General features: G+C 52.1%; 48 protein-coding genes, 2 tRNA genes and 1 riboswitch. Of the genes, 36 read left to right on the top strand and 14 right to left on the bottom strand.

Translation table 11 applies throughout. From position 1 onward, the window contains the following. Nucleotides 1–127: 127 nt before the first annotated feature. The 12 genes from E1162_RS04145 (at nt 128) to E1162_RS04090 (ending at nt 17,020) form a co-directional block, all read left to right on the top strand. Complete coding sequence (locus tag E1162_RS04145; RefSeq protein WP_155127216.1) at nt 128–2,317, top strand: methyl-accepting chemotaxis protein; 2,190 nt, start codon at nt 128–130, stop codon at nt 2,315–2,317. Nucleotides 2,318–2,673: 356 nt separating this feature from the next. Beyond that, entirely contained in the window at nt 2,674–4,716 is a 2,043-nt protein-coding gene (locus tag E1162_RS19670; RefSeq protein WP_155127213.1) for a methyl-accepting chemotaxis protein, read from the top strand. A 153-nt stretch (nt 4,717–4,869) separates the two neighbouring features. Beyond that, on the top strand, nt 4,870–6,306 hold the full coding sequence (locus E1162_RS04135) for a DegQ family serine endoprotease (protein WP_155127210.1): 1,437 nt from the start codon (nt 4,870–4,872) through the stop codon (nt 6,304–6,306). Between the two features lie 61 nt (nt 6,307–6,367). Further along, nucleotides 6,368–7,678: a replication-associated recombination protein A gene (locus tag E1162_RS04130; protein ID WP_155127207.1), complete on the top strand. Its 1,311-nt coding sequence runs from the start codon at nt 6,368–6,370 to the stop codon at nt 7,676–7,678. A gap of 88 nt (nt 7,679–7,766) precedes the next feature. After that, entirely contained in the window at nt 7,767–10,163 is a 2,397-nt protein-coding gene (locus E1162_RS04125) for a patatin-like protein (protein ID WP_155127204.1), read from the top strand. Nucleotides 10,164–10,260: 97 nt separating this feature from the next. After that, entirely contained in the window at nt 10,261–10,644 is a 384-nt protein-coding gene (crcB, locus tag E1162_RS04120; RefSeq protein WP_155127201.1) for a fluoride efflux transporter CrcB, read from the top strand. Nucleotides 10,645–10,811: 167 nt separating this feature from the next. Then, entirely contained in the window at nt 10,812–11,813 is a 1,002-nt protein-coding gene (locus E1162_RS04115) for an RluA family pseudouridine synthase (protein WP_155127198.1), read from the top strand. A 51-nt stretch (nt 11,814–11,864) separates the two neighbouring features. Then, on the top strand, nt 11,865–12,545 hold the full coding sequence (locus E1162_RS04110) for an HAD-IA family hydrolase (protein WP_155127195.1): 681 nt from the start codon (nt 11,865–11,867) through the stop codon (nt 12,543–12,545). Next, a complete protein-coding gene (locus tag E1162_RS04105) occupies nt 12,545–13,363 on the top strand; it encodes an ATP12 family chaperone protein (RefSeq protein ID WP_155127192.1) in 819 nt (272 codons plus the stop codon). The genes E1162_RS04110 and E1162_RS04105 overlap by 1 nt, the downstream gene beginning before the upstream one ends. A 325-nt stretch (nt 13,364–13,688) precedes the next feature. Then, nucleotides 13,689–14,528 carry an MBL fold metallo-hydrolase gene (locus E1162_RS04100; RefSeq protein WP_257098649.1) on the top strand — a complete coding sequence of 280 codons (840 nt, stop codon included), beginning with the start codon at nt 13,689–13,691 and terminating at the stop codon, nt 14,526–14,528. A gap of 289 nt (nt 14,529–14,817) precedes the next feature. Beyond that, nucleotides 14,818–15,303, top strand: a complete 486-nt coding sequence (bfr, locus tag E1162_RS04095) for a bacterioferritin (RefSeq protein WP_155127186.1) — start codon at nt 14,818–14,820, stop codon at nt 15,301–15,303. A 184-nt stretch (nt 15,304–15,487) separates the two neighbouring features. After that, the gene (locus E1162_RS04090; protein WP_155127184.1) at nt 15,488–17,020 is read left to right on the top strand and encodes an acyl-CoA carboxylase subunit beta; all 1,533 of its coding nucleotides are present in this window, start codon (nt 15,488–15,490) and stop codon (nt 17,018–17,020) included. 70 nt (nt 17,021–17,090) lie between these two features. Here the strand turns inward: E1162_RS04090 and E1162_RS04085 are convergent, their stop codons facing one another. The 3 genes from E1162_RS04085 to folB form a co-directional block, all read right to left on the bottom strand. Continuing rightward, on the bottom strand, nt 17,091–17,378 hold the full coding sequence (locus E1162_RS04085) for a hypothetical protein (RefSeq protein ID WP_155127181.1): 288 nt from the start codon (nt 17,376–17,378) through the stop codon (nt 17,091–17,093). 253 nt (nt 17,379–17,631) lie between these two features. After that, the gene (locus tag E1162_RS04080; protein WP_257098648.1) at nt 17,632–17,934 is read right to left on the bottom strand and encodes a hypothetical protein; all 303 of its coding nucleotides are present in this window, start codon (nt 17,932–17,934) and stop codon (nt 17,632–17,634) included. 112 nt (nt 17,935–18,046) lie between these two features. Then, nucleotides 18,047–18,418: a dihydroneopterin aldolase gene (gene folB, locus E1162_RS04075; protein WP_155127178.1), complete on the bottom strand. Its 372-nt coding sequence runs from the start codon at nt 18,416–18,418 to the stop codon at nt 18,047–18,049. Nucleotides 18,419–18,634: 216 nt separating this feature from the next. Between folB and E1162_RS04070 the strand changes: the two genes are divergently transcribed. The 6 genes from E1162_RS04070 (at nt 18,635) to E1162_RS04045 (ending at nt 23,914) form a co-directional block, all read left to right on the top strand. Beyond that, nucleotides 18,635–20,647 carry an acetyl-CoA carboxylase biotin carboxylase subunit gene (locus E1162_RS04070; RefSeq protein WP_155127175.1) on the top strand — a complete coding sequence of 671 codons (2,013 nt, stop codon included), beginning with the start codon at nt 18,635–18,637 and terminating at the stop codon, nt 20,645–20,647. Between the two features lie 48 nt (nt 20,648–20,695). Further along, a complete protein-coding gene (locus E1162_RS04065) occupies nt 20,696–21,343 on the top strand; it encodes an HAD hydrolase-like protein (protein WP_155127172.1) in 648 nt (215 codons plus the stop codon). 32 nt (nt 21,344–21,375) lie between these two features. Next, a complete protein-coding gene (locus E1162_RS04060; protein ID WP_155127169.1) occupies nt 21,376–21,831 on the top strand; it encodes a VOC family protein in 456 nt (151 codons plus the stop codon). A 9-nt stretch (nt 21,832–21,840) separates the two neighbouring features. Then, nucleotides 21,841–22,272, top strand: coding sequence for a gamma-glutamylcyclotransferase family protein (locus E1162_RS04055; protein ID WP_155127166.1), 432 nt, complete (start codon nt 21,841–21,843; stop codon nt 22,270–22,272). Between the two features lie 81 nt (nt 22,273–22,353). Further along, nucleotides 22,354–22,506: riboswitch (FMN riboswitch) on the top strand. Nucleotides 22,507–22,668: 162 nt separating this feature from the next. Then, nucleotides 22,669–23,565: a DMT family transporter gene (locus E1162_RS04050; protein WP_155127163.1), complete on the top strand. Its 897-nt coding sequence runs from the start codon at nt 22,669–22,671 to the stop codon at nt 23,563–23,565. An 82-nt stretch (nt 23,566–23,647) separates the two neighbouring features. Beyond that, nucleotides 23,648–23,914 carry an acylphosphatase gene (locus E1162_RS04045; RefSeq protein ID WP_155127160.1) on the top strand — a complete coding sequence of 89 codons (267 nt, stop codon included), beginning with the start codon at nt 23,648–23,650 and terminating at the stop codon, nt 23,912–23,914. A gap of 27 nt (nt 23,915–23,941) precedes the next feature. Here the strand turns inward: E1162_RS04045 and lipB are convergent, their stop codons facing one another. Next, complete coding sequence (gene lipB / locus E1162_RS04040; RefSeq protein WP_155127157.1) at nt 23,942–24,676, bottom strand: lipoyl(octanoyl) transferase LipB; 735 nt, start codon at nt 24,674–24,676, stop codon at nt 23,942–23,944. A 134-nt stretch (nt 24,677–24,810) separates the two neighbouring features. Here lipB and E1162_RS04035 point away from each other — a divergent pair, with 134 nt between their 5' ends. The 6 genes from E1162_RS04035 (at nt 24,811) to E1162_RS04010 (ending at nt 28,290) form a co-directional block, all read left to right on the top strand. Beyond that, nucleotides 24,811–25,071, top strand: a complete 261-nt coding sequence (locus E1162_RS04035; RefSeq protein ID WP_155127154.1) for a FliM/FliN family flagellar motor switch protein — start codon at nt 24,811–24,813, stop codon at nt 25,069–25,071. A gap of 187 nt (nt 25,072–25,258) precedes the next feature. Then, nucleotides 25,259–25,345 (top strand) — tRNA-Leu (locus E1162_RS04030). 231 nt (nt 25,346–25,576) lie between these two features. Beyond that, a tRNA-Leu gene (locus tag E1162_RS04025) sits at nt 25,577–25,663 on the top strand. Nucleotides 25,664–25,942: 279 nt separating this feature from the next. Further along, nucleotides 25,943–27,358 carry a magnesium transporter gene (gene mgtE / locus E1162_RS04020; protein ID WP_155127151.1) on the top strand — a complete coding sequence of 472 codons (1,416 nt, stop codon included), beginning with the start codon at nt 25,943–25,945 and terminating at the stop codon, nt 27,356–27,358. 125 nt (nt 27,359–27,483) lie between these two features. Continuing rightward, nucleotides 27,484–27,882, top strand: a complete 399-nt coding sequence (locus E1162_RS04015; protein ID WP_257098647.1) for a PaaI family thioesterase — start codon at nt 27,484–27,486, stop codon at nt 27,880–27,882. 9 nt (nt 27,883–27,891) lie between these two features. Continuing rightward, on the top strand, nt 27,892–28,290 hold the full coding sequence (locus E1162_RS04010; protein ID WP_155127145.1) for an ACT domain-containing protein: 399 nt from the start codon (nt 27,892–27,894) through the stop codon (nt 28,288–28,290). A 37-nt stretch (nt 28,291–28,327) separates the two neighbouring features. On the opposite strand, the gene E1162_RS04005 is transcribed toward E1162_RS04010, so the two are convergent. Beyond that, a complete protein-coding gene (locus E1162_RS04005; protein ID WP_155127142.1) occupies nt 28,328–30,400 on the bottom strand; it encodes a putative bifunctional diguanylate cyclase/phosphodiesterase in 2,073 nt (690 codons plus the stop codon). A gap of 381 nt (nt 30,401–30,781) precedes the next feature. Between E1162_RS04005 and E1162_RS04000 the strand changes: the two genes are divergently transcribed. Further along, nucleotides 30,782–31,396: an ATP-dependent Clp protease proteolytic subunit gene (locus tag E1162_RS04000; RefSeq protein ID WP_155127139.1), complete on the top strand. Its 615-nt coding sequence runs from the start codon at nt 30,782–30,784 to the stop codon at nt 31,394–31,396. Between the two features lie 77 nt (nt 31,397–31,473). Here E1162_RS04000 and E1162_RS03995 read toward each other — a convergent pair whose 3' ends face one another. Next, entirely contained in the window at nt 31,474–32,178 is a 705-nt protein-coding gene (locus tag E1162_RS03995) for a DUF599 domain-containing protein (protein WP_371311807.1), read from the bottom strand. Nucleotides 32,179–32,717: 539 nt separating this feature from the next. Between E1162_RS03995 and E1162_RS03990 the strand changes: the two genes are divergently transcribed. The 3 genes from E1162_RS03990 to E1162_RS03980 all read left to right on the top strand — a co-directional run bounded on the left by E1162_RS03990 (nt 32,718) and on the right by E1162_RS03980 (nt 34,772). Then, entirely contained in the window at nt 32,718–33,152 is a 435-nt protein-coding gene (locus tag E1162_RS03990) for a DUF1489 family protein (RefSeq protein WP_155127136.1), read from the top strand. 110 nt (nt 33,153–33,262) lie between these two features. Next, nucleotides 33,263–34,000, top strand: coding sequence for a VWA domain-containing protein (locus tag E1162_RS03985; RefSeq protein WP_155127133.1), 738 nt, complete (start codon nt 33,263–33,265; stop codon nt 33,998–34,000). Between the two features lie 43 nt (nt 34,001–34,043). After that, nucleotides 34,044–34,772 carry a DnaJ domain-containing protein gene (locus E1162_RS03980; protein ID WP_155127129.1) on the top strand — a complete coding sequence of 243 codons (729 nt, stop codon included), beginning with the start codon at nt 34,044–34,046 and terminating at the stop codon, nt 34,770–34,772. A 17-nt stretch (nt 34,773–34,789) separates the two neighbouring features. Here the strand turns inward: E1162_RS03980 and E1162_RS03975 are convergent, their stop codons facing one another. Further along, the gene (locus E1162_RS03975; RefSeq protein ID WP_155127126.1) at nt 34,790–36,244 is read right to left on the bottom strand and encodes a serine hydrolase; all 1,455 of its coding nucleotides are present in this window, start codon (nt 36,242–36,244) and stop codon (nt 34,790–34,792) included. Nucleotides 36,245–36,651: 407 nt separating this feature from the next. Between E1162_RS03975 and E1162_RS03970 the strand changes: the two genes are divergently transcribed. From E1162_RS03970 to E1162_RS03950, 5 genes are all read left to right on the top strand, one after another. Next, the gene (locus tag E1162_RS03970) at nt 36,652–36,984 is read left to right on the top strand and encodes a phasin family protein (protein WP_155127123.1); all 333 of its coding nucleotides are present in this window, start codon (nt 36,652–36,654) and stop codon (nt 36,982–36,984) included. Between the two features lie 593 nt (nt 36,985–37,577). Next, a complete protein-coding gene (gene clpS, locus E1162_RS03965; RefSeq protein ID WP_257098651.1) occupies nt 37,578–37,907 on the top strand; it encodes an ATP-dependent Clp protease adapter ClpS in 330 nt (109 codons plus the stop codon). Between the two features lie 12 nt (nt 37,908–37,919). Further along, a complete protein-coding gene (gene clpA / locus E1162_RS03960) occupies nt 37,920–40,355 on the top strand; it encodes an ATP-dependent Clp protease ATP-binding subunit ClpA (RefSeq protein ID WP_371311806.1) in 2,436 nt (811 codons plus the stop codon). 247 nt (nt 40,356–40,602) lie between these two features. Further along, on the top strand, nt 40,603–41,364 hold the full coding sequence (locus E1162_RS03955) for an AzlC family ABC transporter permease (protein WP_155127120.1): 762 nt from the start codon (nt 40,603–40,605) through the stop codon (nt 41,362–41,364). A gap of 2 nt (nt 41,365–41,366) precedes the next feature. Continuing rightward, a complete protein-coding gene (locus E1162_RS03950) occupies nt 41,367–41,714 on the top strand; it encodes an AzlD domain-containing protein (RefSeq protein ID WP_155127117.1) in 348 nt (115 codons plus the stop codon). Between the two features lie 57 nt (nt 41,715–41,771). Here E1162_RS03950 and E1162_RS03945 read toward each other — a convergent pair whose 3' ends face one another. From E1162_RS03945 to E1162_RS03930, 4 genes are all read right to left on the bottom strand, one after another. Then, nucleotides 41,772–42,197 carry an HIT family protein gene (locus tag E1162_RS03945; RefSeq protein WP_371311805.1) on the bottom strand — a complete coding sequence of 142 codons (426 nt, stop codon included), beginning with the start codon at nt 42,195–42,197 and terminating at the stop codon, nt 41,772–41,774. A gap of 238 nt (nt 42,198–42,435) precedes the next feature. Continuing rightward, on the bottom strand, nt 42,436–43,689 hold the full coding sequence (locus tag E1162_RS03940; protein ID WP_155127113.1) for a GNAT family N-acetyltransferase: 1,254 nt from the start codon (nt 43,687–43,689) through the stop codon (nt 42,436–42,438). A gap of 84 nt (nt 43,690–43,773) precedes the next feature. Continuing rightward, nucleotides 43,774–44,535: a glycerophosphodiester phosphodiesterase family protein gene (locus E1162_RS03935; RefSeq protein ID WP_155127109.1), complete on the bottom strand. Its 762-nt coding sequence runs from the start codon at nt 44,533–44,535 to the stop codon at nt 43,774–43,776. A 65-nt stretch (nt 44,536–44,600) separates the two neighbouring features. Further along, nucleotides 44,601–45,065: a RidA family protein gene (locus E1162_RS03930; RefSeq protein ID WP_155127106.1), complete on the bottom strand. Its 465-nt coding sequence runs from the start codon at nt 45,063–45,065 to the stop codon at nt 44,601–44,603. A gap of 244 nt (nt 45,066–45,309) precedes the next feature. On the opposite strand from E1162_RS03930, the gene E1162_RS03925 reads away from it, so the two are divergent. Further along, nucleotides 45,310–46,191 carry a cell envelope integrity EipB family protein gene (locus E1162_RS03925; protein ID WP_155127103.1) on the top strand — a complete coding sequence of 294 codons (882 nt, stop codon included), beginning with the start codon at nt 45,310–45,312 and terminating at the stop codon, nt 46,189–46,191. Here the strand turns inward: E1162_RS03925 and E1162_RS03920 are convergent. Genes E1162_RS03920 through E1162_RS03910 form a run of 3 tightly spaced genes read right to left on the bottom strand, consistent with a single transcriptional unit; the run spans nt 46,188 to nt 48,491 of the window. Next, nucleotides 46,188–47,474 carry a DNA polymerase IV gene (locus E1162_RS03920; protein ID WP_371311804.1) on the bottom strand — a complete coding sequence of 429 codons (1,287 nt, stop codon included), beginning with the start codon at nt 47,472–47,474 and terminating at the stop codon, nt 46,188–46,190. The two genes, E1162_RS03925 and E1162_RS03920, sit on opposite strands and share 4 nt — an antisense overlap. Nucleotides 47,475–47,527: 53 nt before the next feature. Next, on the bottom strand, nt 47,528–48,199 hold the full coding sequence (locus E1162_RS03915) for a hypothetical protein (protein ID WP_257098646.1): 672 nt from the start codon (nt 48,197–48,199) through the stop codon (nt 47,528–47,530). Beyond that, nucleotides 48,192–48,491 (bottom strand): DUF3572 domain-containing protein, encoded by a 300-nt coding sequence (locus E1162_RS03910; RefSeq protein WP_155127097.1) that lies wholly within the window; start codon nt 48,489–48,491, stop codon nt 48,192–48,194. The genes E1162_RS03915 and E1162_RS03910 overlap by 8 nt, the downstream gene beginning before the upstream one ends. A 146-nt stretch (nt 48,492–48,637) precedes the next feature. Here E1162_RS03910 and E1162_RS03905 point away from each other — a divergent pair, with 146 nt between their 5' ends. Both E1162_RS03905 and E1162_RS03900 read left to right on the top strand, forming a co-directional pair. Continuing rightward, nucleotides 48,638–49,012: a response regulator gene (locus tag E1162_RS03905; RefSeq protein ID WP_155127094.1), complete on the top strand. Its 375-nt coding sequence runs from the start codon at nt 48,638–48,640 to the stop codon at nt 49,010–49,012. 25 nt (nt 49,013–49,037) lie between these two features. Beyond that, complete coding sequence (locus tag E1162_RS03900; RefSeq protein WP_155127092.1) at nt 49,038–50,405, top strand: PleD family two-component system response regulator; 1,368 nt, start codon at nt 49,038–49,040, stop codon at nt 50,403–50,405. Nucleotides 50,406–50,832: the final 427 nt, after the last annotated feature.

The following is a 50,832-nucleotide window of genomic DNA, read 5'->3' as shown; positions in this document are numbered from 1 at the left end:
ACCCTTCGATTTTTGGTTGGCTGACTGTGATAAAATGAAATTTATGCGTGTTCTGTTTGATTGAATTAATCACAGGTTAACTATGGTCACCCTTATATATCCTCAGCGATATTACAGGGGCGTTACTATGGATGTGACCGAAGACAACAAATCTGCACGCAAAACCGAAAAGGGCGGTTTTAGGCGGATTGCTGTTCAATTGCCTTTGCTCATGGCGGGCTTGGCGATTGTTTCTAGTGCTGTGATTGGCAGCATTGCTTACAAGGTAGCTCAAGACTCACTTGTTGAAGCCAAAAGCGTAGAGCTGGCGACCATCACTGACCTTCGTCAGGATCAGGTTCGCAGTCTCATGGACGGTACGCTGGTAGACATCAATCGTCTGTCCACTTCCAACGCAGTAAACATGACTGTTGTGGATCTGCAGGAAGCATTTTCCTCTATGGCGAATGAAGAAGCAGAAGTCCGCGCTTTCTATCAGAATCCTGATCTGTCTTTGGCTGAGCGCCGCGAGTTGGATGGTCGCTCCCATCGCACTATGTATTCTTGGCGCCACAACGAAGTACATGACGACTTCGTATCCGCTTTGAGAGCAGGTAACTTCGCTGACATTTTGGTGCTTAACACCGCTGGCGATATTATCTATTCCGCAAACAAGGGCGACGAGTTCCTGCTGAACGTTAAGGACAGCGCTGTTGCAAGTTCACCTCTTGGCAAAGTCGCAGAAGAAATTCTGAAGACCAAAGAGAACGACGTTGTAGTGAGCGAAATGCAGCACTACAAATTTGCTGGCAACGAACCTTCTATCTTTGTCGGTAAGCGCGTTATTGTTGAGAGCTTCGGCGGTCCTGAAGACAAGGGCATGCTTATCGTTCGCCTCAACACAGACCTTTATGAAGGCGTAATGTCTGTTCGTAAGGGTATGGGCGAAACCGGTCAGACCTTCCTCGTTCGCGGCGATGGTGTTGTTCTTTCCAACAAGCCACTTTCCGAGACGCCTACATCACTGGATGAAAAGTTTGATCCTGCCTTGATGGCATACGTTAAGGAAAACGTAGCCAAGTTTGGCACTGAGGATCCATTCTTCCTTGATAACGGCGACAAGTTCTATGCCTTCCAGGGTATTGAAGGTAAAGAAAATCACGTTGTAGTTTCCGAGATTGATCGTCACGAAGCGCTTGCCGGTGTTTATGAACTGCGCGACTTTATGCTGCTGAGTGGCGGCGTTGCCGGCATCGTTGTGATGGTCGTTGGCTTCTTTGTTGCGCGCCGCATCTCCCGTCCGCTGTCTCGCCTTGCTGCAAACCTGCGCGAGATCGAAGGTGGCAACCTTTCAATTGAAGTGAGCGATGCGCACCTCAAGAACGAGATCGGTGAGATCGGTTCTGCTGTGTCCAGCTTCCGTGATGGTTTGAGACGCGCTCGTGAACTTGATGAAGAGCAGGCGAAAGAGCGTGTTGCACGCGAAGCCCGTGCTCATCGTGTGGAAGAGCTTAATACCCACTTCGACGAAGGCGTTCGCGCTATTCTGGATACCGTTGGCCATGCTGGTGTTACCTTGCAGGCAAGCGCCAAGTCCATGGCGAACATCTCTGACCAGACAAACAACGAAGCACAGACCGTATCCTCTGCTTCTGAACAGTCTCTGATGAACCTTCAGGCTGTTGCTGGCGCTGCTGAAGAGCTTTCTGCAACCGTTGGCGAGATTGGCCGTGAAGTTCGTCGCTCTGCAGACATCTCTCAGCAGGCTAAGGATATGGCATCTGACGCTGAGAAGTCTGTGAACGGTCTTCTGGATGCTGCTCAGCGTATTGGTGAAGTTGTTTCTATCATTAATGACATTGCTGAACAGACCAACCTGCTTGCACTTAACGCTACTATTGAAGCTGCTCGTGCTGGTGAAGCTGGTAAAGGCTTTGCGGTTGTTGCAGCGGAAGTTAAGGGCCTTGCAAACCAGACCGGTCAGGCAACTGGCGAGATTGGTGTGCAGATTCAGGCCGTACAGAGCGAAACTGAAAAGGCTGTTGCTGCGATCAAGAACATTGCTGGCGTCATCGGCACTGTTAACGAAGTATCGACTGCCATCGCTGGAGCAGTTCAGGAGCAGGCTGTTACAACGACAGATATCTCCGGCAACATTCAGCAGGTCACCGTTGGTTCTTCCGAGGTTGCTGAAGCGATCACCCGCGTGAGCGGTATCGCACAAAGCGCTGGTCATGAGGCTTCTGAAGTGTTGGAAGCTGCAAACCGCCTGACCCAGCAGTCAGATGCTCTGCGTAAGATGGTTGTAGACTACCTTGAGAATATCCGAGCAGCGTAAGCCGCTAGCTCTATAGACATTCAAAAAGGCTCGCATGATTTGCGGGCCTTTTTTGCTTTCTACTCAGAAGGTAAGTGTACTTAATGCGCTTCACGTAAGGGCAATATTATAGGGCCGTCTACCTACTGGGGGCAGTTTGAAATACTGTATTAACCCCCTAGGCCCTCTAATTTCTTCAATTTTCATAAACTGCTTTGCAGATTGCTGTGTTTTGGGGGAATGTCGTGCTTGAAGAGCGTGAGGGAAGGTCTGAAAAGGGCCGAATAGCGGAAATCAGATTTGGGCGTAGTCTTCGTTTGTTTCTACCGCTTTGTTTTGTGGGACTAACGGTGCTTGGCGGGCTGGCAATAGGTTTAGTGAGCCAGAATAGCGCCCGTACGACTATTCTAGCGGACGTTACCAGACAGCTAGATGTTGTTGCTGATAGTAAGCGGGAACTGCTTGTTAAGGAGCAGATGGATGCAGCTGCCGAGCTTGTTGGCCTGACCGATAGCACGAGTGCGAGGGTTCTGTTTTCCGAGCTTATACTGGCTCTGGACCTGATGGGTGACAACCTCAAGCCGGTGGTAGACTATTTCCAGAAGGATGGAATTTCATCACAAGAAAGGGCTCAGCTGGTTGGTGATAACTCCAGCCTCTACACCACCAAGCATGAGATGATCCATAGCGACTTCTTCTCCGCTTGGCAGGACGATAACTACGCTGATCTGCTCATTATCGATGAATTTGGCCGTATCGTTTACACGGTAACCAAAGGGCCAGAGTTTCTCAAAAACATTAGCGACCCTGTCGTTGCCGATACTGCACTGTTTGATGTTTTTGAAAGCGTGAAGACAGTCCCAAATGGCGAGTATATTGCAACTCCGGTAGGTTCTTATGCTCCGGCAGATAACGAGAACACGATGTTTGTCGCCAGCCCGGTGTTTATTGAAAACGTTGGCGAAGAAGTATTCAGAGGGGCTATTGTTCTGCGCCTGAATCCTAGCTTTGTGGATGGTGTCTTGAAGGTTCGCTCACCTGCTGGCGATTCCTATCAGAGTTATCTGGTGGATCGGAGCGGAGCACTTGCCTCAACCCAGTTGCTTGATCCAGATTTGCCACTTGGCACCATCGTTGCGCCGTTTGTAGTGGGCAATACGGAGCTCGACACCGGCTATGCTCACACTTCCAATTCGGACATGATGACTGCGGCGACGTCTGTTGATTTGTTCGGCGAGAAGATGGTGATGGTGTCGGAACTTGCCATCGAAGAAGCGATGAAGCCAGTTTACGCGCTTCGCGAATCCATTCTATGGACGAGCCTTCCTGTCTTGCTGGTCGTGGTTATCATTGCCCTGTTTATATCGCGGGCGATTAGCTTGCCGCTAACAAGGTTGGGTCGCGCTATTGCCGAGATTGCTGGCGGTGACTTGGATGCCAAACTACCCAAAACACGTGAAGGGAGTGAGATTGGCGCTATCGCAGTTTCTATAGAGGGCTTTAGAGGTGCGCTTCGCCGCGAGAAGGAAATGCAGCGCCAGCAGGAATCTGATCAGCGGGAAAAGGATGAGCGCTCCAAGCTTTTAGAAGCTATCAATAGGCAGTTTGATAGCGAGGTGCGTGAAAGTCTGGCCCCCGTTGCGACGGCAGTTCAGGCACTTCGGCAGAATGCCGAACATATGGCAAGCATCTCCCGCCAGACCAATGAGGAAGCGCAGACCGTATCCGTTGCTTCTGAGCAGTCCCTAATGAACCTACGGGCAGTTGCCTCTGCGACTGAGGAGCTTTCTGCAACTGTTGGAGATATTGATCAGCGCGTTCGTCATTCTGCTGAAATCGCGGTGGAAGCAACCCGAATGGCAAGCAATGCTGAAACGTCGGTCAGCGGACTGATGGAAGCTGCCCGAAAAATTGGCGAGATCCTATCCCTCATTAGCGATATTGCAGACCAAACAAACCTGCTGGCGCTTAACGCAACTATTGAGGCTGCAAGAGCAGGGGAAGCCGGTCGTGGGTTTGCCGTTGTAGCTGCTGAGGTGAAGGGCCTTGCCAACCAGACAGGAAGCGCAACAAGTGAAATCTCGGCGCAGGTGTTGGCTGTACAGGCGGAAACGGAAAAGGCGGTTGCTGCAATCCGCGAGATTGCAGGCGTTATTTCCAAAATGAATGATGTCTCCAACGCTGTGGCCAGTGCTGTTCAAGAGCAGGCTGTCACAACCAACGAGATCTCGGAGAATATCCAGCAGGTGTCTACAGGCTCCTCCGAGGTTTCTAGTGCCATTGTTCGCGTGAGCGATATTGCAGGCACAGCAGGGCAGGAGGCAAACGGCGTGTTGATCGCAGCTGATCAGCTTGGCGAACAAGCCGATGCGATTTCTCGCCTCGTGGAAGACTTCCTCGGAAAAGTGAGAGCTGCATAATCCTATAGGAAACTGCAGAGACCGGTCTTTTAGTGTGTGCGTTATCCCGCACTCTAAAAGATCGGTCTTTTCATTTTTATATACCACCCTTATCTAAAATGATGCTGCGCTGGGGCACCGGCTTTCTTCCACGCTTAAAAGGGTTGATTACATATGGCTCGTCGATTTGCTGCACGATCACTTAGTCTCTTTGCCTGTGCATTTTTAGCAGGGGCAGTGTCACAGGTGGGCGTATCTGTTGCTCAAGAGACTGCAGTTCCATCTTCGGCAGCTGAAATTAAGCTCTCCTTTGCCCCAGTGGTGAAGAACGTCGCTCCGGCAGTCGTAAACGTCTACGCCAGCCGCACTGTTCAGCAGCGTCAGCGTTCGCCGTTTTTTGACGATCCATTTTTCCGCCGCTTCTTTGGTGATATGGGCGGTGGAAGTGCACCTAATACCCGTAAGCGCGTTCAAAGCTCTCTTGGTTCCGGCGTTATCATTTCCGCAGATGGCACCATCATTACCAACCACCACGTAATTGCAGATGCCGATGAAGTGCGTGTGGCACTTTCTGACCGCCGTGAATATGACGCGGAGATTGTTCTTCGCGACGAGCGGACGGATTTGGCTGTTCTGCGTATTCGAGACGACGAGGGCAATTTCCCGTTTGTTCAGTTTGCAAACTCTGACGACCTTGAAGTGGGTGATCTTGTTCTGGCTATCGGTAACCCGTTTGGTGTTGGCCAGACCGTAACGCAAGGCATTGTTTCTGCTGTAGCTAGAACCCAAGTGGGTGTGAGCGACTACCAGTTCTTTATTCAAACAGATGCGGCTATTAATCCGGGTAACTCCGGCGGTGCGCTTGTTGACCTTAAAGGGCGTTTAGTTGGCATCAATACCGCGATTTTCTCTCGCTCCGGCGGCTCTAACGGGATCGGCTTTGCTATTCCTGCCAATATGGTGGAAGTGGTTGCCGATGCTTCAACGAGCGGTGACTATGTGCGCCGCCCATGGGTTGGAACGAGCCTACAGGCTGTGACCTCAGATATCGCCGAGGGCCTTGGCCTTGAACGCCCACAGGGCGTGCTGGTGACTGATGTTCATCCAGATAGTCCTGCGGAAAACGCTGGTCTTGAGGTTGGTGATCTTATTCTTGCCGTGGGTGAGGCGCAGATTAATGATCCAGATTCGTTTGGTTATCGTCTTGCAACGCAAAAACTTGGTGCCGAAGCTTCCTTTACAGTATCGCGTGGAGGGGAGGTCTTCGAGATCAAGGTGAAACTTGCAGCAGCGCCGGAAACCACACCGCGTGATGAGCGCTCCATTGGTGGCCGCTCTCCATTTGCAGGTTTGACTGTTCTGAACCTTTCTCCGGCAGTTTCAGAAGAGCTGCGTATGGGATCAGTCTATGAGGGTGTGGTAGTTGCGCAGGTTGAACGCGGTTCCAATGCGGCCTATATCGGCCTTCGTTCTGGCGATGTGCTGCTCGGTGTGAATGGCGAGGTGATTGAAGATACTCGCGACCTTGAGCAGCTTTCAAAAGAGCGGCCTAATGTTTGGCGTATCGAGTTCTTGCGCGACGGGCGTGTGCGAACCATTGCTGTTCGCTAACGCCAAAGGCAAAAGCTGTTTTTGAAGAAAGAAGGCGACTGCGCCTTTTGAAGGTAATTTGATGAGTGACCTGTTCGGAGCATCAGGGCTGGACCAGTCTGGCAAGCGGCCACTTGCTGATCGCTTGCGCCCGACAAAGCTGGATGAAGTTGTAGGGCAATCCCACCTTTTGGGAGAGCAGGGGGTGCTTAGTCGCATGCTCCGTTCCGGTACGCTTGGTTCACTCATCCTTTGGGGGCCTCCGGGCACAGGAAAAACAACTGTCGCCCGCCTGCTGGCTGACGCTACTGATCTTGCCTTTGAGCAGACTTCGGCGATCTTCTCCGGAGTTGCGGACCTTAAAAAGATTTTCGATCAGGCGCGGGCGCGGCGACTGACCGGTCGATCCACACTGCTTTTTGTAGACGAGATTCACCGCTTTAATCGTGCTCAGCAAGACAGTTTTTTGCCGGTTATGGAAGACGGCACCATCACGCTCGTCGGCGCTACGACGGAGAACCCTAGCTTCGAGCTTAATGCAGCGCTTTTGTCTCGCTCTCACGTGCTGACTTTTGAAAGCCTCGATGTTGATGCGCTGGAAGACCTCTTCAAGCGCGCAGAAGAGGTGATGGAAAAGTCTCTTCCGCTTGATGATGATGCACGGGCTCTCCTTGCCTCTATGGCCGACGGTGATGGCCGCTCCGCCCTAACGCTTGCAGAAGATGTTTGGCGTAGTGCCAATGACGGGGAGGTCTTTACCCCTGAGCAATTGGTGCAGATTATTCAGCGCCGTGCGCCCATCTACGACAAGACCAAGGACGGGCACTACAACCTTATTTCTGCGCTGCATAAATCCATTCGCGGATCAGATCCTGATGCCGCACTTTATTGGATGTGCCGAATGCTGGATGGCGGTGAAGACCCGATGTTCATCGCTCGCCGGTTTATTCGTATGGCTGTCGAGGATATTGGCCTTGCAGACCCGCAAGCGCTGGTGCAGGCGAATATGGCCCGTGATGCCTATCAGATGCTCGGTTCTCCTGAGGGGGAATTGGCTTTGGCGCAGGCCTGCGTTTATCTGGCGACAGCGCCCAAGTCTAACGGGGTGTATGTGGCCTACAAGGCAGCAGTTGCAGACGCCAAGCGCAACGGTTCTTTGGTACCGCCCAAGCACATTCTTAATGCCCCTACAAAGCTTATGAAAGAGATGGGCTACAACGAGGGCTATCAATACGATCACGATGCGCCGGATGGTTTTTCCGGCCAGAACTACTTTCCAGAAGCGATGGGCCGCAAGACCTATTACGACCCGCCAGAAAGAGGGTTCGAGCGCGATATTCGCAAGCGCCTTTCTTACTGGCAACGGCTGCGGACAGAGCGTAGCCGCGACTGAGTATTCCTAAAGCATTAAGGCATTGCTGCAGTTCCTCTTGCTCTTGCGGGCAAATCAACGCAGAAATTGGAATGGAGGATAAGCGCAGATGAGACAGCTTGAGCTGCGACTTGCATTGGTGCTTTACGGCGGTGTTTCGCTTGCTGTTTACATGCATGGCGTAACGCGTGAGATGCTCAACCTCCAACGCGCTGCCAAGTTTGCTGAAAAAGGGTGGTCGCCCTCAGGTAAAAGCCAGATTGATGCCGACGGGCAGGAAGAGGCTATTGACCAGCGACCTCTGACGAAAAGCGCAGAAGCCTACCACCGGATTTTCTCTAGCTTTATGCCTGATATGGAGCTGCGCGTTGTTATTGACGCCATATCCGGCGCTTCCGCTGGCGGTATCAACGGTATCATGCTGGCACGGGCTTTGGCTCATGATCTGCCGCTGGATGGCCACCGTGATTTATGGCTTGAGAGGGCCGACATTAGCTGGCTAAGCCAAAAGCCAAAGGGCATGAGCCAGTATGTTAAGTCGCTCAGCGTGCCGGTTATCCGCAAGGTGTTTGGTTTAACCGTCGAGAATGTGCCTGAAGATCGTGAGGTTAGAGCCAAGCTCAACCTGTTCATGCGACAGCGCTGGTTTGCCCCGCCTTTCTCCGGCTCCCGCTTTACGGGTTGGATGCTTGATGCTTGCCGCCAGATGGAGAAGTTCAATCGGGGCGGAACGCTTATCCCTCAGGGCCAGTCACTCGATTTGTTTGCTACGCTGACCGATTTTCACGGAACGCGCCGGCGTATCAAACTGTACGACCCGCCATTCATCGAAGAGATTGACCACCGCAAGATACTGGGTTTTAGAGCAACGAACTCCGAGCCTCTCGATCTTGAAAGTCAGATGGACTTCAAGAGCATTCCGGATATCGTGTTTGCTGCTAGAGCTAGTTCGTCTTTCCCTGGTGCTTTTGCGCCCATGACCATTGCAGAGATGGACCGCGTGTTGGAGCATAAAGGGCTTGCTTGGCCGCACCGGCGTTCCTTCATTCGCGATGTTCTTGACGAAGATGAAGAGAGTGGACGCAGCCAGCTCTATATCGACGGCAGCGTGGTGATGAACAAGCCTTTCCGTCCTGTCATCGAGGCGATTGTTGATCGTCCGGCAGTGCGGCAGGTGGTGCGCCGCGTTGTTTATGTTGATCCGCGCCCTTCAGCAATCGGCGGGGATGTCCCTTTCGGTGAAATGCAGGAGCCGGGTTTCTTCCGCTCTATCGTTGCTTCTCTTGCTCACATTCCGCGCAATGAGCCGATTGGCGATGAACTTGAAGAAATCGAGATCATCAACCAGCGCTCGCGCAGGGCACAGGCCGTCATTGTCGCCGCTGGTCCGCAAGTGAAAGCGGAGTTGAGTAAAATCCTCGGTCCCAAATTTGCGCTTCCCAAGACAGCAGAGCAAATGACGCTGACCCGCCGAAAGGCAAACCAGCAGGCGCAAATCAACGCCGGATTTTCTTACGCCGGATACCCGCAGCTTAAGCGGGAGCGACTGGTGCACAAGGTCGCCAAGCTCCTCAAGCACCTTGCAGCCCAAGCTGGTGTTGAGCAAACGACCGAGGCCTTGCAAGGTGCAATCTCCCGCTATCTGGAAGAGGAGAGTGTTCATGACCCGCTTTACGGAAACGGGCTTAATGACCGGCTGCTGACTTTCTTCCGCGGGCTTGATGTTGACTACCGCGTACGGCGGTTGCGCTTCGTCATCGGCACGCTGAATAATCTTTACGGCACCAAGCAGTTCATCAATAACGAGATTGGCATCAAAGAGCTGAACTCGTTGAAGGGCGTGGTCTACGAACAGATCTCCAACCTGCGGCTTCGCTGGGAAGAAAAGTTCTACGGTGAACCTTCTCCGGTCCTTGCTGAACTTGTTCAAACGATGCCTGATAGTGAAGATGCTGTTCGCGATGGGTTGGCGCTCGCCGCAAAACTCATGGGGTTGCAAGACCTCGATCAGTTGCACGATGAAATGATCTTCCAGACCTGCCATATCATGGGTAAAGGCGGCGGATTTTGCGGAATTTCCGAGGCCTACTTGGGTTTTGCGTTTTATGACGTTATAACGCTGCCAGTTCAGCAGTCCTTCGAGTTTCCCGAGATCGGAGAAATCGAGGTTGAGCGCATCAGTCCTGTCGATGCCCGTGCCCTTGGAACAGAGGCAGGGCAACTCAAAGGTATTCGTCTTCAGTCATTTGGTGCCTTCTTTAACAGGAGGTGGCGCGAGCATGATTACCTGTGGGGCCGTCTTCACGCCGCAGAGCGTCTCATCAATCTTTTGATGGAAACGTGTCAGTTGGCAGCGATTGCTGAAGGGGATGCATTGGAAGAGCGGCGCAACAGTGCTCTCAAAGAGGCATTTCTTGCGATTCTCGAAGAAGAAGAGCCGCACCTCAAGGCTGATCCAGATCTGATTGATCGATGCAGGCAGCTACTAAAAGAAAAGCTTGGTTGAATAGCACAGTGCCGTTAAAGGGGTGTGCGAAGTCCCGTGTTGCCAAGCCATAATAAGAGTAAGGGACACAACAGCGAATTTGGACGAAGACCACCCGATGAAACACTTGCTCCTAGTTGCCCTTGGCGGCGGAATGGGCGCAGCTTGTCGCCATATGATTTCACTGGCGTATCTGCGTTACCTTGGACCTGCCTTTCCATGGGGAACGATAACCGTCAACATACTAGGCTCGCTCATTATGGGCATTTTTGTAGAGGTTCTGGCGCAGAAGCTGAACGGTTCCAACGAACTACGCTTCCTTATTGCGACGGGTTTTCTTGGCGGCTTTACGACCTTTTCCAGCTTCTCACTGGATGTTGCTGTTCTTTGGGAACGCGGTGAGCCGTGGCTGGCCTTTATCTATGTTACAGCATCTGTCGTGCTTTCAATTGGCGCGCTTTTCTGCGGTCTTGCAGCAACGCGCCACTTCTTCGCGGCCTAACGGTAGCAGGCACAATCCGACGATGTTTTTGAGGCGCTGGGCGGTTAGGGTCTTGCACTTTAAGCCGGAGCCTGTCACATGGTGCCAAGAATTTTTATAGAAGAAAAATGCCCGCTTGCGCCCATACGCAATGCAGGAGGCATACAAGAACTCAAGGACCCCGTTTGATGAGCGGCATTACACAAAAGAAAGTGGTGCGTGACGAGGGCGGCATGCGCCTCGACCGTTGGTTCAAGGTCCACTATCCGGATCTTGGCTTTGGCCGCTTGCAAAAACTGCTGCGCACCGGTCAGGTCCGTCTGGACGGAAAGCGCGCTGATACCTCCACCCGAGTGATCGAGGGCCAGATGGTCCGAATCCCGCCGCTGGGTGTGACGGTACAGGCCGATGACCGCAAGAACGCCAAGCCGATGTCCCGCAAGCTTGTAGAAAGCGATCGTCAGGCAATCGAACAGATGGTGCTGTTTGAAGACCGTGACGTAATGGTTTTGAACAAGCCTGCCGGTCTTGCAGTGCAGGGCGGCTCAGGCGTGAACCGTCACCTTGACGGCATGCTGGACGCATTTGCAGATCGTAACGGCAACAAGCCACGCTTGGTACACCGTTTGGACCGTGAAACCTCTGGTGTCATTCTGGTTGCGAAGACCCGTAAGGCTGCGCAGGAACTGACCAAAGCGTTCCGCCATCGCAATACGCGCAAGATTTACTGGGCAATGGTTGCTGGTATTCCTAAGCCGCGTAACGGCCGCATCTCGACCTACATGGGCCGTGATGAGTCTGGTGAGAAGATGGAAGTCGTAAAGCACGGCTCTGATGACGCGCAGCACGCAGTGAGTCACTACAAGGTGGTGGAGCAGTCTGGCCAGAAGCTGGCATGGATTGCTATGCGTCCTGTTACCGGTCGTACTCACCAGCTGCGTGTTCATGCTGCACATATGAATCACCCGATCATTGGTGATCCGAAGTACTTCAACATCATGAACTGGGATCTGCCGGGCGGTATCCAGAATAAGCTGCACTTGCTTGCGCGCCGTATCATCATTCCTCATCCATCTGGTCAGGGTGAGATCGATGTTTCCGCGCCGCTGCCTCCGCACATGCAGCAGACATGGAACCTGCTTGGTCTTTCCGTTGATGACTACGACCCGGACCTTCACGAGCCGGATTGATAAAAAACGGTTGGCTGGCATCTGCTCGCCAACAATCGGGATGTCACGTGCATGTATCTGATCGTATTTGATTGTGACGGAACGCTGGTCGACGGCCAGCATTCTGTTTTACAGGGTATTGAGGTTGGCTTTGAGGCAGTGGGTTTGGCTGCGCCTGACCGTGACGCTGTGGTTGATACGATTGGCTTGTCGCTTGATCATGCGATTGCCCAGCTAGCTGGGCCGGAGCATTATGATCTAGTGCCGCAGATCTCCGAGGCTTTTCGTAGAGAAAAGCTCTCTCGTAGAGCGCTGAACCTAGACTATGATCCGCTCTATCCAGGCGTTGTAGAAGTGCTGCAGGAGCTTGCGGCAATGGACAACGTGCTGCTGGGTATTGCAACGGGCAAGCATATGCGCGGCGTGAAGCACATGATTGACGTGCATGGTCTGCACAACATGTTCGTGACCATTCAAACTGCTGACCGTGCCCCTTCCAAGCCCAATCCGGGTATGTTGCTTCAGGCGATGGGAGAGACAGGCATTGAAGCAAACAATACCGTCATGGTGGGCGATACCACCTACGATATGTTGATGGCCCGCAATGCGGGTGTGCATGGCATTGGCGTGAGCTGGGGCTATCACAAGCGGCGCGAATTGGTGCGCGCCGGCGCGGGCCACGTTATCGATCGATTCAGTACATTGGTCCCAACCTTGAAAGAGGTTTTGGACTGGGCAGAGGAAGTCGCGTAATGCGTGAGATTTTTGAACAACTCGCAGAAGATATTGCCAAGGGTCCGGTTGATCCGGTTGAACGGGCGAAGGAACTTTCCCGCCGTGAACTGCCTAAGCGCTTCTATGAACTTGTAAGCGTTGAAGAACGCGATGGTGCTTTCGCAATTTTGCTTGATGGCCGCACTGTTAAAACTCCTGGCCGCCGTGCGCTGAGTTTTGACCGTGAGCATGTGGCTGAAGCCGTTGCAGCTGAGTGGGAACTGCAGGACAAGATGATTGACCCTGCAACAATGCCACTGACACGTCTTGCACACTCCGCTATCGACGCGGTTGCCGACCGCTTTGACGAAGTTGCTGACGAAGTAACCCGTTATGCGGGCAACGATGCTGTTTGTTACCGTGCCGATGCGCCTCAGGAGCTCGTTGCACGCCAAACCCAGCATTGGGATCCGGTGGTTGCTTGGGCGAATGAACGTCTGGGCGGCAAATTCCAGCTGATCGGCGGTCTTATTCATCAGCCGCAGGAGGAAGTGCTTCTGAAAAACTACCGCGAAGCGCTCAACAAATTCACACCGCTGGAGCTTTCCGCAATCCATACTGTTACCAGCATTACCGGTTCCGCACTCTTTGCGCTCGGTCTTGCTGAAAAGGCGTTTGATGATGACGCCGTATGGGCTGCTGCGTTTGTTGATGAAGACTGGAATGCAGAGCAGTGGGGACAGGATAGCGAAGCTATTCGTGTTCGCAACTACAAGCAGGATGAGTTCCTTGCCTCTGCCTTGGTATTGGCTGATACACCGGAAGAAATCGGCGCAGACGTTGTAATCTCCGAATAATCCTAGTGATATTCATCATAGTTTTAAGGCGGGCTGTTTATGCAGTCCGCTTTTTTTATTGGTCTTCCTTGCAAGTCTTTCCCGTGTCTATTAATCAAAATACCGTATAGGGGCGCTGCTAGTGCGCTCACCTTAATTTGGTAAAGACATGGCATTGCGTAAGACTTCTTCTTTCAAGAACCCTTATTATCAAGGCCCGGTGAGTGATCACTTTGATGGGGAACGCTTTTTTTGCCCTTGGCAATCAATGGGCAATACATGGCGTGATCTGCTGCGGTGGAAATTCAAAGAGCTAGATAATCCGTGGCCGAAGAGAAGAAGCGTAATGCAGGTAGCGCCTCCACCGCGTGTGGATGGTAGCCTTTTGCGGGTGACGGCGGTTGGGCATGCCACCTACCTTTTGCAGTTGGACGGCTTGAATATTCTAACTGATCCGGTTTGGGCTGAACGGGCAGGGCCGTTTTCAATTGCTGGTCCTAAAAGGATTTCCCAGCCCGGTATTGCGTTCCAAGACTTGCCGAAGATTGACGTCGTTCTGCTTTCCCATAACCATTACGACCACATGGACCTGCCGACACTTGCCAAGCTCTGGCATAAGTTCCGGCCCAAGATTGTAACGCCCCTTGGCAATGGCGCATTGCTCAAAGGACAAGACAAGGCGATAGAGTGCTACGAGCTTGATTGGGATGAAACCCTTCGCATCAACGATGAGTGCTCGGTAACACTTCTACCAACGCAGCATTGGTCTTCAAGAAACGGGAAGGACCGATGTGCGGCTCTATGGGGCGGGTTCGGCATCAAATGCGCCAGTGGCTCCATCTACTTTGCTGGTGATACGGGCTTTGGAAAGGGCTATCCGTTCATTCGAGCTGCCGAACAAATGGGGCCGATTGATGTGGCGTTACTGCCAATTGGCGCTTACGAGCCCCGCTGGTTTATGGAGTTTGCTCATATGAATCCGGAGGAGGCTGTTTCCGGTTTCAACCTCTTGGGAGCGCGATACGCCGTCGGGTATCACTTTGGTACTTTCAAGCTCACCAACGAGCCGATAGACGAGCCGGTGGCACGCCTACACGATGCTGTAAAGAAGCAGGGAATCTCGCCCAAGCGCTTCCGCGCTCTGTTGCCAGCTCAGCATTGGGATATATCTCTGCTGAAGGACTAGGTGGCGCCTCGTCATTTTACACAGTTTTCCCGAGTATCTGGTGGTAGGTACTAACCCCTTAGTGTGCCGGCCTTGATGAGCGTCAGTATTCGATTCTGCCTTCGCGGAATTATGATCTTATGGCTATTCCCTCTGCGTAATACATCTGTCAGTGGAGATATTTTAGTGTGACGCCTTGCGTTGACATGGCGTGCGCTGGGTCCTTTCATAGGTGCCAGTGATGCGCCTAACACGTTGTTTCCAATGGCAGAAGGCGTACAAGTCTGATTTGAAAATATGCGGAGTTCCTATGAAAAATAACGAGAAGGTCATCGCCCGACTGAATGAAGCCCTGAGGCTGGAGCTGGGTGCTGTTAATCAGTACTGGCTGCACTACAGACTTCTTGAGGATTGGGGCTTTGCCAAGCTTGCGAAGAAGGAACGCGAAGAATCCATCGAAGAAATGCAGCACGCTGATAAAATCATCGAGCGCATTTTGTTCCTTGGTGGTCATCCAAATCTGCAGACAATCGCGCCATTGAAAATTGGCAGCGACATCAAGGAAGTGCTTGAGGCCGATCTCGCTGGAGAGTTCGACGCTCGCAAATCCTACAGCGTGTCCCGCGAGATCTGCGATCAGGAAGGCGACTACGTTTCTATGAAACTATTTGATGAGCTGCTTGCTGATGAAGAAGGGCACATCGATTTCCTTGAAACGCAGCTGGAGCTTCTGGCGAAAATTGGCATTGCAAACTACGGCATGCTGAACGCTGTTTCTGCTGATACTGCAGAGTAATAGAGCGAACATTTCTTATAGTGTGTATCTAGGGCAGGCTACAAAATAGTCTGCCCTTTTTCTTTGCTGATTTAGCGAAGAACCCAGCAGTATCTTATCCAACTCAAACAAACGGATTACTGGTCTTACTGCTTCTTTACGTGTTACGACGTACGCGCGATTCAATGGGAATGGGTTAGTTGCGATGAAAGAGGTGATCTTAGAGCTGGAACGTCGTCGTGCGCAGGCTGAACTTGGGGGAGGTCAGCGACGCATTGATGCTCAGCATAAACGGGGCAAGCTGACAGCTCGCGAACGTATCGAAACTCTTCTGGATGAAGGTTCATTCGAAGAATACGATATGTTCAAGATACACCGCTGTTCTGACTTCGGCATGGAAGATGCCCATATTCCGGGCGATGGCGTTGTAACGGGCTGCGGTACCATTAATGGCCGTACTGTTTACGTCTTCTCCAAGGACTTTACGGTTTTTGGCGGCTCCCTTTCCGAGACACATGCAGAAAAAATCACCAAGCTGCAGGACATGGCTTTGCAGAATCGCGCACCGATTATTGGCATTTTTGATGCTGGTGGTGCGCGTATTCAGGAAGGCGTTGCAGCGCTTGGCGGTTACGGTGAAGTATTCTGGCGCAACGTACAAGCATCCGGCGTGATTCCGCAGATCTCTGTGATTATGGGGCCATGTGCTGGCGGTGATGTTTATTCTCCGGCAATGACCGACTTCATCTTCATGGTGCGTGATACATCCTACATGTTTGTGACCGGCCCTGATGTTGTGAAGACAGTGACGAACGAGACTGTAACAGCAGAAGAGCTGGGCGGGGCGTCGGTTCACACCGTCAAGTCGTCTATTGCAGATGGCGCTTATGACAATGACATCGAAGCACTGCTTCAGATTCGTCGTCTTGTCGATTACCTGCCGATGAACAATCAGGCGGCCATTCCTGAGCTTTCTGTTTATGATGATCCTGCGCGTATCGAGGAAAACCTTGATACTCTGGTGCCGGACAACCCGAATAAACCTTACGACATGCGAGAGCTTATTCTCAAAACGGTCGATGAAGGCGATTTCTTCGAGATTCAGGAAAGCTTTGCTGGCAACATCATTACGGGCTTTGGCCGCATAGAAGGCCGAAGTGTTGGTATCGTTGCGAACCAGCCGATGGTTCTTGCTGGTGTGCTTGATAGTGATGCGAGCCGTAAGGCCGCTCGTTTCGTTCGCTTTTGTGATTGCTTTGGTATTCCGGTTGTTACCTTTGTTGATGTTCCGGGCTTCCTGCCAGGTACTGCACAGGAGTACGGCGGGCTTATCAAGCATGGCGCGAAGCTTCTGTTTGCCTATGCCGAGGCAACTGTTCCTAAGATCACTGTCATTACGCGTAAGGCATATGGCGGGGCGTATGACGTGATGAGCTCCAAGCACATCCGTGGTGACGTCAATTATGCTTGGCCTTCCGCTGAAATCGCGGTTATGGGCGCGAAAGGTGCGACTGAGATTCTCTATCGCTCCGAGCTAGACCAGTCGGAGAAGATTGCCGAGCGTACAGCTGATTATGAAGAGCGGTTCGCGAACCCGTTTGTTGCGGCAGAGCGTGGTTACATTGATGAGGTCATCCTGCCTCACACGACACGCAAGCGTCTCTCTAGAGCTTTGGCGATGCTGAGAACCAAAAAGGCCGAGATGCCTTGGCGAAAGCATCCAAACATTCCGCTTTAACGAAAAATGGCCAGCTAGATTAGCTGGCCATTTGCTTTCGGGGGAGGAGCATCAGTTCATTCCAGGCTTATTAGTTGCCTGAATTCTTTTCCTGACAAACGTCAATGTGGCAAGTGTTGGAGTCTAGGGTTGGTACGGACTGGCTTACAGCCTGTTCGGTTGGGTTGCAGTAGTAACCGTTTGCTACATAGCGATTGTAAAGCTGATCACCAGTAAACAGGAGTGTGCTACCTTCATGCTGTACGTAAGACTGTGCCTGTGAGCAGCTCATGTGGCGTGTGTCAAGGTTATCTGCACTTGCAGCTAGTGGCATTGCTACGGTTGCGATGAGGGCCAGTGCGCCGAATACTTTTTTCATTGTGTGTTCCTTCATTCCTTTGGTTCTTATGTTTTTTCTGCGAAGACTTGTTCTTGTTTTTGTTTGTCTTCGATGTTTCAAATATCGTTTTAAACTATTGCGGAGATTGGGCTCGCCCAAGGCAAATTTGTGATTATGTATTGGTCAATTTAAGGTTAGTAACAGTCTGACAGTATATCTTTATGGTTGTGATGATCGTCACAAAGAAAAAGGCCGAAAATCCGGCCTTTTTGCTGCATTTATGAATCGTTTTTCAGTCAAATATATTCCAGCGATCTGCTGGACGGCATGTATATGCTATCGGGCAGTCTTTTCTATCACGGGTTGGTACCCACGCAGGGTCCAGAACTTCCGCGTATTGGCAAAACTGCAAGCTGGCCACGTAGCGATCATAGGTCCGCTGGCCCGTGGATAGAACGATTGCGCCTTGCTGGCGAACAAGGTTCTGGGCCTGCTGACACGTCATCGTCCGGGTATCCGGCCTTTGCGCGTAGCTGGTGAGGGGCACGAGGATTGCTGCTAGGGCTACGCCCAGCTTTAGAGTTCGGGACGTCATTTTTCAGTCCTTTGCGCACAGTTTCGGCTTTTCGCCGTTTGGTATTTTTTACCGTGGCACAGGTTCGCCTATCAGCCTGTTTCCAAAGTCCGTTTGTTTTTAACTTTCTGCTTTAAACGGCATCTGGGCGATGGCGGGTTAGCTCTACGCTGAACATGCCAGCATGAACCGGAACCGGTGCTCCCGGTTTTCTGACCGTGATCTTAACAGTTGCAATGCGCTTGTCCAATTGGAACACAGCTTCGCAAATTGCTCCAGCAAGACGCTCAATGAGATTGAAGCGTTCTTGGGTGACAACGCGCTCAACCGTTTCTGCAATAGAGCCGTAGCAAATCGTCTGGGCATAGTCGTCGCTGATGGAAGCCTCGGTGAGGTCTGCATAGCAGGAGAGGTCTACCTCGAAACGCTGGCCGAGTTTTGCCTCTTCCTCATAAAGACCGTGACGGGCAAAGAAGGACAGATTGGTTAGGTGAATGGCGTCCATGACGTAAACCAGTGCTTATGTGAAGTTAGAATCAAGTGCTCCGCTGCTGGGTGGCAATGGGCAATACAGCGGTAGAACATGACGTATCTGGAGTTATGTTCAACGCCCTTATCGTCCGCAGAGGCATTTTTTCACGATCTTCGCCCTTTTGCGAGGTTGAACACATCCGTATGCACCCTTACAAATCCAACACAAATGCTCTAAGGGATTATGCTGATGTTTGCTAAAATTCTTATTGCCAACCGGGGGGAAATCGCTTGCCGCGTTATTAAAAGCGCACGGGCGATGGGCATAAAGACGGTGGCCGTATATTCCGATGCTGACAAGGACGCTCTACACGTAGAGATGGCCGATGAGGCAGTTCATGTTGGTCCTGCAGCTGCAGCAGAATCCTATCTTGTGATTGACCGTATCGTTGAGGCTTGTAAGCAAACGGGCGCCGAAGCGGTTCATCCTGGATATGGCTTCCTTTCCGAGCGGGCGGAGTTTGCTGACCGCCTCGCCAAGGAAGGTATCGTGTTTATTGGTCCGAACCCAAAAGCTATTGAAGCTATGGGTGACAAGATCACATCCAAGAAATTTGCAGCCGATGCAGGTGTTTCAACAGTTCCAGGCTACATGGGGCTGATTGAAAACGCCGAGGATGCCGTGCGCATTGCTGGCGAAATCGGTTACCCAGTGATGATCAAGGCTTCCGCTGGTGGCGGCGGCAAAGGTATGCGTATCGCGTGGAACGCGGAAGAAGCGAGTGAAGGTTTCGACCGCGCGCGCTCCGAGGCGATTAATTCCTTCGGTGATGATCGTATCTTCATTGAAAAGTTCATTGAAAGCCCGCGCCACATCGAAATTCAGGTGATGGGCGACAAGCACGGCAATGCCATCTACCTTGGCGAGCGTGAGTGTTCCATTCAGCGCCGTAACCAGAAGGTTATCGAAGAAGCGCCAAGCCCGTTCGTTGATGAAGAAATGCGTGCGCGCATGGGTGAGCAGGCAGTGGCTCTTGCTAAGGCTGTTGACTATGACAGCGCGGGAACGGTGGAGTTCGTTGTAGGGCAGGACAAAGGCTTCTACTTCCTTGAAATGAACACCCGTCTGCAGGTGGAGCATCCGGTTACCGAGCTTATTACAGGTATTGACCTTGTTGAGCAGATGATCCGCGTTGCTGCTGGCGAAAAGCTGGGGCTTTCCCAAGGCGATGCTCAGCTGCGTGGCTGGGCTGTTGAAAGCCGCATTTACGCAGAAGATCCATATCGTAACTTCCTGCCGTCCATTGGGCGTTTAACGCGCTACAGCCCACCAGCTGAAGGGCAGCGTAGCGGCTATCTGGTGCGTAACGATACCGGCGTTGTGGAAGGCTCCGAGATCTCCATGTTCTACGATCCGATGATCGCGAAACTGGTGACCTATGCTGAGACCCGCGCAGAAGCAATTGAAGGAATGAGCGAAGCGCTGGATGGCTTTATCGTTGATGGCATCCAGCACAACGTTCCGTTCCTCTCCGCGCTTATGAAGCATGACCGTTGGCGCTCTGGCGAGATCTCAACCAACTTCATCGCCGAAGAATATCCTGATGGCTTTGAACCGGCGCAGCCGGATGAAAAAGCAGTCGGCATTCTGGCCTCTGTGGCGCTTTCAATGACTTTGATCGAGCGTGAGCGGCTGGACCACCTGCCGGGCCGCCTGCGTCCGCATTCCGGGTACACCCGACCGCATTGGGTTGTGAAGGTTGGCAAAGAGAAGCGTGAGCTCCTCGTTGAGGAAGGCTTCCCGGCAACACCAATCGATCTGGATATCAAGGTGGATGGCGGTGCATCCCGTTCCCTGCGCTCTGACTGGGCTCCGGGTGACAAGCTTTGGAGCGGTACCATCGGCAACGAGAAGGTTGTGGTGCAGGTGCGTCCGATCAAGAATGGCTACCAGCTAGACTGGCAGGGGCTATCCGTCGAGACACGCGTGATGACACCGCGCATTTCCGAGCTTGAAGACTTGATGCCGGAGAAAATTGCGCCGGATACATCGAACCTCTTGCTCTGCCCAATGCCTGGGCTAGTTGTTTCCATCAATGTTCAAGAAGGGCAGGAAGTTAAAGCCGGTGAGGCGCTTGCTGTTGTTGAAGCAATGAAGATGGAAAACGTGCTTCGCGCAGAACGTGATTGTGTGGTAAACGCCATTAAGGCAACGCAGGGTGACAGCCTTGCCGTTGACGAAATAATCATGGAATTTCAATAGGCGAGTGCCCTAGTAAGTGGGGCGCTCTTTTCTGCAAAGGCCGCCCCCTTGAAAACCCTTCTGTTTGATCTCGACGGAACCTTGACGGATCCGTTCGTGGGTATCACCACGAGTATTCAATACGCCCTTGAAAAACTTGGTGCTCCTGTCCCTTCCAACGAGGAATTGGGCTTTTGTATAGGGCCGCCGTTGACAGAAGGTTTCTCCCAAATCCTCGGGACAAAAGACCAAGAGGTGTTGGACAAAGCAGTTGCTTTGTACCGCGAGCGTTACTCCACCATTGGATTGTTCGAGAACCACGTCTACGACAATATTCCAAAAGTCCTTGATCGGTTTCGTGGCAGAGGTCACCGTCTCTTCGTGTGTACATCCAAGCCTCACGTTTTCGCCAATCGCATCCTTGAGCACTTCGAGTTGGATTGCTTTTTTGAAAAGGTCTACGGGCCGGAGTTTGATGGTACCTTTGGCAATAAGGCCGATCTCCTGCGCCATATTCTAGAAACGGAAAAACTGACCAATACAAACTGCGTGATGATTGGTGATCGTAAGCATGATTTGCTTGCAGCTTCAGCCAATGGTGTGACGGGGCTAGCGGTGAGCTGGGGGTATGGTTCTGTTGAGGAGCTTACCGAATTTGGCGCAGCTGCCATCGTCAACGATCCATTGGAGCTGGAGGCGGCTATTTCCTCTCTTTAGCCGCTGAGTTGTCGTCCTTTGCGGGGGAGGGGATGGTTCATCGCGGCTTTCAGGTATGCTCTCTCGGTGAGATAGCTCTGCGTACACATCGCATGCTGGATATGGTTGGCTTTTATAGGGATATATTGGGGCTTCCCTCATTGCCGGGGCCTTATCCAGCAGGTACGCATTTCTTTTCGCTAGGAGGCGAGGCGGGTTCTTCCGGCATTTTGGCGTTGTATGATGCTCGCCTGCATCCGCGTGAGTTTCGGGCAGGCGTTGTTGAGCGTAGAACCTCCTCCCTGCATCATCTTGCCTTGCGTATTCCACTAGAAGAGCAAGAGGCGTTGGTTAGCTGGTATGAGGCCAACGAGCTTGAATACCACATTGAAACATTTGACTGGATCGGCTCGCGCGGTGTCTTTACCCAAGACCCTGATGGCAATACAGTCGAGCTCGTCGCCTATGACGAGGTAAGAGTAAAGCCTATTGAGGCTGCCCAGCTTTAGAGAATTAGAATGCCCCTTTATTTTGCTTATGGTCGCTTGATGGACCCTGAAGAAATGGCAAAGCGCAGTGCGCGGGCCAAAGCGATTGGTCCTGCTATGCTTGAAGGGTTCAAGTTCATTGTGACCAAAGAAGGCGCGCCATCTGTTCTTAAAGCCGTTGGCTGCGTGACCCACGGCGTTCTGTGGGATTTGCCAATTAGCGGTGTTGCTGCTGTTGATGGGAGCGAGGCTCTTTTCAGAAGAGCGCAAGACAAAGTGCTGCTCAATATTCGCTCTGGGACTACAAGCCGCAAGGCGCTTGTCTACATCAGCTGTAATCGCCAGAAGGGCTCACCAAACCCGAAAGGTTTTGGCGGCATTTGTGAAGCTGCAAAGCATTGGGAGCTGCCAGAGCTCTATCAAGAAGAGCTGGCGGGCTGGGCAAAACGGCTGCCTGCTTAATATTTCAGGCATACTGAAAAAAGATGTCGCCTGCCGGTAATATCCCTGATAAATAGAGGGTGTTCACTTATGAACACAAAACATAGTTCTCAGGGCGGGGTGAAAGTCCCCACCGGTGGTAATCTGGTTTCCAGTTAGTCCACGAGCGCTTGCTCCTGTTTTATGCAGGCAAGGTCAGCAGATCCGGTGTAACTCCGGAACCGACGGTTATAGTCCGGATGAAAGAGAAGAGAATAGGAAGCAAGTTGCGCCGTAGGTTTGCTGCAGGCGTGGCTTTGTGGGCCTATGCGTCCTGATTCAATTAAGGGGCCTTATGCCGTGTATCGGCGATAAGGGTTGGATCAGTTAGATGAAATTTGTTTCGTTTGGTTTTGTTAAGCGCGTGCGGGGTGGTCTATGAGTGAGATCACATCAACCGGATTTACGCGTTCTTCTTCCATAATTGGTGCTGCTTGGCTGGTGCTGGCTGGCTCTGCTTTTGCGTTTGCTAACGTTGCTATGCAGTGGAGCACGATGGTGCTGGGCATGGGTTCTGCCAGTGCAACGTTCTGGCAGTACTTCATTGGCTTTTTGATTATGCTGCCGATGGTCTGGCGTTTAGGCTTTTCAGCGCTAAAGACAAAGCGGCCGGTTCTTCATCTTGTGCGTGTTGTTTTGGCAGCGCTGGGCGTTCAGGCTTGGGTTGCTGGCCTTTCATCGGGCGTGCCTATCTGGCAGTCTATCGCGCTGGTTATGACTTCCCCGTTCTTTGTAACGATTGGTGCAAGTCTCTTTCTTGGCGAAAGTGCGGGGCTAAAGCGCTGGGTAGCAACGGCAACCGGCTTTGCTGGGGGCATGATTATTCTTGCGCCGTGGTCTGATGCGTTTACCTACAACGCGGTTTGGCCAATCGTTGCCGCTTTTTTGTGGGGTAGCTCGGTACTGTGTATGAAGGCGCTTGAGCAGGATGAAAGCCCTCAAAGTGTAACGCTCTACCTTCTGCTGTTTATGGTGCCTATCAACCTTGCCTTGGCCGCTGGTACCGGCTTTGAGATGCCTGAAACTTCGACACTATGGATGCTCTTGATTGCTGCCGGTATTCTTGGCGCCATTGCCAATGGTGCGCTTGCTCTTGCCTACAGCAAGGCAGAGGCTGCCTTCTTGCAGCCGTTTGATCACATCAAGCTTCTGCTCAATGTTGCGTGTGGCTTCGTCTTTTTCGGCTGGGTACCACCGGGCAACCTCTGGATTGGTGCATTCCTGATTATTGCTGCCTCGCTTTACCTTGTACGCAGCGATGATGCTCGAACATAAGTGCTAGCGTGATCAGATTGTAATCTACGTAAAATAGATTAGTGTCTGGTTGCGCAGGCAACCAATCAGGAGACCAATACGCATGCAGAGCCTACACATCTCGATTTCTGGAAGAGTTCAGGGTGTGGGTTATCGTGCGTGGTTTTTGGAAAAAGCCCGAGGTCTAGGGCTTTCCGGTTGGGTGAAGAATTGCGATGACGGCCGTGTTGAGGCCGTCATTAGCGGGCCCTATGACAAGGTTGAGGCGCTTATTCTTGCTGCCCATCAAGGCCCGACGTTTGCTCGTGTTGATGGTGTGGAGCGTATTGGCGAGCCTGAAGTCTTCGAAGGGCCTTTTGAAGTACGCTAGGCCTTTCGAGAGTTTTCTTTATTAAAACTACGAGAATTCCGGCTCTGCCAAACCGGATGGTCCGATAACCCGTACTGGGCCGAAAATTTCCTCAAACTGTTGCTTCATTACCGAGTCCACTTCGGCCATAGATACCAAGTGTCCAAGGTCCACGAAGCTTGTTACGCCGTGCTGGGAGATCCCGCAGGGTACAATGCCACTGAAGTGCTCTAGTTCTGGCTCTACGTTGATGCTGATGCCGTGGAAGCTGACCCACTTGCGAAGACGGATGCCGATGGCGGCAATCTTATCTTCAACGCCCGCACTCTTTTCCGGTCGTCGTACCCACACGCCAACACGGTCTTCACGGCGCTCGCCGGTGATGTTGTGCTCGTCTAGCGTGGAGATGATCCATGCCTCAAGGGCCGCGATAAAGGCGCGAATGTCTTCTTTGCGGCGTTTTAGATCCAGCATGACATAGGCAACGCGCTGGCCTGGGCCGTGATAGGTGTACTGGCCGCCCCGACCTGTTTCGTAAACCGGAAAGCGATCTTTCGCGATCAAGTCTGACGGGTCTGCGCTGGTGCCTGCTGTATAAAGAGGTGGGTGCTGAAGCAGCCATACCCGCTCTGGAGCTTCCCCTTTGGCAATGGCGGCAACACGCTCTTCCATCTCCCTCAGTGCAACCTCATAGGGCACAAGACCATCGTCTATGACCCATTCCACTGGCTCGCCAGCTACAATGGGATGGAAATCGGTTTGAAGACTTTGTCGTTCTGCCATTGGGTTTCACTAGTTTTTTAAAATTGGGCGCCGTCGGCGGGTCAGGGTTATTTCTATGAAATTCCACTGGCATTGCAATAGGATGTTTTTTGATTCCTTTGATCGCTGCAAAAAAGACCTAAGGGGAGGGGTGCATGAGTAGGGTAGAACGTATCTCGGTGGATATTTCTGTGGTGCTTGGCAAATCAGAAATGCCCGTGCATCAACTGCTTCGAATGGGTCGTGGAGCGGTTATCGAACTAAATGCCGATGTTCATGATGATGTAGAGATCCTTGCGAACGATATTCCCATCGCCAAAGGCGAAGTGACGGTTATTGGCGATAAGGTTGGAGTGCGCATTAAAGAGGTTCTCCACCGTGCAAGCTCTGAAAAATCAACAGGTTCGGGCGAGTGATGTCAGTCTTCAGTAGGTGCTTCTGTTAATAAGTGTAGGTATTATCTCGCTGGTTTGCATGTTTTTTGGAGTTTTTGTGAAAATTCGCAGGTAAGGGTCTTGCGCAGCGGAGTCGGGTTAGTTATATCACCGCTCACCAGCCGAGAGGGCAACGCAACTGCGCTTCTCACTCGGTGCTATGACCAGTGCGGCCGTGGCGGAATTGGTAGACGCGCAGCGTTGAGGTCGCTGTGGGGTAACTCCCGTGGAAGTTCGAGTCTTCTCGGCCGCACCATTTCTCTTTGAGAGAAAACAAAAAGAACCGGCGTAAGCCGGTTTTTTTGTGCCTTAATTTCAAGACATATCCAATTTCAGATAATATTCACAGGGCTTTATCCAAAAAGCTCTGTTTAATTGGGTTTGGACACATTTTGGCTCTTGCGTAAGCTGCGGTGAGTGGCTATATCACCGCTCACCAGCCGAGAGGGCAACGCAACTGCGCTTCTCACTCGGTGCTATGACCAGTGCGGCCGTGGCGGAATTGGTAGACGCGCAGCGTTGAGGTCGCTGTGGGGTAACTCCCGTGGAAGTTCGAGTCTTCTCGGCCGCACCATCTCTCTTTAAGAGAAAATAAAAAGAACCGGCGAAAGCCGGTTTTTTTGTGCCTGCTTTCCTGAAAAGCGCTTCCAAGGCATTTTCTTCACAAAACTCCCCTAGGATTTGGCAGCAAGCATACGCATCTAAGTTGGGTGCTGAATTCTTCGCCATTGGCTTTAGTGATATTCCTTTCGTGTTTTGCGGTATTCGGATTGCTCTAATAGCCGGCGAAGAGTAAGTAATTGAACAAGAAACAAAAAACGTGCACCTGATCCCGTGAGATGAGGAGGTCCCTTTGGCAGACTTGGAACCCCTTGAAGCAACAAATGCTACCGGAACCTATCCGGATATCCGGGATGAGGAAGGCCATCTTGATTCCGACTATGTATCTGAGGTTGAACAAGCTGTAGCCTCTGGGGATCGACAGGGCGTTATCGCGCTGGCGGCAGCTCTGCATGAAGCCGATCTTGGTGATCTGCTTGAGGCTCTGCACGAGGAAGACCGCGCCCCCTTTATCACCTTGATGGGTGATGCGTTCGACTTTGTTGCTCTTACCGAAGTCGATGAGACTGTTCGCCAGCCTTTGTTGGGCGAACTTTCTGACCAGCTGGTTGCCGATGGTATCGGTGAGCTGGAGTCAGATGATGCTGTCTCCATTCTTGAGGATTTGCCTGAGGCTGAGCAGGAGAAAATTCTCGCTCGTCTTTCCAGCGTTGACCGTGTGCAAATCAAGCGGGCGCTTGAATACCCTGAGGAATCTGCTGGTCGTCTTGTTCAGACTGATTTTGTGGCGGTTCCGACTTTCTGGACAGTAGGGCAGGTGATCGATCACCTGCGCATCACCAAGGACCTGCCTGAGCGGTTCTATGAGATCTACATTGTCGATCCCGGCTTTCACCTTCAAGGCGTGGTAGCGCTTGATCGCCTGCTGACGACGCTTCGTGACACCAAGGTTTCTGCTATTACCGAAGAAACAAGCCACTTGGTGCGAGTTGATGAGGATCAGGAAGAAGTCGCGCGCCTCTTCGAACGCTATAACCTCGTTTCTGTTGCGGTGGCAGACGCCTCTGATCGGCTGGTGGGTATCATCACCATTGACGATATCGTTGACGTTATTCAAGAGGAAGCGGAAGAAGATATGCTCGCTATGGCCGGTGTTGGTGATGAAGAAATCTCCGACAGCGTGTTTGAAATTGCGCGGCTGCGTATCGGTTGGCTTGTGGTCAACGTGTTTACTGCGCTTATCTCCGCAACCGTTATTTCCATGTTTGAAGAGACAATTGAGGTCATGGTGGCGCTTGCTGTGCTCATGCCGATTGTTGCCTCCGTTGGCGGAAACCTTGGTACGCAGACAATGACGGTTTCTGTAAGAGCGTTGGCGACCAAGGACCTAGGAAAGCGCAACCTTATGCGCGTACTTCGCCGTGAAACTTTGGTGGGCGCGCTCAATGGCTTGGGCATTGGTTTGCTCGTTGGCTTTATCGCGACCATGTGGTTCCACGATATCAATATCGGGCTTGTTATCGCTACAGCTGTGCTTGGCAACGGTATTTGTGCTGGCCTGTTCGGGCTTCTTATTCCTTATGCTCTTGAAAGCCTCGGCGTTGATCCGGCAATCGCGTCTTCAGTCTTCGTTACCACTGTTACCGACGTTGTTGGTTTCTTCCTCTTCCTGTTCCTTGCTGCTGTGTGGTTCGGGCTACCGTTCTAAAGGCTTATTGGCCTTCTGTTCCATAGGCAGGGCTTAGGCGTAGTGCTACGTATCAGCTTAGGAACAGGAGGAAGAACTTGTCAGATTTTGTGGTTCGATCCCCACGCTGGGAAGAGCGCGTGCGCATGAGTTTTGCAAGCCAGCCGTTGATGGCGCACTTGGGCTGTTTGCTTGGTGAGGTTAAGCCGGGTGAAGTAGAGATTATCCTGCCCCAAAGCCCCGGTGTTATGCAGCAGCACGGGTATTTTCACGGCGGCGTCATTTCCAGTATTGGCGATGTTTCAGCAGGCTGGTCTGCGCTTTCTTTGATGGAAGAAGGCTTCGGCGTTCTAACGGTAGAGTTCAAGATCAACTTCCTGAACCCGGGAGTGGGCGAAAAACTTGTTGCCAGAGGGCGGGTTCTAAAATCAGGCAGAACGCTTTTAACGGTGCAAAGTGATATTGTTGGCGTTCAAGATGGTATTGAGCGGCCTGTCGCGACGGGTTTGTTCACTATGATCGCCAAGGAAGGCCTTGAGCTTTAGGAGCGTTTGATGAGCGGCGAGCAAGACTTGCAGAAGATGCTAGCGGGTTTGCGCCCGAAATTGATGGATGGCACCTACGTTTTTGCTAGTTTTGCAATTGCCGACTACGAGCAGGTGATCGCCAAGAGGCCGCTAGCGACCTTTCGAGAGGAAGAGGGGCTTACGGCCTTGCTTTCTGTTGAAGATGCAAGTGCGCTCGGCGTTGCTGATTTGAGTGCTTGGAAAGGCATCACACTGCAAATCCATTCTTCACTCTCTGCAGTTGGTCTGACCCACGCGATCAGCGGCGTGCTGACCGAGCATGGCATTCCCGCCAATGTCATCGCCGCTTATTATCACGATCATGTTTTTGTGCCGGAAGATAAGGCCCAAGCGGCCATCGCTGCTCTTGTGACATTAATGAAGTAAGAGCTTTGATTGGCCGTCTATGCGGCCTCTCAGCGCCCTACAGGCTGCCAGCGCTTAGATCGCGGTAGAACCTGCGGTCAAACTGGTCTTCCCGCAGCATTCGCTCAATTTCGTGCGCTGGAACGGCAGGCGAATACAAGAAACCCTGATACTCATGACAGCGGATTGACTTGATCTGCGCGAGTTGCTCAGTGGTCTCGATCCCTTCAGCTACAAGCGTCAAATCGAGCAGGCGGCCCATTTGGGTGATCATCTGGACGATTGGCCACTTGGATTTATCGCTGATGAAGGTGCGGTCGATCTTCAGCGCATTGATAGGGTAACGTTGCAGGTAACCCAAGTTGGAATAGCCGGTTCCAAAATCATCGATTTCCAACTTAAACCCTGCCGCACGAAGACGCGTGAGTTGATCTACAATATCGTCCGTGTCCTTGAGGAGAAGGTTTTCGGTGATCTCCAAATCGATGAGGTGTGTTGGCACCCTATAGTGGTCGGCAATGTTCGTTAGCCAAGTAGAAAGATCGCCCCGCTTGAACTGGGAGGCCGACAGGTTGATGGATAGGTTGAGCAGCAAGCCTTCTGCGATCCATTTGGATTGCTGGCGAATTGCTGTTTCTGCCACCCACTCGCTGATTTGGTCTATGTGACCGCTTTCCTCAGCCACATCTATAAAGCCTCCAGCAGAAATGAGCCCGCGGGTAGGGTGCTTCCAGCGCAGCAGGCATTCAGCGCCAACGATCTGGTTTGATGTTGTGTTGAGGCGCGGCTGGTAGTGTTGTTCAAACTCACCGTACTCTATGGCGTTGCGCAAAGAGGTTTCAACCACCAAGCGCTCTTGTGCAGTCTCTTCCATTGAATTGTCAAAGAAGCAGAACTGATTGCGGCCAAGCTCCTTGGCTTTATACATCGCAAGGTCTGCTTTGCGCATAAGCGTTTCGAGTGTATCGCCGTGCTCTGGGTATTGCGTAATGCCAAGGGAAGGCGTGATCTGCAGAATATGGCCGCGCACATGATACGGGTGACTAAGGTGAGTGAGAATCTCGCGAGCGATCTCCTCCAGTATCTCCCTGTCAGTGAGCTTGGCAAAAAGCAGAACGAACTCATCACCGCCAAGGCGCGCTGTGAAACCTAGGCCAGATGTTACCTCTCCAAGGCGTTTTGCGACCTGAACCAGCAGGTCGTCACCCACTTGGTGGCCGAGCGTATCGTTGATGGTCTTGAAGCGGTCCAGATCGATGAAGACAAGGGCGCCGCCATTTTGGGTGACGCGAGCTTCGTCCAAGTGGCGCTCAGCTTCAATTTCCAAAAAGGTTCGGTTCGGAAGGCTGGTCAGCGTATCGTGATGAGCGATGTGGCGTACTTCATGTTCTGCCTCAAGCCGTTTTGTAACATCGATGGCGCTGAATAGAACTGTGCGCTTGGCTGTCAAAGGGTCATAGCCCCGGCGCGCTGTAAGGTCATACCACCTGCGCCCCTCGCGGGAGCGCATCAAGGCGACCATGTTTGTTTGGGCGTTGTGCTCCAACGCTTCTAGCAGGACATGAAAGTCCCTCGAATTACAGAAGCGGGTCGCAAGATGCTCAGCGTCCGCTGGTCTGGAGATGCGGCTTGCAGGGTTCTCGAAAAGAAGCTCGCCGGTATCATCGTAGAGCGCGATCATCGACGCCGTATGCAGCAAAGCTTGCGCAATACGCGGCTGGCTTTGTTCGGCAGGCTGATGCGCGATAATTTGAACCAGTATGCCCGGCGCGCCGTTTTCAAGCGGCTGTAAGGAAAGGGCGCAGTTAAGTGTCAGCGGTGTTGTCTGCTGAATAATAGTGATCTGCTCTGTAATGCGCTCACCTGCCAGCAGTCGTCCAACCCAAGTTTTTGCCCTATGCCTCAGGTTATCGCTATGAAGCGCTGGCGGAAACTCGATACCGTCTTCGGTCTGGCGCAGAAAGCCTCTTCCTACACCCAGATAGTCTTGGGCGGAGGCATTGAGCCATACGATGCGCATGGTTTCTGGGTTGACCACGTACAAAGGGATGTTGATGCGTTCCAGCACTTCTTTGTCTGCATCACTAATGTCGATGCGCGTGCTGTTTTGTATCGAAGCCTCTGAATACATGCACCAGCCGATCACTTGTAGGGAGTAGACTCTATAAACCTAAGGTTTATCTATTATTGTAATTATTATCCAAATGATAAGCGCTGAGATAGTTTTCTCAGTTGATAATTGCCGATGTGGTTAGGAAATCGTTATCGCGCACCTGTTAAATTCCTATCAGGAAGCGAACGATCAGGTTCGCTAGTTACGTCTGGCGGGTTCTGGTCGCGCTATTTAAGACGCCGCAATCCACATTTTGCGGTGATATTTGGCGATTTTCTTTTGAAGCGACAAGAACTAGCATCTTTGGGAATTGCGAGTGCCCGCATTAGACACTAACTATGAACTACTAGAGACCGGCGCACAGTGCTGCCGCTTAATGCAAGGGAGCGTCACATACCTATGACGGACTATTCCTCTCCAAAGCCAGGATATCTGGACGAAGAAGCAGGTGAAAAACAGCAGGCTGAGAAGTCTATTCCGGTAGATAAACATCTGTTTGATGCCCGCACGGTGCTGATCACGGGTCCGATTACGCAAGAGCTGGCACATGATGTTTGTGCACGTCTGCTCGCCTTGTCTCAGGTTTCCAGTGATCCGATTACCGTGATTGTATCTTCTCCGGGCGGTCACGTTGAATCCGGTGACATGATTCATGACACCATTCGTTTTATTCGCCCTGAAGTTCGCATTCTCGGCATGGGCTGGGTCGCAAGTGCTGGCGCGTTGATTTACGTGTCCGTGCCGCGTGAGCGCCGTTTCTGCACCAAGAACACCCGCTTCCTTCTGCATCAACCATCCGGTGGCGCAGGTGGTATGGCGACCGATATCGAAATTCAGGCAAAAGAAATCCTGAAGATGCGCGATCGTCTGAACCTGATCTTTGCTGATGCAACGGGTCAGAGCCTCGAGCGCATCGAGAAGGACACCGACCGTGACTACTGGATGAGCCCTGAAGAGGGTATCGAGTATGGTCTGGTTGGCCGCGTAGTGAATTCTCAGGCTGAAATGTCCTGAGCTTAAGCGCTATCGCTAAAAAGAAACCCGGCTCTGAGTGGCCGGGTTTTTTGTTGCCTAAATGCTGAAAACGGGCATCACGCTGGATCGTGCTCCACTGGCGGGTCCACCACTGCGCGCCGTGCTTTGGAAAAGTACTGGCGGCGGACGAGAACGCCTGTCACACAAATGGTTGTTGCAATCAATGCCCAAGGACCGGCGTACCAGCCAAGATAGCCCACAGCGAAGAATAGGCTCTGCTGACCGCGTGAGAAGTGCCGTCCTGCAAGCGTTGCAAGGCGGGCAGCCTTTTTGGAGGCAGCAAGGGCGTGAGGATTATCCTCGTGGGCATGATCGGGAATCGAGCCCATTACAATTGTTGTGTAGTTGAACAGGCGATATGCCCAGCCGAATTTGAAGAACGAATAGGCGACAATGGCGATCAAGCCAAATGCCTTCAGTTCCCAGTGCGAGGCATCTTGCGGGGAGGTGAAGGGCAGATCACTCATGACCTGAACCACCTTCTCTGTGGAGTTGAGAATCGCGAATGCACCACCAAGCGCAAGCAGGGATGCAGAAGCAAAGAATGCGGTTCCTTGCTGCAGGCCTGCCGAGATGTTGGTGTCTGGAATGCGGACTTCGCGGGCAAGCATGGCCTTCATCCAGCCATAGCGATACTCATCCATCAGATAAGACAGGGATTTTCTCTTCCATGGGCTGTAGGCCAGCAGCCAGCCGTACCCCAGCCAGCAGGTGATAAAGAACCCAAGCGCGACTATGTCGAAAAGGCTTAGAATTGGCACAGTAGAACCCTTAAGTACTCAAGCTAACTCATCGATGGTTAACGCATTGAACGCTGGCTTCAAGAGCTAAACTCGCAGTTTTCCTCGACCTTTTATCATTGAGGTTGTGAAAAAGTTTTTCTCTCTTAACCATACGGATTGTCTGGATTTATCGGCACCAATGCATTTTTGCGATAGCAGCTATGCACAAATGAGCTTGCTTCCACCAATAAATGGAGATAGTGACGGCGCCTCTGCGCAAGGCTGTGACAGTTTTGCAACGACATAAAGATTATTAACGAGGTTTTATGGACCAGGAAGTTCAGAAGTCCTGCTGGGGGTTCACCGTACGAGCCCTTTTTGCATTTGGTAGCGCGTTAGCGCTTTTTTATGTGTTTGCAGGAGCTGGCAGCTAAGGCACTTCTCAAAGGGCAAGCAGCCTCGAAGATACTGTTTTAAAAAGGGTACCACATCGGTGGTGCCCTTTTTTTATTTGCGCACCTAATCAGCCACTCATGGGATAACTCTTGATCTTGAGAGGTATGCTGCTATGAGGGGGCATGACTTTGCATCTGGTAAAACTATGCGTTGGTGTCGATAGTGTTGAGCAACTTCAATCCTATATCGAACAACGGCAGATATTGGCTCTTGCGCAGGGGGTAAGCGACGAGCAGATCCATACAACGCGTATGGTGCCAACGCGCACGGCTGAGCTGCTTGAGGGTGGCTCGCTTTATTGGGTCATTAAAGGTCACGTACAAGCGCGCCAGAAGATTGTCGATATCCGGCCTTTCAAGGATGATGATGGCACCAAGCGCTGCCACATCGTTATGGACCCGTTTCTCATTCCTACCCAGATGCAGCCACGCCGCGCTTTCCAAGGCTGGCGCTATCTTAAACCGAGCGATGCGCCTGCTGACATTACTATCAGCGCTGCCCGTTCCGATATTCCTGCTGCCATGCGTGCAGAGCTGCAAGAGCTTTGCCTTATCTGATCGGTTCAGCTCCCATCTGACTCTCCTTTGATCCGCCTCTCTTCGGAACCTGTAGAAACAGCAGGTTAGCAGTGCTACACTTTCCCTAGTGTGCGACATGCGGAAGATTCATGGCGAAAGAAGATAAGTCTGTTCCCTTTGCGACCAAAGGGGCGGAGGTTCCTACCTCCACCTCATCCTCGGCTGATATTGCTGCTTTCTTGAAAGCGGCCCAGCAAAGTGTTTCCAAACCCAATAGCGGCCACAAAGGGCGCCTCATCTTTGCTCTGGATGCCACTATGAGCCGGCAGCCTACGTGGGATATTGCCTGTCACCTACAGGCGGATATGTTCCATAGCGCGGCTCAAATTGGCGGCTTGGAGATTCAGCTTGTCTATTTCCGTGGGTTTGAAGAATGCAGAGCGTCCAAGTGGGCGGATAATCCGGCGCGGCTGTCGGGTATGATGAGCGGCTTGCGTTGTCAGGGTGGGCGAACACAGATCAGAAAAGTGCTTGCCCACTGTATGAATGAAACCCAGCGCCAAAAGGTACAGGCGGTCGTCTACATTGGTGACTGCATGGAAGAGGAAGTTGACCTTCTGTGCGAGCGTGCCGGAGAGCTAGGTATGCGCGGCGTGCCGCTATTCATGTTCCAGGAGGGGCATGATCCGCTTGCGGAGCAGGCCTTTAGGGAGATGGCGCGCCTCTCCAAGGGTGTTTACCATCGTTTTGACAATAGCTCTGCCAGTATCCTCAAAGAGCTTCTGTCGGCTGTTGCAGCGTTTTCTGCAGGTGGTCGAGCAGCGCTTGAGGATATGAGCGGTAAAGGGCATAAAGGAGCGAGAGTTCTTATCTCACACCTACGTTGAGGGGTTAGGTGATTGATCAAGAACGATATTCGCGGGAAGAAATATGGCTTATCTTGTTGCCGGCGGGTTGGTGCTGGCGTTTTTGCTTTATGCGGCTGGTGCCTTTAGCAAGGCGAATCCGGCAGTCGTTGCCAAGCGGCTGAAAGTACTATTTGGAATTTTATTGTTGCCTGTCTGCGCGTTTTTAGCTGTTACAGGCCGGTGGGTGGTTGCCATTCCGGTCGCAGCGTTTGCGCTATCCCTTCTTGGGATTGGAACCTTTGGCCGCGCAAACCCGTTTGGTGCACTTGGCGGAATGTTCGGCGGTGCAGGCCGAAGCAAAGGGCAGGCTTCCAGTGTGCGATCTGCCTACATCGAAATGGTTCTGGATCACGATAGCGGCACAATGGACGGGCGCGTTGTTAAAGGCGCGATGGAAGGGGCAGCCCTTTCGCAGCTCAGCAATAGCCAGCTGGAAGCACTCTGGCGCGAAGTGGCGCTAGAGGCTGATAGTCTGGCCTTACTCGAAGCTTATCTCGACAGCCGGTTCTCCAACTGGCGTGTAAACTTCAACGCGCACTCCACAGCGGGGCAGGGCGAGCCGTCTAGCTCTGGCTCCCTGACCGAGGAGGAGGCCTACCAAATTCTTGGTCTTACTCCGGGAGCTAGCGCCGACGAAATTCGGCTGGCGCACAGAAAACTCATCAAACGAGTTCATCCGGACAGCGGCGGTTCTGCTTTTTTGGCCTCTAAACTCAACGAGGCTAAGGACAGGCTTCTCAGAGGACATTGAAATCACCGATACGCAAGTTACTGATAAACGGCATAACAAGAATACTTTGCCTGCTTGAGAGACGCACAGGCATTCCATGCTGCAGTTTTGGTTTCAAATCCTGCAAACCGCGCTCTGTAAAGGGTTTGGTCTTTGGATTCAACAGCTTCCGTGTAAAGGGCATAGTCCTTCAACGCGGAACCAGTGGCAGCTTGTGCTCTCTTCAAAATCGCGAGAGCTTTTTCTTTTGAATCTGTTGCAGAAATCTGCACATGCCAACCGGAAGAATAGTCCGGCTGGTTGGTCTGTTCCTGCTTAACTTCAGCTTGAACAGGGGCACTGCTTTCCAAGGCAGCGGTAACAGTCGCGGTCAGGTCGTTGTTTTGTTTCTGAACGGACTGGGCTGGAAGGGTTACCGGCGCAATAGAAGCGTGGGCTGGTACAGCCGATGCATCTACGTTTGCATGGGTTCCTTCCAGAAGCTTTGCAATTGGATCGTTAGGCTTTGCTGATGGCGTGGTGCTCGAAGCGTAGGCGATCAGCGTAGGTGCTGGTGCTGCACCCGGTTTGCCTGTTGGCATTGCTGGTGCGACCTTCGGAAATTGAAGCTCGGCACGGGCCATTAGCATAGGCGCGGTGCGGCGACCACGGGTTGCCTTTGGCATGTATTGATTGATGAGCTTGACCATCTGCGCATCACGGCGGGCAGAGGTGCGGCCACCAAGAACTACAGCGACGACGTGACGGTTATCGCGCTTTACGTTGGTTACAAGGTTAAAGCCGGATGCGTTGATGTAACCGGTTTTGATGCCATCTACACCGCGAACCTTGCCCAGAAGGCGGTTATGGTTGCGAAGCGTGGCTTTGCCGTACTTGTAGCTACGAGTATTGAAAAACTTGTAATATCTTGGGAAACGATCCTGCAACGAGCGGGCCAGAAGAGCAAGGTCATAGGCTGTTGTAACCTGACCGCTATTCGGCAAACCATGCGGGTTGCGGAACGTTGTATTCTTCATGCCAATCCGGCGTGCAGTTGCTGTCATGCGGCGGGCAAATGCTGCCTCGGAGCCGGACACGTGTTCTGCAATGACGGTGGAAGCATCGTTCGCTGAACGGGTAATTAGCGCATAGATCGCATCTTTTACGCGCAATGTGCCGCCCGGCTTAACCCAGATCTTTGTCGGGGGACGGCTCGCCGCGTACTTAGAAACTTTCATGCGCGTGTTAAGCGATGTGCGGCCCGCTTCCATTTCCTCAAACAGGACGTAAAGCGTCATGATCTTGGTGGTGGAGGCCGGATAGCGGCGTGCATGGGCGTTATTTGCGTAAAGAACCTTGCCGGTCTTTGCGTCCATAACGATGCCTGCATATTTCGGATTCGCATTGGCCGAAATCAGGCCATTTCCGCCCAGAGTAACAACAAGAAGTGCTGCTGCCAGTGTTCCTGTGATTTTCCCTAGAAACTTCAATGGTCTAGAAGTACGCAGACCCATAACTCACTCGCCCCGTCATCGGCTTGATTTGGCTTTTCTCGCACTTTCGTGCGCTGGTTTTACACTGTCATACGGCAGGGAGAGGACTGTTCTCCGAACTCGCCTGTAATGTCATGGGAAGACCCGTTGCAGCTTCTTTACCCAGAATGATGCAAACGCGGTTACGAATGTGTAAATACGCAGATCCATTTTCTATTATTTTTGCGATTTATATCAGAACTTCCCATTAGTCACCAGTTTCTCGAAGTTTGGGTGAATGCCTGACCCTTATATTTTGCGGTGCAATATAATCTTGACAATCATTGTGCGGTGCATATAAATAAGGATAACCACGCAGTCAACCAAAGCGGGCGGTACTGCGTCTCTATTTTATCGGATGCCCACTTTCACAAAGATGAGGGAATATCATGGTTACCGGATTTGAGAGCATGCAGAAGCTTGGCAAAGAAAACATGGACGTAGCACTGGAAAGCTTCGGTGCAATGTCCAAAGGCATGCAGGCAATCACTGCTGAAATGGCGGACTACTCCAAGAAGTCTGTAGAGGAGAGCGGTGCGGCTTTTGAAAAGTTTGCAGCAGCAAAATCTCTCGACAAGCTTTTTGAAGCGCAGACCAACTTCGCAAAGTCTTCCTATGAGAGCTTTGTTGGCGAGTTCACTAAGATCGGTGAGATGTATGCCGACATGGCACGCGATGCTTATAAGCCTTACGAAGGCTCCATTAAAAAAGCTGGCAAATAAGGAATAGGCGGCGACTCCCAAGCTGCTCCTTACATTTAGCTTCATACAAAACCCGGTCCTTTTGGCCGGGTTTTTGCTGTTGTGGACTGTTTTGGCCCCTATGTGATGATTATGTAGGTATCTCAACCCAGTGGTGCCGCTGGGGGTGAGGCTAATCACATGGTATTGATTAGGGGTTTCATGGACCTTTGGTCGATTTGCTTTTTGGTGTTTGCGTGCACAATGATCAGTAACTAGAATGGGATGCAAAGAGGGTTAACGCAGGTACTTCCATAACTTGCGGTTATTTCTACTAGACCAGAGAGTTGACAGGCGACGTGGTGTTGAAGCAGCAGCCAATCCTTAAGGCAGACAGAAAAAACGGTTTGGTTCCGGTAACTTCGGTTGGCGCTTCAGGGGCGGCCGAGACGCCTTTCATGCATCACGATGTCTATAAAATGGTGCCGGGTAAGACTTTGGAAAATCAGCAAAATCCAACAGAATTCCAAACATCCTTTAAAATGAGAGAAAAATTTCTCCCCTTGAATTCAGGGGGTATACGTTTAAATACTGGAAAGGCCGATCCTCTATACATGGAGGGGCAAGCAACACAAATGAGTAATGGTATCGGATCGGATGATAGTGATGATGGCGATACGGCTACCATTACGCGGACCAAGCCAAAGGTAAAACGGCCTAATCTGTACCGTGTTCTGCTTTTGAATGATGATTATACGCCTATGGAGTTCGTCATCCATGTCGTAGAGCGTTTTTTCCATAAAGGGAGGGAAGACGCGACAAGGGTTATGCTCCATGTCCATCATCACGGCGTCGGTGAATGCGGCGTTTACACCTATGAAGTGGCCGAAACAAAGGTCACACAAGTTATGGATTTCGCCCGAAAACACCAACATCCATTGCAATGTGTTATGGAGAAAAAGTAAGAGGGGGCGCCTGTGCCGTCATTTTCTCGCAGTCTAGAAAAAGCTCTCCATCAAGCTCTGGCTTTTGCCAATGAGCGCAGTCAAGAATATGCCACGCTAGAACATCTGCTGCTGGCATTGATTGATGACCAGGATGCAGCCGCAGTCATGCGTGCCTGCAACGTGGATCTGGATCAGCTGCGCAAAAATATTGTCGAATACATTGATACTGAACTCGAAAACCTGGTTATGGACGGTGACGACGATAGTAAGCCGACCGCCGGTTTCCAGCGTGTGATCCAGCGCGCCGTTATTCATGTTCAATCTTCTGGCAGGGAAGAAGTAACCGGTGCCAACGTGCTTGTGGCGATTTTCGCCGAGCGCGAAAGCCATGCTGCATACTTCCTGCAAGAACAGGATATGACCCGCTATGACGCGGTAAACTACATCTCCCATGGCATTGCCAAACGTCCAGGTGCTTCCGAAGCCAAGCCGGTTCGCGGCGTGGATGAGGATGAAGATCGCACCATGGATGGCAGCGCAGCACCAGGTTCCACGCAAGGGGATACCAAGCGTAAGACCGATGCGCTTGAAGCCTACTGCATCAACCTGAATGAAAAGGCATTTTCCGGCAAGATCGACCCGCTGATTGGTCGTGAGAAGGAAATTTCCCGTACGATCCAGATTCTTTGCCGCCGCTCCAAGAATAACCCTCTTTATGTAGGTGATCCGGGCGTTGGTAAAACAGCTATTGCCGAAGGTCTTGCTCGCCGTATCGTGGTTGGCGATGTGCCTGAGGTTCTCAAAAACGCGACGATCTTCTCTCTGGATATGGGCGCGCTGCTTGCCGGTACCCGTTATCGCGGTGACTTTGAAGAGCGTCTGAAGCAGGTGGTCAAGGAAATCGAGGACTATCCGGGCGCGGTTATGTTCATCGATGAGATCCATACCGTTATTGGCGCTGGTGCGACCTCCGGCGGGGCAATGGATGCTTCGAACCTGCTCAAGCCTGCTTTGGCGTCTGGTACGATCCGTTGTATCGGCTCCACGACCTATAAAGAGTATCGCCAGTTCTTTGAAAAGGACCGTGCTCTGGTGCGTCGCTTCCAGAAAGTGGATGTGAACGAGCCGACTATTCCAGATGCCATTGAAATCCTGAAGGGCTTGAAGCCGTACTTCGAGGACTTCCATAAGATCAAATACACCAATGATGCCATTAAGACGGCTGTTGAGTTGTCTGTCCGGTATCTGTCTGACCGCAAGCTGCCTGATAAAGCAATCGATGTGATCGACGAATCTGGTGCTTCGCAGATGCTGGTGCCTGAAAACAGGCGCCGTAAGACGATTGGTGTGAAGGAAATTGAAGCAACCATCGCCACGATGGCACGTATTCCGCCAAAGTCTGTTTCCAAGGATGATGCGGAAGTGCTTGCTAACCTGACAGCCAGCCTGAAACGGGTTGTCTACGGGCAGGATATGGCGATTGAAGCGCTATCCTCCTCCATCAAGCTGGCTCGCGCTGGTTTGCGTGAACCGGACAAGCCAATCGGTTCCTACCTGTTCTCCGGTCCAACCGGTGTTGGTAAGACCGAGGTTGCCCGTCAGCTTGCTTCTACGCTTGGTGTTGAACTGGTTCGCTTTGACATGTCCGAGTACATGGAGCGTCACACTGTATCGCGTTTGATCGGTGCACCTCCCGGTTACGTCGGCTTTGATCAGGGCGGCTTGCTCACCGATGCTGTAGATCAGCATCCGCACTGTGTGCTGTTGCTGGACGAGATCGAGAAGGCTCATCCTGACCTCTACAACATCCTGTTGCAGGTTATGGATCACGGCAAGCTCACCGATCACAACGGCAAGCAGGTGGACTTCCGCAATGTCATCTTGATCATGACCACCAATGCTGGTGCTGCTGATCTTGCCAAGGCTCCAATCGGCTTCTCGCAGATCACCCGTGAGGGCGATGATATGGAAGCGATCAACAAGATGTTTACTCCGGAATTCCGGAACCGTCTTGATGCGATCATTCCATTCGGAAACCTCGATACCGAAGTTATCTTCAAGGTGGTCGAGAAGTTCGTTATGCAGCTTGAAGCTCAGCTTGCAGAGCGCAATGTGACCTTTGATCTGACACCTGAAGCCGTCAACTGGCTGGCTGAAAAGGGCTATGACAGGCGCATGGGTGCCCGTCCTCTGGGCCGCGTTATTCAGGAGCATATCAAGAAGCCTCTGGCCGATGATATCCTGTTTGGCAAGCTCAAGCGGGGCGGCACAGTTAAGGTGAGCGTCTCCGAAGACCTTCAAGGGTTGCTTTTGGAAACTGTTGAAGATCGCCCGATCCAGCAGGCTTTGCCTCAGCCTAAGAAGAAAGCCAAGGCGAAGAAGAAGGACGAAGGAACAAAGGGCGCGGTTGAGAAGTCCTCACCAAAGCGCGGTAGTTTGGTTCCAAAGGTTCCAGCTTCCGAGTAACTAAAGCCTTTAGAAAAACAAGAGAGTCGGAGCGTTCATTCGCTTCGGCTTTTTTTGTGCAGGTGCATGTGGATCGCTCAAGAATTGCTCTGCGGAAAAAACACAACTACGTTAAAACCCTGAAGACGGATTGCCGCAGTGTTGTTAGGCAGCTGAGAGGTTTACCAAAAGCGATTCATTCGTGGAACACGGGGAGTGCTGCAAGTGTTTACAAGCAGGGGTGCTTGCAGACATAGCAGAAGGGGAAATGCAGAACCAAAGCAACACTGATGAAATAGAAGCGCCGGAAGGGCAGCGGCTTTCCAACCGATACTGGTATGGACAAGGCTTCAAAAATGCCTTCTCGCTCCCCACTGTTATTCTATCAATGGCCTTTATCGGTTTTGCCAGTCTGGCTCGTGAAGCAGGGCTGACATTGGACCAAGTGGTGCTGATGAGCGCGTTTTTATGGGCGCTGCCAAGCATCGTAGTTCTCACCGGTGCGATGGTATCGGACCTTGCACTGCTTCCGACCTTTATCGCCGTTACGCTTTCTTCTGTGCGCCTTATGCCGATGACGATGGCGCTCATTCCAATCTTGCGAGAGGGCAAGAAGACAGCGAACTGGCGGCTACTGTTGGTTTCACATTTCGTTGCTGTAACGGCTTGGGTTTTTGCTATGCGCAAGTTGCCGGAGCTGCCTCGTTATGCGCGGCTTCCGTTTTTGACCGGCTTTTCGATTACCGTCTGCACCTTGGTCATTTGTGTGAGCGTAGCGGCCTTTATCTCGTTTCCCAAGCTTCCCGCATTCATTGGCGCAGCTCTTGTCTTCCTGACGCCGATCTACTTCATGCTTTCCATGTGGGGCGCATCCCGATTGGCTTCTGACAAACTTGCGCTAGGGCTAGGTCTGATCCTTGGTCCAATCTTCCACCTTTATGATCCAGAGCTTGGGCTGCTACTGACCGGATTGGTTGGCGGGACGTTGGCCTTTATCTTCTATCAGATAAGAAGCAGGGGGCGTTTGTAGTCATGCTTGCAACGACACAAAACTGGTGGTGGCCCTATGTGATGATCGCGGTCGCCGGATGGATTGCCACCGATATGTGGCGCTGGATTGGTGTCTTCGCCTCCGGCAAGATGTCCGAGACCAGCCAGATCTTCATATGGGTGAGGGCGGTTGCGACCGCACTGATCGCCGGAATTATCGCACGGTTGATCCTGTTTCCCAGTGGCGAACTTGCCGAGACACCGATGTGGCTGCGTATTCTGGCGGCTGCTTGGGGCGCCTTTAGCTATAAAGTCGCGCGGGAGCATTTGATGGTTGGCATCGTCAGCGCAGAGGTCGTGCTTATTTCAGGCTGGTTTATCTTGCTCTGAATTCTCTCGCTATTGAGAGTAGAGAGTGCCTGCGCAGACCGCGCAGGCATTTTTTCGTTAAAGCACAGCGCGGATTTTTTCCGCTGCAGCTTTCAAGAGTTCGCCATCTGCCATTTCGCCGGTATGCGGACGCAGCGGCACATCATTAAAGCGCGGGATGACGTGAACGTGGGTGTGGAACACCACCTGACCGCCAGCTGGTTCGGAGAACTGCTGGATTGTTGTACCGTCAGCGTTAAACGCCTTTACAACAGCCTGAGCCATTTTCTTGGCGGTTGCCATTACAGCGAACAGGTCTTCTTCTGCGATGTCCAGAATGTTGCGTGAAGGGGCCTTTGGCAAAACCAGAACATGGCCGTCACCACGCGGCATGATATCCATGATGACGAATGTCTTGTCGTCTTCATAAACCTTCTCACAAGGCAGTTCGCCGCGCAGAATCTTGGCGAATACGTTGTCGTTTTCATATGCTGGTGTGCTCACCGGCTGCTCCTTTGGTTTGCAAATAGTGCCTCGACGAGACGAGGAGAATCAGAATAACAAAAAGGATATAGCGCTGATTGTGTCGATGAGGAGACACAGTTGTTCCTCACTCAACATTTTTGTGTGCCCACAGTGCGCTGAAATGCATAGCGCGGCAACTTAAGAAACTGATTCAAGTTTGGCTTGATCCGTGAGTCATTAGAATCACATACGTGGAAATACTAAAGTGAATTCTAGCTTAGGTTTTCTTGAAAGGGGCGTGCGCTTTCAGCAGCTCATGGTCCAGTTCCACCGCATCCCGCTCTCTTAGCAAATAGTCTTCAACCGCTGCACTTAATCCACCATGGGCTATCCAGTGGGCTGAATAGGTTGGGGTGGGCACATATCCACGGGCCAGTTTGTGGGCACCCTGCGCGCCTGCTTCAACGCGGGGCAGCTTTCGCTGAATTGCGAAATCGATTGCCTGATAATAGCAAAGCTCGAAGTGCAAAAAGGGGTGGTGTTCAATGCAGCCCCAGTTTCTGCCATAGAGAGCATGGGAGCCGATCATGTTCAATGCACCAGCGATGTATCGGCCATCTCTCTTGGCAAATACGAGCAGAATATCGTCTGCCATGCTCTCGCCAATAGAAGAGAAAAACTGCCTGTTTAGGTAAGGACTGCCCCATTTGCGAGAGCTGGTGTCGATATAGAAGCTATAAAAGGCATCCCAATGATGCTCTTTAAGTTCGCTGCCTGTTACCCATTCAATCTCGATGCCTGCCTCAAGTGCTTTTGCGCGTTCTTTCTTTATCGCCTTACGCTTGCGGGAGGAGAGGCTGTCAAGGAATGCATCAAAGTCTGCGTATTCCGCATTGTGCCAGTGGAACTGTTGGTCCACCCGTTGCAGATAGCCAACCTGTGCCAGCGTCTCCCATTGCTCTCTTGGAAGGAATGTCAGGTGCACGGAGGAGCATTCGATCTGTTTACAGAGCTGGATCAGCCCTTCACCCAGTATGCGCTCAGCAACATCGCGGTCGATGGCTGGGGACGACAGGATGCGAGGGCCAGGGACGGGAGAGAAAGGCACCGAGCATTGAAGCTTGGGGTAATATGAGCCACCAGCGCGGTGGAGTGCATCTGCCCAAGCATGGTCGAAGACGTATTCCCCTTGAGAGTGCAGTTTGATGTAAGCGGGCGCTACCGCTAAAAGCTCTTCTCCGCTTTGGAGGGCGAGGTGGGTTGGTAGCCAACCGGCGCGCTCACCAACGCAGCCCGAGCTTTCGAGTGCTAGAAGGAAGCTGTGTGATATGAAGGGGTTATAGTATCTACCTTCAGAAAGTGATTCAGCCGTTTCCTGAGGGGTAGAAGCTGCGCTACTGGTTAAAGTGCTACTTGAAGAACTGCCGCTAAGAGAGGCGGGTAGCCAGTTGCTTGCAAGGGAATCCCAAGCCTGCGCGGATATCTCGTCAATGGAGCGTAATACTCTTAATGTGATATCGCGCTCATGCATTGCTCGTTCATTCCCTTTGTGACGAGGCGGCGTGAGCTGGCCGCCTCTTGCCATTTAGCATCTACGAAGGTGAAGGGCGATGGATCAGATGTTATCCGGATCAAAGCCCTCGAAAACCATTTGGTTCGCGTAGGTAGCTGCCTTCTGGCGTTGTTCTGCCGTGCGAACTGTCCATGTCATAACGGGCAGGGTGCGCCACTTGTGCATCATCGGCAATAGCGGAACAGGCAGGTCATTTACGAAGTATGAAATGAAATGCGGCTCAGTGCCAACCATATGCAGCATTCGCGAAATGAGGCGTAGCTCGATCCAGTTAAAGTGCTCAGCTTCCGATGGACCGGGATGCGTCATGGATACCGCGCCACGTACGATCTCTGGATAGCGGGCACGCATATACTTCAGCATACGCGGGTCAAAGGACTTGATTGCGGCTGATCCTTTGTACTGGCTAAGAGCCTTGCCGATATGGTCCAGAAAGCCGTTTTGGCCTTCTTCTTTGTAAAGTGACTTTAGCTCGATGGTCAGAGGCACTTTACCGTCCACCAGTTCAAGCAGCTCTTCCAGTCGCCAGATCGGGTCATTGGTGCCGCGCATTTTACAGCCGCGCAGTTCAGACAACGAAAGCTGGGAGACTGTGCCTTCGTTTTCTGTCAGACGCTCTAAGGTGTCGTCATGAAAAACCAGCGCTTCGTCGTCGAGCGTTTGTTGGAGGTCAACCTCGATGCCGAAGTTTTTGTCGACGGCAGCTTGAACCGCACTGGGCGTGTTCTCGATGATGCCGTCTTCTTTGGAGTGATAGCCTCGGTGTGCGATCGGACGGGCAAAGAGCCAAGAAAGATCGTTCATTATCGGGGAAACCTCAAACTAAATCGTGAGCTACCGGAGCAAGGCTTGCTGCTCCGGCAGGGCTACTATTCGATCTCGAAGATCGCTTCGATTTCGACTGCAGCGTTGAAAGGAAGTGCGCCAGCAGAAACAGCGGAGCGGGCATGGCGGCCCGCATCACCCATAACTTCTACGAGGAAGTCAGAGGCGCCGTTGATGACCTGCGGCTGGTTTTCGAAATCGCCATCGGAATTCACAAAACCGACAATCTTGATCAGGCGTACAACTTTAGAAAGATCGCCTGTTGCAGCTTTTGCCTGCGCAAGCAGGTTGATTGCGCAAAGGCGCGCAGCCTGCGCGCCATCTTCAACTGAAAGATCGCGGCCAACTTTGCCGGTCATGGCAAGAGCGCCGTCTTTCATTGGAAGCTGGCCGGAAACGAAAAGCTGATTGCCGGTTTTAACGAATGGCAGGTAATTGGCGGCAGGGGCGGCGGCCTGTGGCAGAACCACGCCCAATTCTTCGAGGTTTTTTTCGATCGTGTTTGTCATCCTAAGACCTTTGTTGGTTGGGACCTACGGATTTTCCTCAATATTGTAGTGGCGGGAGAATTGCAGAAGAATCATAGGAATAGCAAGAGCATAAGCCGCGACAGTCCACGGCTAGGCGCTTTTGGCTTACCTAACGGAAATTAGATGGTTGGCAAACTGTGCCGTTTTTGTGCACTCTTTTAACTCGGGTTTAAGGATAAGCGATCTGGGGCCGGTCACTTTCGCCAATGAAGCTGGAGGCGCCATGCCCATACTCAAGAACCTACAGTCCTCAAGTGCTTTTCGTGTTGGTGCGTTTGCAGTGCCGTTTCTCGGTGCGGTAGCGCTTGGCCCATCGCAATATGCAGATGCTGCAGTATTGGATGCCCATAGAGCTGTCTACGACATCAAGCTTTTGGAAGCAGCAGATGGGTCCAATATTAGCGATATCAAAGGCCGGATGGTTTACGAGCTTACGGGTAACGCCTGCGAAGGGCATAACGTGGCTGTGCGGTTTATTTTGCTTATTCAGGGTGTGTCCGGCGAAAAACAAGTGACGGACTTGCAAAGCACTTCTTTTGAAGGCGCCAAGGGTAAGAGTTTCCGTTTCACGACAAAAACCTTTGTGAATGACTTTCTGGCAGAGCAAGTTGAAGGTTCAGCCCAGCTTGGTTCGCAGGCTGTTGATGTTGAGCTTGTAGAGCCAGCCCAGAAGTCGGTAAGCCTTAGCGGCGATATTCTCTTTCCAACCCAGCATCTCTCCAGCCTGATTGATGCTGCTATGAGCGGCGAGCGCTTTATTGCAGCTCGCGTTTATGATGGTAGTGAAACCGGTGAAAAGGTTTTCGATACCGCATCGACCATTGGTCTGCAGCGCGGACTTGGTGGGGCCGTAGAAGGGGACGATAAAAGCGCGGTAGGAAAAATCGGCGAAGACACGTTCTGGCCGGTAACGATTGCCTACTTCGACCCAACAAAAGACGGTCCGCAAGGCGAGCTGTTACCTGACTACCAGCTAAACTTCCTACTGCACGAGAATGGCGTATCCCGCAGTCTGGTCCTCGACTATGGCACTTTTAAAATGAATGGCCATCTCGTTCGATTTGAGGATTTAACTACGGATGAGTGCAGCGCGAGCCAAGGCTAACGCTTTGGTTTTGGGGATGAGAGGCCGCGCCCCAGTGACACCATCTCTGATCCGAATTTCCCGCGTAGAGCATCCATAGCCCTTTCGGCCTTGGCGCGTTTACCTGCATCGATATCGACAAGGTCATCAGGGTCCGCCAGTTCAGCGCTGCAAAGGCTACTGATGCCAACGCCGATCAAACGGAAGCGCTGTTTGCCATCAACCTCGGCCTTAAGTAGGCGGTCGCTGATGCGGAAGATGCGATCAGCAAGCTGCGTCGGGTCTTCAGCTTGTTTGCTGCGGGTGACGGATTTGAAGTTCTCGTTTTTCAGCTTCAGCGTAACAGTTCGGCCTGCAAAGCCTGCCTCTTTAGAGCGATGGGAAACCTTCTCGCACAGGTGCCACAGGATAGAACGCAGCTCTTCATAGCTGCTGATATCGTGGTTGAACGTGGTTTCGTTGCTTATGCTTTTGGTTTCGCTGTCAGCGGAGACGGTTCGGTCGTCTTCGCCCTTGCAAAGCTTGGCGATGCGAAGGCCCATGACCCCATACCGCTTGGCAAGGTCTGTCGGGTCTTTTGTTTGCAGCTGGCCAACGGTTCGGATGCCATCCTGCTTGAGCTTTGTTTGTAGTACCTTGCCGACACCCCAAATGATGCTGGTTGGCTTGTCCTGCAAAAACTCAAGTGCTTCGCCCGCGCCGATCACGGAAAATCCGCGTGGCTTATCAAGATCAGATGCGACTTTTGCCAGAAATTTGTTAGCGGCGAGGCCGATAGAGACGGAGATACCAATCTCCTTTTGTACCTTCTTTGCAAAGCGCACGAGAGTTATGGCAGGCGGTGCACCGTGCAGCTTTTCCGTACCGCTTAGATCGAGAAACGCTTCATCGATAGAAAGCGGCTCCACCAACGGTGTGAGCGCCTGCATTTGGGCGCGGATTTGTCTGCCTACGGAAACGTAATGGTCCATGCGCGGTTTAATAACCACCGCATCTGGGCAGGCTTCCAGCGCTTTGAACATTGGCATGGCGGATCGCACGCCATACATGCGGGCGATATAGCAGCAGGTGGCAACAACGCCGCGCTGGCCACCGCCAACGATAACCGGTTTGTCTTCAAGCTCTGGGTTATCGCGCTTTTCGACAGAGGCATAAAAGGCATCACAGTCAATGTGCGCCAGATGCAGCTGAAATAGCTCTGGGTGAGAGAGTAGCCGCGGGCTCCCGCAGGAAGTGCAGCGCGTGCGCGTTGTCGGCACGAGTGTTGCGCAATCTCTGCATATGGCCTGCTGCGGTTGGTTCACCCGTTTTACTCCTTGAAGGGTATTTGCTGTTTCATTGGCGCTTTAGCTGATGGCTATTCATCCAGCAAGGACAATATGAAGTCGCCTGTTTCTAGCCAGCAATTGCTTTTGAGCGCGGCGGCTTCAACGAGGGGAGCAGCCTCATGAAAGCGCTTGTCGGCGATGAACTGCACCAGCTTAACATGAGGGGCCGCTTTGCTTGCCGAGATCAGGTTGGAATGGCTGTCATCGACAAAGACTACCGGATCTTTGCCTCTACCTGCTGATAGCGCGGCAACTGCGCCGCCCTTTGGTCCCTCGTTCACAATCATCGGGTAAGGCATGCCGAAGTGCTCAAGGCGCGCTTTACGAACGGGGGCGTTGTGGGGGCCGGGCAGGTTGGTGAGGATCACGATCTGGAAGTGATCGGAAAGGCGCTCCAATTGCTGAGGGGCATGCTCAACGGCCGCCTGCTGGTGCGACTGCTCGTCGAAGAAGGTGTTTAGAAGACGCCACGCTTCCTCTTGTTTGAGCGGTGCACCGGTGTCTGTCCGGTGCAGGTTTCCTCTCAAACTATAACTATGGTCTTTAAAAGCGATTCCCTTTTGCGCTGCGTAGCGCTCCAAATGGGGAATGAACTGGAATAAAACCTCGTCCACATCCACGATCAGCAGCGGTCTTTGCTGGTTCTCAACAGAAGAAATTTGGGCTTGAACGTGGGCTGATGGCAGATGGATATTATTCAAAAATCTCTCCTTGGTCATCCAGAGCAAAGCGGGCGGCTGCAATCATGGTTGGCCGGACGCCTGCGGTCTCGGTGAAGGCAAGCAATAATTGTTCGTCACTCATATAAAATGATAGCAATCCTGCCAGAAATTCCGGTTGCTGGGCAGCGCTACGGATATCTTGTGGCCCTATGCCGGCAAGCGACAAAAAGCGGCCGAGCTGCTCCGGTTCTCCCGCTAGGTAGCTCAGTGCTTTGATGGCAATTTCTTCAGCGGCTTCTTTTGTCAGTGTGGCCGGATTCTTCGCAATCATGGGGTGTTTGCCTTTCTGAAACGAATCTTGATTAATTCTTTCTTTGCAAACTAGTGTTTGGTTAGCGTGATGGCTACAGTTTCGGGAAATCTTCCCCACATGGCCAGAGAAAATGCCACTGTGATTACGTTGGGACGTGTTGGGTAATGCAAAAGACAGTGCTCATCGTTGAGGACAACGAACTCAACATGAAGCTCTTTAATGATCTGTTAGAGGCGCATGGCTATGCTACCCTAAAGTCACGTAACGGCATGGAGGCGCTGGAACTTGCGCGTTCCAATAAGCCTGACCTTATTCTCATGGATATTCAGCTTCCTGAGGTCTCCGGTCTAGAAGTGACTAAGTGGATCAAAGAGGACGACACCCTGAAGAGCATCCCTGTGATCGCGGTTACCGCGTTTGCTATGAAAGGGGATGAGGAGAGAATCCGGCAGGGCGGCTGTGAGGCCTATATTTCCAAGCCAATCTCCGTGGGCAAGTTCCTGGATACGGTCGGCTCCTTCCTTGGAGGGCCTGCCTGACGACTGTGCACATATGGGAGAAGGCATGACGGGTCGCATCTTGGTCGTGGACGATGTTGAGGCAATCGCCGCGTCTCTCGCAGCACAGCTTTCAGCGGAATATTTTGAAGTCGATACCGCTGCAGATGGGGCAAGTGCCCTGACTTTGATCGAACAGAACCCTTACGACGCCATTCTCCTAGATGTGATGATGCCTGATATGGATGGCTTTGAGGTGTGTCAACGCGTCAAAGTTGATCCAAACCTCACGCATATTCCGGTCATTCTCATTACGGCCCTTAGGGCACAGGCTGATCGTATTCGTGGTCTGCAGGCAGGGGCCGACGACTTCATTTCCAAACCAGTAGTCAATGTGGAGCTCATCACGCGGGTTCGTAATTTGGCTCGCCTAAAGCGCGGCGTTGATGAACTGCGTATGAGAATGCGGACCTCCAAAGATCTTTCTATGATGGATCAGGAGGAGGGGGCTCGTGGCCCATCCTTTGAAAATGCGCAGGTATTGCTTGTCGATGACAATGAAGAGCATGCGCAGCAGATCAAGGAAATGCTATCTGGTGAATGTGTCGTTACACTTGAAACGGATGCCCAGCAGGCGGTTAACAGCGCGACGCTGACACCTCCAGAAGTCATTTTGATTAGCGGAGGCTTGGAGGCCTATGATCCCTTGCGCCTCTGCTCTCAGATACGCTCCATGGAGTATACGCGGTCATTGCCGATCGTGCTGCTCTCGCCGGAAAACGAGCGTAAGCGCCTTCTGAAGGCTTTGGATCTTGGCGTAAACGACTTTGTTGAGGAGCCGGTTGATCCATCCGAGCTTAAGCTGCGTGTTAGGGCTCAGGTGAAGCAGAAACGCACCAGTGATCGCCTTTTGGCTACCATGCAGCAGACTATGGAGCTAGCCGTTACAGACGCGCTCACAGGGCTTTATAATCGCCGTTACTTTGAGCATCATCTAAAAGCGCTTATGGCAGAGGCGGAGCGGGACGATACCAAACTTGCTCTCGCAATCGTCGACATAGATCACTTTAAACGCGTGAATGACACTTACGGTCATGATGTGGGCGATGAGGTACTCGTAGAGTTCTCAAAGCGTCTGAGGATGAATGTTCGTGGTGTCGACCTTGTTTGTCGGCTGGGCGGTGAGGAATTTGTCATCGTCATGCCACAAACAAGCGAGCGGGCAGTGATGTCTCTGGCCGAGCGTATTCGTGAAGAGATTGCCTTTGAGCCCTTCAAAACCGCTGGTGCTGCGCTGGAGATTACAGCCTCGTTCGGGGTGGCCATGTATGCTGGTGGTGAGGAGACGCCTGCCAGCTTGGTGAAGAATGCGGACGAGGCGCTCTATCAAGCCAAAGATACCGGAAGAAACAGAGTTATAATTCACAGGCTCTAGGATGATTTCGGGGAGAAACCTGTAAATATTCCTCAGGGTTTTCGCCGTTCTTGACCGGATATCCCAATTCCTAGGGCATTAACTGTGAATAGCTATACAATCCCGTCTAATTTCAGGAGCGCATTTACCTTAAAGCTTTACTAAAGTCGTAAATGTTGCAATGTTGATGTACGCTATCTGCGATTAAATATACTCTGATGGAGAGTACTATTTCGTCGAATCGTATATCCTACTACTGAAGGCTATACGAATTTGTATTGAACACCCTACGGAGCGCTCAGGTCCGCCGCATCTCCTGGGTCCGTGGGGTTGGTCGGCGAGCAAACGGGTTCAGAGTGGCCTCCTCGTGTCATCCGGTTCTCGCCGACCACCGGACTTTCCCAAATTCTCATTCAATTGTTGATCTTACTGCTGGCTACTGGATTTT

Origin of the sequence: Pseudovibrio flavus (assembly GCF_009711345.1) — a bacterium.
Classification (GTDB): domain Bacteria; phylum Pseudomonadota; class Alphaproteobacteria; order Rhizobiales; family Stappiaceae; genus Pseudovibrio; species Pseudovibrio flavus.
The sequence above is the reverse complement of the archived record's forward strand: the minus strand, read 5'-3'. Positions and strand labels throughout refer to the sequence as shown.

Excerpts from the sequence above, each read along its gene's own strand:
- E1162_RS04145 (WP_155127216.1), top strand. The coding sequence starts at position 128 with ATGGATGTGACCGAAGACAACAAATCTGCACGCAAAACCGAAAAGGGC.
- E1162_RS04135 (WP_155127210.1), top strand. The coding sequence starts at position 4,870 with ATGGCTCGTCGATTTGCTGCACGATCACTTAGTCTCTTTGCCTGTGCA.
- E1162_RS04130 (WP_155127207.1), top strand. The coding sequence starts at position 6,368 with ATGAGTGACCTGTTCGGAGCATCAGGGCTGGACCAGTCTGGCAAGCGG.
- E1162_RS04125 (WP_155127204.1), top strand. The coding sequence starts at position 7,767 with ATGAGACAGCTTGAGCTGCGACTTGCATTGGTGCTTTACGGCGGTGTT.
- crcB (WP_155127201.1), top strand. The coding sequence starts at position 10,261 with ATGAAACACTTGCTCCTAGTTGCCCTTGGCGGCGGAATGGGCGCAGCT.
- E1162_RS04115 (WP_155127198.1), top strand. The coding sequence starts at position 10,812 with ATGAGCGGCATTACACAAAAGAAAGTGGTGCGTGACGAGGGCGGCATG.
- E1162_RS04110 (WP_155127195.1), top strand. The coding sequence starts at position 11,865 with ATGTATCTGATCGTATTTGATTGTGACGGAACGCTGGTCGACGGCCAG.
- E1162_RS04105 (WP_155127192.1), top strand. The coding sequence starts at position 12,545 with ATGCGTGAGATTTTTGAACAACTCGCAGAAGATATTGCCAAGGGTCCG.
- E1162_RS04100 (WP_257098649.1), top strand. The coding sequence starts at position 13,689 with ATGCAGGTAGCGCCTCCACCGCGTGTGGATGGTAGCCTTTTGCGGGTG.
- bfr (WP_155127186.1), top strand. The coding sequence starts at position 14,818 with ATGAAAAATAACGAGAAGGTCATCGCCCGACTGAATGAAGCCCTGAGG.
- E1162_RS04090 (WP_155127184.1), top strand. The coding sequence starts at position 15,488 with ATGAAAGAGGTGATCTTAGAGCTGGAACGTCGTCGTGCGCAGGCTGAA.
- E1162_RS04085 (WP_155127181.1), bottom strand. The coding sequence starts at position 17,378 with ATGAAAAAAGTATTCGGCGCACTGGCCCTCATCGCAACCGTAGCAATG.
- E1162_RS04080 (WP_257098648.1), bottom strand. The coding sequence starts at position 17,934 with ATGACGTCCCGAACTCTAAAGCTGGGCGTAGCCCTAGCAGCAATCCTC.
- folB (WP_155127178.1), bottom strand. The coding sequence starts at position 18,418 with ATGGACGCCATTCACCTAACCAATCTGTCCTTCTTTGCCCGTCACGGT.
- E1162_RS04070 (WP_155127175.1), top strand. The coding sequence starts at position 18,635 with ATGTTTGCTAAAATTCTTATTGCCAACCGGGGGGAAATCGCTTGCCGC.
- E1162_RS04060 (WP_155127169.1), top strand. The coding sequence starts at position 21,376 with ATGGTTCATCGCGGCTTTCAGGTATGCTCTCTCGGTGAGATAGCTCTG.
- E1162_RS04055 (WP_155127166.1), top strand. The coding sequence starts at position 21,841 with ATGCCCCTTTATTTTGCTTATGGTCGCTTGATGGACCCTGAAGAAATG.
- E1162_RS04050 (WP_155127163.1), top strand. The coding sequence starts at position 22,669 with ATGAGTGAGATCACATCAACCGGATTTACGCGTTCTTCTTCCATAATT.
- E1162_RS04045 (WP_155127160.1), top strand. The coding sequence starts at position 23,648 with ATGCAGAGCCTACACATCTCGATTTCTGGAAGAGTTCAGGGTGTGGGT.
- lipB (WP_155127157.1), bottom strand. The coding sequence starts at position 24,676 with ATGGCAGAACGACAAAGTCTTCAAACCGATTTCCATCCCATTGTAGCT.
- E1162_RS04035 (WP_155127154.1), top strand. The coding sequence starts at position 24,811 with ATGAGTAGGGTAGAACGTATCTCGGTGGATATTTCTGTGGTGCTTGGC.
- E1162_RS04015 (WP_257098647.1), top strand. The coding sequence starts at position 27,484 with ATGAGTTTTGCAAGCCAGCCGTTGATGGCGCACTTGGGCTGTTTGCTT.
- E1162_RS04010 (WP_155127145.1), top strand. The coding sequence starts at position 27,892 with ATGAGCGGCGAGCAAGACTTGCAGAAGATGCTAGCGGGTTTGCGCCCG.
- E1162_RS04005 (WP_155127142.1), bottom strand. The coding sequence starts at position 30,400 with ATGTATTCAGAGGCTTCGATACAAAACAGCACGCGCATCGACATTAGT.
- E1162_RS04000 (WP_155127139.1), top strand. The coding sequence starts at position 30,782 with ATGACGGACTATTCCTCTCCAAAGCCAGGATATCTGGACGAAGAAGCA.
- E1162_RS03990 (WP_155127136.1), top strand. The coding sequence starts at position 32,718 with ATGACTTTGCATCTGGTAAAACTATGCGTTGGTGTCGATAGTGTTGAG.
- E1162_RS03985 (WP_155127133.1), top strand. The coding sequence starts at position 33,263 with ATGGCGAAAGAAGATAAGTCTGTTCCCTTTGCGACCAAAGGGGCGGAG.
- E1162_RS03980 (WP_155127129.1), top strand. The coding sequence starts at position 34,044 with ATGGCTTATCTTGTTGCCGGCGGGTTGGTGCTGGCGTTTTTGCTTTAT.
- E1162_RS03975 (WP_155127126.1), bottom strand. The coding sequence starts at position 36,244 with ATGGGTCTGCGTACTTCTAGACCATTGAAGTTTCTAGGGAAAATCACA.
- E1162_RS03970 (WP_155127123.1), top strand. The coding sequence starts at position 36,652 with ATGGTTACCGGATTTGAGAGCATGCAGAAGCTTGGCAAAGAAAACATG.
- clpS (WP_257098651.1), top strand. The coding sequence starts at position 37,578 with ATGAGTAATGGTATCGGATCGGATGATAGTGATGATGGCGATACGGCT.
- E1162_RS03955 (WP_155127120.1), top strand. The coding sequence starts at position 40,603 with ATGCAGAACCAAAGCAACACTGATGAAATAGAAGCGCCGGAAGGGCAG.
- E1162_RS03950 (WP_155127117.1), top strand. The coding sequence starts at position 41,367 with ATGCTTGCAACGACACAAAACTGGTGGTGGCCCTATGTGATGATCGCG.
- E1162_RS03940 (WP_155127113.1), bottom strand. The coding sequence starts at position 43,689 with ATGCATGAGCGCGATATCACATTAAGAGTATTACGCTCCATTGACGAG.
- E1162_RS03935 (WP_155127109.1), bottom strand. The coding sequence starts at position 44,535 with ATGAACGATCTTTCTTGGCTCTTTGCCCGTCCGATCGCACACCGAGGC.
- E1162_RS03930 (WP_155127106.1), bottom strand. The coding sequence starts at position 45,065 with ATGACAAACACGATCGAAAAAAACCTCGAAGAATTGGGCGTGGTTCTG.
- E1162_RS03925 (WP_155127103.1), top strand. The coding sequence starts at position 45,310 with ATGCCCATACTCAAGAACCTACAGTCCTCAAGTGCTTTTCGTGTTGGT.
- E1162_RS03910 (WP_155127097.1), bottom strand. The coding sequence starts at position 48,491 with ATGATTGCGAAGAATCCGGCCACACTGACAAAAGAAGCCGCTGAAGAA.
- E1162_RS03905 (WP_155127094.1), top strand. The coding sequence starts at position 48,638 with ATGCAAAAGACAGTGCTCATCGTTGAGGACAACGAACTCAACATGAAG.
- E1162_RS03900 (WP_155127092.1), top strand. The coding sequence starts at position 49,038 with ATGACGGGTCGCATCTTGGTCGTGGACGATGTTGAGGCAATCGCCGCG.